Below are 57671 nucleotides of genomic sequence, written 5' to 3' on the forward strand. Positions count from 1 at the left end.
CTATTCGCCGCCTCTCAATCTTTTATCTCGCTGATTGCGTATCCGCGTTTTTCTCCGTCCCTTGGATACAGCTGCCATTTCTTCTTTATCCTCTTCACTTTCCTCTTGATCAGGACTGATAAATTGCGCTAAAGCAGCTACAGACGGGTATGTGAATAAAGTCACCACAGCCTCGTTGGTTCCCAATTCTTTATTTAAACGGTTTGTCACTTGTACAATGTCTAAAGAGCTGGCTCCCAAATCAAAAAAGTTATCATGTATGCCGACTTGCTCCAGACCCATGAAATCTTGCCAAATGCCGCATATGACCTGTTCTGTTTTGTTGCGGGGGGCGACATACGGATTATTCAATTCAGGTCGGGTGTGTAAGGCGCCCGTCTTCTTCTCCTCTTTCGCTATGCTATCGGCATTCATGGATATCCATTGCTTCATTCTGTGTCCCAAATCACCTGTTGAAACTAATAAATGGCGATTGTTGATATCTGACAGCACATATTGAAAAAGAGCTGCTCCTTCTTCAGGCAAAATGGCAAGTTCAGCAATAGATTCTCCGATAGTAGATTCAAGCTGGCCCCAGAAGTTCCATGCATCCCAGTTCACGCAAACCCAAGGAGTCTTGCTGCGCTGATTCACCCTCGCCGCAAAAGCATCCATATAAATATTCGCTGCTGAGTAAGCTGAGAAACCGAGACCTCCAAGCAAAGCACTAATCGATGAAAATAAGAAACAAAAATCTATATTTTCGTTTTCTAATAGAGATTCAAGCACTTTCAATCCCCTGACTTTAGACTGGAACTGGTCTTCTCCGCCTTCAATCGTTGCAGGTATATCTGTAATCGCCCTGAAAGACGAACTTCCCGGAAGCCCGGCAGCGTGAAAGACGCCGTTCAGCTGTCCAAACTCAGTATGAACCTTTCTCATAACAGCCTGCATATCCGACAGGCTTCCCGCATCTGCCTGAAGAGCTGTCACCTTTGCGCCTAACCGTTCCAATTCTTTTATTTTCAGGATTTTCGCCTTAATCGGATCATCTTCCTCATGTTTCTCGCACCAGCTTTCCCACTGGCTGCGCTGCGGAAGTTCACTTCTTCCTGTCAGAATCAGACGGACGTTTCCTTCTTGTGCAAGCAGCTTTGATAACACAAATCCGATTCCGCCAAGCCCTCCCGTAATAAGATAAACACCTTTCGGGCGGATCATATTCGGCAAGCCGGACGCTTTATTTAACTGAACAGGCTGATACATCTGCACCCATCGGCGGCGGTTTCGGTATGCGATAATTTGATCCTCGCCCGCTGCATCAGTTTCTGTCAGGATTTGGTTAATCAGCTCCTCTTCTTTCCATGTCAATGTATCCGGTAAAGGAGGAATGTCGATGTTCCAGCACTTCAAATGGTTATATTCCTGCGGGATGACTTTCAACGGCCCCAAAATTGTCGATTTTTCAGCATTGATTTGTTCTTCTCCAGTCACCTCATGAATCCCGCTTGTCAGCACAAACATGTTACATTCGTTCATTTGTTTTTGATTAGATGCCGCCTGTGCAGTAAAAATCAAACTATAATAGCCGTTTTCACTGTACGTGCTGAAAGTTTTGGAGGATTCCCCTTGCTCCGAAACGCTCCACAGATGCATCATACAGTTTGGAAGAAGCCCGTCTGAAGCAAGTGAAGAAAATAAACGCTCATAATGTGTCCCATCAGCTGGATTGATGACATACAATCCGCTGTTTATTTTTTTGAATTGCCGGTCTCTCGTGACAATTACGGTCTCGTGTCCTTGGCGGCGTATCGCTTGCACCAGCCGATCTCCAAAGGCTGTTCCTTCATGGAAAACCAGGGTTTTTCCGCTTTCAGCTGGCTGCTCTTTCTTTCGGCTGTCAGCGGACTTGATCTTTCTTTCCCATGACGGCAGATAGAACCATTGATCCATCGGTTTCTTTTTATTCCATTCATCAACTGCGGTGAAAGCAGCCGCATTGTCAGCCGCTTCAATCCAATAGCGTTTTTTCTCAAAAGGATAAGGCGGAAGCGATATCAGACGCTTAGGCTTATCACCGCCATACTGCCTCCAGTCAATTTTACAGCCGCAGACCCAAAGCTGACCTAATTTCTTTAAGAAATAGGAATGATCATGCGCTGGTTCTTGAACATGTCTGACGAGATTGACGATGTCATGCTGGCTAGATCTCTTCTTATGCCTTCTGGCAAATGTGCTTAACGTGCTGCCCGGTCCGACTTCTATTAACAGAACGTTATCGTCACTCAAAATCTGTTCTAATCCTTCATGGAAGCGGACTGTGCCTCTTAAGTGCTGAGACCAATAAGCCGGGTCTGCTGCTTGTTCCGGTGTTATCCATGTTCCCGTTACATTCGAAACAAATGGAATCCGAGGGGTGTTCATATCCTGTTGCTTTACAATCGCGGCAAATTCCTCAAGAATGGGTTCCATCATATAAGAATGAAAAGCGTGAGAAGTATGCAGGTGGCGGCCGGCAACGCCCTTTTCTTCAAGAAGAACCGCAAACGTCTCAATGTCTTCTCTTTTTCCGGATACTACGCATAAGTCATGAGCATTGACAGCCGCAAGTGACAGACTGTTCGTAAGCAGCGGCTGCAGCTCTTCCTCTGATAGCTGAACACTCATCATTGCTCCAGATTCCAGCTGCTGCATCAGCCTTCCCCGCTCCATTACGAGCGTTAAAGCCGTGTCTAATGAAAACACGCCTGACAGGCATGCAGCAGTGTATTCACCAATGCTGTGTCCAATCATATAATCCGGTGAGATGCCTGCACTTTGCAGCAGCTTTGCGAGCGCGTATTCAAAGATGAACAGCAGCGGCTGCACAACAGCGGTCTCCGTCAGCTTCGCCCCATCATTTGAATCTGGGAAGACGATCGCCTTCAAATCAATTTGATGTGACTTCTGTGCTAAGGCAAAACAGCGGTCCGCTTCTTTCTGAAATACAGGTTCAGCTTCATATAAATCTTTCATCATATCAATATACTGAGAGCCTTGCCCGGAGAACATAAAGGCAGTCGGGCGCCCACTGTGTCTTTGATAAGCTGTGAGCTCTGCACCGCTTTCCCATTCCGTTGATTTTGACAGCACGACCGCTTTTCGGTATGAAAATTGTTTTCTGCCAACTTGCAAGGTGTATGCCACATCCTCTAACGGAACGTTTGGATGCATTCGAAGAAATTCCTTCAATCGATTTGTCATCCGCTCTAAGGCTGTGTCTGTTTTTGCTGACAGAACTAGCAAATACCGCTGGCTCTCGGAAGCTTCTCTGCCTGACTCCGGCTCTTCTTCCAGTACAATGTGCGCATTTGTGCCGCCAATTCCGAAGGAGCTGACACCCGCCCGCCTTGGATCAGCGGATTCCTTCCAGTATGTCGCCTCGGTATTGACATAAAATGGCGTCCGGTCAAAATGAATATGCGGATTAGGTGTTGTGTAGTTCAAGCTTGGCAAAATTGTTTTATGTTTTAGCGATAAAACGGCCTTAAAGAGTCCGGCAATCCCGGCAGCGCTGTTTAAATGTCCGACATTGCTTTTCACTGACCCGATTGGAATTGACATTGGCCTGTCACTTTTAAAAACCTGGCTCAGCGCTTCCATTTCGATTGGATCACCCATTTTTGTACCGGTTCCGTGAGCTTCGATATACCCTACTGTGTTCGGATCAATCCCTGCATTCTCGTATGCATTCTTTAACACTTCGGCCTGGCCTTCTACGCTCGGGGCGGTAAAACCGACTTTTCGGCTTCCGTCATTATTCATTCCGACCCCTTTTATGACCGCATAAATGGTATGCCCTTCTTTAACGGCGTCCTCATATCTTTTTAAAACGACAATCCCCGCGCCATCGCCAAAAACTGTGCCGCCTGCATCCTCATCAAAAGGACGACAATGCCCATCAGGTGATTGAATCATGCCATCTTGATAAACATAGCCTGACCGCAAAGGGGTGCTGACAGTTACGCCTCCCGCAAGCGCCGCGTCACATGCTCCGTTTTGCAGCGCTTGACATGCCGCTCCAATATTGACTAAAGAAGTGGAGCAGGCTGTTTGCATTGTGATGCTCGGCCCATGCAGGTTTAATTTATAAGCAAGCTGGGTACTGAAAAATTCTCTGTCATTTAACAGCATGGAGCTAAACTGTTCAGTCCCATCCAGTTTCCCTGCGAAACGTGTAATCCATTCGAGGTTCGGACTTGTCCCGGTGTAGACGCCGATTTTCCCTGTTGTCCGCTCAGGGTCGCAGCCCGCATCTTCTAAGGCCTCCCAGGCACATTCATGTAAAAGCCTGAATTGCGGGTCCATCAATTCTGCTTCTCTTGAGGAATATTGGAAAAAATCCGCATCAAACATATCAGAGTCCTCGATGATCCCCTTCGCTTTTACATAATCGGGGTGCTGCAAGAGCTGGTCATCAATGCCTGACGCTTTTAATTCTTCATCCGTAAAGAAGCTGATAGTTTCTTTGCCGTTTACGAGATTATTCCAAAACTCATCCAAATTGCCGGCTCCCGGAAAACGCCCTGCCATACCGATAATCGCGATATCAGATCCCTGACCGTTCAGACGGCTTTGCGACACCTTTTGATGCTGCGTCATTTCTGGCTGCCCGGCCTTCGTTTGAACCTGTTGATGAAGATGCTTCGCCAGGCTGCGAACTGCGGCAAATTGATAAAGCAGAACTGGTTCCACCTTCCAATTCAACTGATCTGTTAATTTTGCCGCTAATTGAGAGATATCAAGCGACGTAGCCCCCAGCTCAAAAAACGGCGTATCATCGTCAAGCTCATTGAATCCAAAATGCTTTATGACAATTTCTCTGATTGTCTTTTCAATAGCAGATAACGGCATTGCACGAAACGGTTCTGCCGACTGGTGAGGCTCATCTTCTTCAAGTTCAGCCCGTACTAAGCCGTTAGGCAACGGGAAATGCTGCTTTGTAAAAGGGTAAGTCGGCAGAGCTAACCTTTTATTATGCTGAGGTTCATGCAGGACGCTGAAATCAACCTCAGACCCGAGACTCCACAACGCTCCGTATATATGTAACTTTAAAACGTCTGTGTGTCCTTGTGTGCCGAGATCACCTGTCATGCCAATTGCTTGGCGCTCTGTAAACACTGATGCCCCCTGAGTCAAACGCAGGTCTATGCAAATAGCAGGTTCCTCCCGCAAACAAGACGAGATGTGTTCAAAAAACCGTATCGGCTTGCAGATTTGGCCGGCCCAATAACTGGCATCCGCTGCTTCGTCATCTGTTATCACTTTTCCAGTGACAGATGAAACGACTGGAATGTCTGGTGACTTCATGTCCAGCATGCCAAGGAAGTGCATGAATTCTTCCGCTGCGTCGACCAGAAGATCCGATTGAAACGCAATATCCCCATCAAATAACTCAGCAGCTATCCCTTTTTGTTCAAGCCGCGCCTTCAGCTGATACACATCCTCTGGCAAACCGGAGACGGCACAATACCGCTCATCAATCAGCGCAAGGGATAATGATTTTTCTAAGTATTGAACGATATCCGGTTCTGACAGGCTGACACCGAGCATTTTTCCTGCCGGCGACATTCTGATTAACTCTCCGCGTTTATATGCGGCTGCGGCCCCTTCTTCAAAGGAAAACATCCCTGCCGCGCAGGCCGCCGTAAACTCCCCGAATCCCCGCCCGATAAAGCGGTCTGGTGTTATGCCGATGTGCTGTAAGAAACGGACTGCGGCGTATTCCATGATGAACGACAACGCATGAACCAATCCCAGATTTTCCTCTTCCCGGTACGTTTCTGGAGCAGAAATACATGCTTTAAAGAAGCTGAGTACATCCTGCTGAAAAGCATTTTGCACCTTTTCAAGGCAAGCATCTACTTCTTGTTTGAACAGGTTTTCCGTGCGGTACAGCTGCGCATATCGGCCAAAGCCCTCTTGAACGTCTCCCGCAAATACAAACATAGTGCTGCTTGGAACAACCGCCGATTCGGTGATTTGTTTTTTATGCCGATGATCAGAAAGCTGATCAAGCAGATCCTTTTGATGTGAAGCGACAAAGGAGATTCTGTACTGGAATTGCTTTCTGCCAAGCTGTAGCGTACGGGCTATGGCTGGCAGCGGCGCTTCCGGGTTCCGGCGAAGAAAATCAGCCAATTGATCCATTGAACGGGTAAGCTCCTGTCTTGTTCTCCCAGAAAGAACAACGAGCTCAGGACCGCCGGCTGGCATTTCATCAGTATGAGATGGGGGCTCTTCAAGGACAACGTGAGCATTAGCGCCGCCGATTCCAAAGGCGCTCACGCCGGCTCTTCTCGGTCCTTGCAGAGATTCCCATTCAGTCAGCTCTGTATTGACAAAAAACGGCGTGTTCTCAAACTTGATGCGCGGGTTCGATTTTTGATAGTGAAAAGCGGGCGGCAGCATTTTATGATGGAGCATCATAACGGTTTTTATAAATCCCGCTACCCCGGAGGCGGCGTCCAAATGCCCGATATTCGCTTTGACAGAACCAATTCGGCAATATGCTTTTTTATCTGTATTGAAAGCACGGGTCAGCGCCTCAATTTCAATCGGATCTCCGACAGGCGTTCCTGTCCCGTGGGCCTCAACATAACCAATGCTTTCCGGTTCCGTTTCCGCCATCTCCATAGCTGTGGCAATGACATTCGCCTGGCCTTCAGCACTTGGAGCCGTATACCCAGCCTTATTGTTTCCATCATTATTAATTGCAGAGCCCTTGATGACCGCATAAATCACATCACCGTCAGCTTGTGCGTCTTTCAATCGCTTTAACGCCACCACTCCGGCTCCTTCACCAAAAATGGTTCCGTTCGCCTTTTCGTCAAACGGGCGGCAATGACCATCTGCTGAATAGATCATTCCTTCCTGATAAAGGTACCCAGATATATGCGGCAGGCTCAGGGTAACACCTCCGGCTAATGCAAGGTCACATTCTCCTCCAATCAAACCCTGACACGCCATATGTATCGCGACAAGAGAAGTCGAGCAAGCGGTTTGAACCGATACACTCGGCCCTTTCAAATTAAGTTTATAAGCGATTCGTGACGCAAACGACGAATCATTTAAATGCATGATTTGAAAAGCGTCTTCATTCTTATGAAGGGAATACATATGACGGCCCATCCAGGACAAATTGCTGGAAGCACCAGCATACAGCCCGATCAGCCCGTTAAACCGTTCAGCGTCACAGCCCGCATGCTCCAGCGCTTCCCAGGTACATTCATGCATGAGTCTGATTTGCGGGTCCATCAAGGCAGCTTCTCTCGGTGAATAGCCGAAAAACTCCGCGTCAAAGTCCGAAACCTCATCAATGATCGGTTTTGCTTTTACATATGCCTCTTGACGAAGCAGCGTCTCATCTACCCCGGCTTCTTTTAGTTCTTCATCGGTAAATTGAGTGACCGATTCTATTCCTTTTGAAATGTTGCTCCAATACTCATCAATATTTGCCGCGCCTGGAAACTTGCCCGCCATACCGACTACCGCTATTTCCAGTCCTGTTTCTGTCCATTGTTTCTCGTCAGCCATGGAAATCAGCCTCCCATCTATTTTCGTCTCATTCGCTGTTTTCGCCGTTTTTTCCCTTCATTTATGGCTTTTTGGCGATCTGGCTCTATTCCTTTTATGTGCAAGTCATCACCGCTTTGCTGTGCTTTGACGGCTTGGGTTAATGCTGCAACCGTCGGGTGGGCATACATCATCACAACCGGGATATCCACGCCAAGCTCGTTTTTGATTCTCCCGCTCACCTGAAGCAGATCAAGTGAAGAGGCTCCTAATTCAAAGAAATTCATATTTACATCTGTCTCAGAATGAAAATAATCTTTGAAAATATTCATTAACCTTTCTTCAAGTGTGTCCAAGCGGTCTTTTGTCAGCACATGCGCTGCGGTTTGTCTGTCCTTTTTCACATAACTGTCTTTCATTCGTTTGTTTACGTCCTGCAGCGAAATTAGGACTTGCGGATAGCGCAGCTGCAAAGCTCTCATAAACGCTTTCGCTCCTTGAGCCGGCAGGATTCCTTGGTGTTGCTCCTCTTTGTCCGCTATCTTCGAAAGAATGGCTGCCGTTTCTGATTCATATGCCATCCCTACTTGTTCCCAACGGTCCCAGTTAACCGTCACCATGTTTTCACCTTCTTTTCGGCATGCGTGAGCATAACTGTCCAAGAATGCGTTTGATGCAGCGTAGCCGACTTGGCCCCCCGCTCCTAAAAATGAAACAAGAGAGGAACAAATGAAGAAGAAGTCCGGCTGTTTGTTTCTAAGCGCTTTTCTTAACAGAGCGGTTCCTGTTATTTTGGCTTTCGCCATATGCCTCTCATCGTCTGGTGTCCTTGCGTGAATCACTTTGCCATCAGGAATGCCTGCTGCATGAATAACGCCATGAATGGCTTGTCCGAAACGAGATTCTGCCGTTTGCAAGGCTTTTTGAAGCTCTGTCTCGTCTGAAATATCCGCCTGCAATACCAGCACCTCGGCTCCAGCCTTCTCGAGCTCTTCCACAGCCTTGAGTTTTTTGGCTGTATCGTCATTTGCTCTTAGTTTATCGGGCAGTCCTGTCCGGCTTAGCAGCACAAGCTTTGCTTGAACTGTTTCAGCTAAATGAGATGCAAGAGATAATCCAATCCCCCCAAGGCCGCCTGTAATGATATAAACTCCTTTATGCCTGAGATTGCCGGCCATATCAATCTCATCTTGCTTGCGCGGCTGCTTCGCCTGCCGAATCCATCTGCTGTTTCCGCGATAAGCCACAATAGGCTGATCATCCTCTTTTTTAAGTTCATAAGAAATCATTTCAGGCCAGCTTGATTGACCGAGTCGCGGGTCCGGACAAAGATCAACAGCTTTACAGCTGATCTGCTTATACTCTTGCGGAATGGTCAAACAGACTCCGGTCAGCGCAGCCTGATGAGGCTGAAGATCCTCCATTCCCGTCACATCGTGAGCTTGATTGGTCACTACGGTCATGTTTAACCTTTTGTTGCTCTCTGTCCCAAGTAAACGGACAAGATCAAGGAGAGGAAGATAACCGGCTATTGTGTGCTCTGCAATATCTCCATCACGACCATCACAGTCTTGCAGCCACATCCAGATGATTTCATCAGGGATAAACCCCCTTGCATTCAGTTCATCCAGCAGCTTCCGAAAGTGGGCCGTATCACGATGGTTTACCGTAAACGTGTTTCTGTCTGTTTCCGCAAAGTAATCACCCGGGTGGACAGACACGGCTTCCGCTTGCTGTTTTAGGAGATATTGGCTGACATTACTGTTTTCTTCAAAGACAAGTATCCTCTTTCCTTGATGAGTGAATGTCTCATTGACTGGTTCCATTCGTTCCCAGAACGGTACGGAAAACCACTTATCAAAAGGAAGCTGTTTTTCACTTGAAGCAACGTTTAATCTCAATTCGTTTTTGATCTTTTCTTCCATGCCGCCCTGAGATGTTTGCGGATCGGGAAATACTTGATGCTCAAAAGGATAAGTCGGAAGCGGGACCCTTTCGTATGAGCCCCCTTGGCGAAAGTGCTCCCAGTTCATGTTTACACCATGCGTCCAAAGCCTGCCGATGCGGTTTAACAGATAGACACGATCAGATGATACTTCCTTTGGATGCCTGATCATGTTTACCGCAGCATGTTGCTCCGTCATAAAACCCTCATGTTTTCTCACAAACTGCGTCAACGTGTTTCCTGGCCCGATCTCAACAAATACAACATTGCCCATTTGTAAAAGTGTGTTCAGCCCTGAATGAAAATCAACCTTTTCCATGATTTGCGAAGCCCAGTATTTCGGATCTGCGGCCTGCTCTGCTTGTATCCAATCGCCTGTCACATTTGAAATAAACGGAAGGCCAGGTGCCTGGAATTCAATATTTTGCAGAATATCAGCAAAACGAGATGCTGCCGGCTTCATCATGCTTGAATGAAACGCATGGGACGTTTTTAAGTGCTGAATTGCCACTCCTTTCGCCTGAAGGCGCGCGGCAAAAGCATTGATTGGCTCCATAAGACCTGATACAACCGATAAATCAGAGCTGTTTGAAGCTGACAGCTCAACCCCCTCTGTCAATTCCATTTCTGTCTCTCTGCCAGACAGTCTGACGCTCAACATTTCTCCCTCCGGCATTTCCTGCATCAATCGGCCTCTCATCACAACCATATGAAGCGCGTCTTCCAATGAACAAATGCCTGACAGACAGGCTGCAGTTAATTCCCCTATGCTGTGGCCAATCATGTATTGCGGTTTTAAACCTTTTTTGCTCAAGAAGGACGCCAGCGCATATTCAAAAGAAAATAAAATAGGCTGCGTATATGAGGTTTCATGGATAAGCTGTTCGGCTTCTTTGCTTTCTGCCTCATTAGCCGGAAACATGATGCTTCTAATATTGAGTCCTTCCTCAGCTTGCAGAATGGTAAAACAGCGCTCCAGCTCCTCCTGGAATACGGGCTCCATTTCATACAGTTGTTTCCCCATATTGACGTATTGAGAGCCTTGCCCGGAAAACATAAAGACAACTGCCGGCTTCTCCAGCGCTATTGAAGAATTTGCCATATCGCTTGTTATCCCTAAAGGACCAGCCGTAAATGCCTGACGATACTGAAAATGCCTGCGGCCCTCTTGCAGTGTATATGAAACGTCTTGGAGCGGTACCTCTTCATTCTCTTTTATAAATTGCTTGACCTGATCCGCGGCCTTCATTGCAGCTTTTTCAGATCGGGCAGAAATAAGCATAAGGCAGTCTTCATGATCCTCTTGATGACGTCTTTCCTTCATCGGAGGCTCCTCCATGACAACATGAACATTCGTGCCGCCGATCCCAAAGGAACTGACGCCCGCTCGAAACACCCGGTCAGATGCTGTCCATTGTTTTGCTGATGTGCTGACATAAAAAGGACTGTTTTCAAAATCAATTTTAGGATTGGGCTTTTTGTAATGAAGGCTTGGCGGCAGGGTTCTCGCTTTGAGACTCAGCGCCGTTTTAATAAACCCCGCAATTCCCGCGGCGGAATCCAAATGACCGATATTCGTTTTAACAGAGCCGATCGCGCAGAATTGCTTCTTTTCTGTTTGAAACGCTTGTTTAAGCGCCTCTATTTCAACTGGATCACCTAACGAGGTGCCCGTGCCATGCGCTTCGACATAAGAAATACTTTCGGACTCTACACGGCTGATGTTCAGTGCTTTTCTAATGACATCTGCCTGCCCTTCGATACTTGGCGCGGTGTAACCGACTTTACGGCTGCCGTCATTGTTATATGCTGATCCTTTAATGACAGCGTAAATATGATCTTGATCCTTCAGCGCCTGCTTTAAGGTTTTCAGCACTACAACACCGCAGCCTTCACCCCCGACTGTCCCTTTTGCTTCCGCGTCAAATGCGCGGCAGCGGCCGTCCGGCGACATAATCATCCCTTCTTGATACATATAGCCCTTTTTATGGGGACAAGTCACCGTTACTCCTCCGGCCAGCGCCATTTTGCAGTCGCCGGTAAGCAAAGCTCTGGATGCGAGATGCACAGCGGTCAGAGAAGATGAACAGGCTGTATCCACTGCGATACTCGGCCCTTTCAAATTCAATTTGTATGAAATTTGTGTATTCATAAAATCCTTGTCCGTCAACTGAACAGCAGCAAACTGCTCAGAAGAACTGCTGCTTCTCAGCAGCATTGAACTTGCCTGCCAGTACAAATTCGCAGACGCAGCGCCGAATAAGCCGATAGGCTGTGAATAGGTTTCGGGATTATAGCCGGCGTTTTCAAGGGATTCCCACGCGACTTCATGAAACATCCGCACTTGCGGGTCCATTACCTCGGCTTCGCGCTGTGAGTAGCCGAAAAACGCTGCGTCAAAGTGGTCATGCAGGTCTACTTTTCCTTTGGCCCTGACATAATTCTTATGATCGAGCTGTTCTTTAGGCACACCGGCTTCCATAAGCTCTTCTTTTGAGAAAAATGTAATGGATTCCGTGCCCGTTTTGATATTCTCCCAAAACTCTTCAATATTTTTGGCACCGGGGAAACGGCAAGCCATTCCGATAACCGCTATTTCTAAGCCTGTTGTTTTACTCATCAGAAATCCCGCCTAACAGTTGTGCGACATTTTCTAAATCCTCCGCTACCTCTTCCCCACTCTCAGCATTTGCCTGAGAACCCTCAGACTCCGTTTGCCGGCTGAGCTGGGCAGCTATTGCCGATACGGAGGTATATTGAAACAGCTGAACAACAGACAGCTCTTGTCCAAACTGCTCTTTCAATTTGTTCGATAATTCTACGATGTGAAATGAGTTTCCGCCGATATCAAAAAAGTTATCTTCCATGCTGATATCAGATTCAGGTATATTCAAAATGCCAGCAAAAATGGACACCAGCTTTTTCTCAGTTTCATTGTGCGGTTTTATGACCTGCTCGTCAGATTCAGGCTCTTCCATAGGATCTGGAAGCTCCTTGAGATCAAGCTTCCCTGACAGGTTCATTGGAAATGAGTCCACGCGGATGAATCGTCTCGGAATCATATAACCCGGCAGCTTTTCTCCTAAAAACCCTCTCATTTTTCGAGTTTTCAGTTTTTGATCGGAAATGAGATACGCCACAAGAAACTGATCATCTGATTCCTTTTGAACTGGAATAATCACCGCGTCATGAATGATTTGTCCCGACTCCCGGTAATCAAGCAAGGCTTTTCTAATCTCATCAAGCTCTACTCTGAATCCTCTTATTTTTACTTGATCATCATACCTGCCAAAAAATTCGATTAAGCCGTCAGAACGCCATCTCGCCAAGTCGCCGGTATGATAAAGCTTGCCAGCAGGAATATGTTGCGGTTCTGTAAATTTTTCTGCCGTCAGCTCTGGCTGACAGATATATCCTCTTGCCACCCCATCTCCGGCAATGCACAGTTCTCCGTATACGCCAATGGGCACAGGCTGTCCGCAATGATCTAAAATATAAATCTGTTCATTCGGCATCGGCCTACCGATCGGTACGACGGGTTCATTCCAAGAATCAGGTATGGTAAAAGCCGCTGACTGTACAGTACATTCCGTCGGACCGTAATTATTTGTCATCACCGGCTTATCAGCACGAAACGTTTGTAAATATTGCTGAACCAATTGGGGCGGCAAAATTTCGCCGCCAGCCATTATTAACTTCAATTCGTCAACGTGATGCGGCTCTTTCTCAGCGGCTTTGAGCATTAGGCGCAAATGAGAAGGTGTCGCATCTGAAATATGAATGCGGTTCTCCTCATAAAAAGACCATAGCTGCTTTCCATCCATCCTTGCATGATCCGGTGCAATATATAAGGTGTGTCCAAGAAGCACTGCCGGAAATATCGTTTGCACGGATGCGTCAAAAATATGTGAAGCAAGCATGCCGATGCGGAGATGCTCTTGTGAAAACGGCTCAAAATGAAGGCTGTCTATGCCATATACTAAATTGATGACTTGACGATGCTCCACCATCACGCCTTTCGGTTTTCCTGTTGTCCCTGATGTATACAGCACATAAGCGAGATTTTCAGGAGACGGCAGACGCCCATGCTCCGCCGCCCCTTCAAATTTCATCATTTCCTCTATAAATAAGCTTTTTTGATCCTCAGCAGAAATGTCATAATCCTCGTTCGTGATCACAAACCGCGAACCGCTGTTTTTCAGCATATAATCCATCCGTTCGGACGGCATATTTAAATCTATCGGCAAATAAGGACATCCTGCTTTCAATATGCCTAATATGCCAATAACCATTTCTGCTGAGCGATGAACCATCAGCCCCACAGGCTCCTCATGACGAACACCTTCTTTTATCAAAAAAGTAGCAACCCGGTCTGACAATTCATCAGCCTCACCGTATGTGAAACTGACATCTTCATACACAATTGCAGGCTGATTAGGTTTGAGAGCTGCCTGTTCTTTGAAGAGATCGACAATCGATTTTTCTTTCGGATAGGGCTGATTTGTGTGATTAAATGTCGTGATGATTCTCTCTCTCTCCTCATGAGAAAGTAACTGCAGCTCAGAGACCAGAGTCTCAGGCGCCGACAAAGCCCGGTCCGCCAGCATACAAAAATGGCCGGCTATCCGTTTAGCAGTATCGAATGTGTAATGCTTCAAATTCCAGCTCAACTTTCCAGTCAATGTCCCTTCATCATACTGAATGGAGATAAATAGATTCGTGTCTAGCGCTCTCAATGACGCCGGCTGCTGAAGATCATTCATAGCAAGGGAAATGCCAAAGCGGGGCTCCCCTTTTTTATGCAAAGGATGAAGCTCGTCCAATAGTATTTTCACAGGATAATTTTGATGGGCATACACTTCTTGAAAAGCTTGTTTCACATGCTCTAGACAGTCTCTGAAACTCATAGAAGGCTTGATTTTCACCAGCAGCGGAAGAAGATCATTGATCACCGGCTGTGTTTCCCGCTGTCTCAACACAGGGGCCGACGCCATGATATCCGTTCTTCCGCTGTACCTGTGCAGCAATGTGACTGCCGCAGTCATAAAAATGATAAACATACGCAAATCTGAAGCTCCGGATGCCTTTAAGATGGCCTTTTCCAGCTGAGCCGGGAATGAAAAAGTGAATGAAGCTTCTTCATCGTTTTGATCAAGAAGCTGTGAATCATAAGGAAAACGGCAGTCCGACGGGATTTGAGATAATAGAGAAGTCCAATATTGCCGCTCCTTCACTTTTTCAAGAGCTGCGGTTTTCAATTGAAAGACATCGGTTTGGTTCATTGTTATTCACCTATTTCTGCTAGATTTTCAGATCGTCTAGTTCCAGCAACGATACCTTTTCTAAATCATTGATGCCTGAAGTCAGGTCAATATCCTTGAGAGCGGTTTGCTTACAATCAATCACGGCTGACAGCACCTTTTTAATCCCTTTCGCAACGCTTTCAATGGTTTCTCTTGTAAACAGCTCAGTGCTGTATTCAATGACAGAAGATAAACCGTTTTCGTCTTCTGAAGCGATCCAAAGCAAATCAAACCGGGAAACCGCTGTTTCATATTCATAGTCGGTTAGTGTGATCCCGTCTACCTCTAAAGCAGGCTGGCTTAGATTCTGCAGAGCAAAAACGGTATCAAAAATATGATTCCTATTTAACGTCCTATCTAACTTCAAATCTTGAACCATATGTTCATACTGATAATCTTGATGATCAAAGTCATCAATCACCAACTGCTTGACATGGTGCAGAAATTGAGTGAACGTCATCTCTTTTTTCGGATAAAACCGAAGCGGAAGCATATTAACGAATATACCGATGATCCGCTGCAGTTCCTCCTGCCTTCTCCCTACGACCGGAACGCCGACTACAATGTCGGACTGTCCAGTGAGCTTGTGCAGCAGGATTTGATAGATTGATAAAAGTCCCATAAACAGCGTGGCATCTTCATCGGCCATAATGGATTTAAACGCCTCAAGCTCTTTTTTGCTTATATAAAAACGATAATGAGCGCCGGCAAAGCTTTTGACATCAGGTCTCTGGTAATCAGCCGGCAGCTGAAGCTCCCGGAAGCCGTCAAGCCGTTTCAGCCAATATGTTTTCACCTCATTCAGATCTTCAGACTGAAGCATCTGATTCTGCCATTCTGAGAAATCTTTATATTGCAGCTCAAGTGGTGCAAGCTCTTTGCCGTCATACAGATCCATAAACTCGCTGACCAAGATATCCTGAGATAAACCGTCAGAAATAATATGGTGCATATCGAGCATCAGAATATACTCGTTTTCAGAGTTCTTAATAACACCAGCTCTCATCAGGGGAGCCTGATCAAGCTGGAACGGCTTTAAAAAGCTGCTGATGACTTCTTGTTCTTTTTGGTTTTGCCCTTCCTGTCCTGCCACATTTGATAGGTCAAAAAAGTCTGCATGAAATTCCGCATGCTCAGCTATGCACTGCATAGGAACACCGTCTATTGCTTTAAAGGATGTTCTTAAACTCTCATGACGATTAATCAATTGCCGGAACACATTCTCAAGCCTTTGCATATCAAGCTTTCCTGCAATCCGGCCGGCAGTGAACTCATTGTAGCCAGTGCTTGTTTGATCTAACTGCTGAACAAGATAAAGCCGTTTTTGCGCTGAGGACAACGGATAGTAATCCCGTTTTTCAGCTTTTTCTATCTTTCTGTACATCTTCTTGTCGGCTTGGCTGATAAATTCAGCCATCTGCCTGATCGTCGGAATGTTAAAGAAATCCGGCAGCGCAATTTCCACATTGAATGCTTGATGAATAATGGAAATGAAAGTAATCGCTTTTAACGAATCCCCGCCCATCTCAAAGAAATCATCGTCTATACCGATTTGATCAATCTTGAAAAATGACTGCCAATGAACAAGGAGTTCTTTCTCCATATCAGTTACTGGTTCAACATATTCAGCGGTAAGTTCTGGCCGCCCGTACAGCGAAACGTCCTCTTGCTCTTCACCGTTAGGCTGCTGCAGACGATTCACATATTTTTGTATCCTCTCCTGCAGATCCGTGGCAGACACTACAATCTGATCCATAAGATCAAATGTGAAAATTTTCTCGAAAACCTCTTTGCCCTCATGCGCACGAATCAGGGTATTTTCTAAATCCCCTCCGACTGGAATATCCGGTTTTTTGCCGTCTTCAAATTCCCAGCCGTCTAAATTTAGGGCTGTCCACTGAACAGGATGCTGCGCATTATGTTTATATACAAAGGCATCAACAAACTGGTTAACCGCAGTATAGGCGGTAAATCCAAGTCCTCCCAATATCGGAGACAAGGACGAAATCAAAAAGCAGAAATCAAGCGGTCGATCGGCCAACACTTTTTCTAATACCGCAACGCCCGTCATTTTTGCTCGAAAGTGAGTATTCGAAAAACTTTTATCCGTTTGTTCCATCATCCTGAATGATTGTTCGCCTGTTATTCCAGCTGCATAAATTACACCATGAATGGAGCCGTACTTACGTTCAGCCACATGAACCAGTTCAGACATATCCGCTTCACAGCTTGCATCCGCAGCAACAGCAGTGACTTCTGCGCCTGTTTTTTCTATCTCATATATTGATTTTATTTTTTTAACGATTGGATCATCCTCAGCATGCGTGCTGATTAAGGACTCCCATTCACTCCGTGGCGGTAGGCCGGAACGGCTTGTCAGAATCAGTTTTCCTTTTGTTTTCTCAGCAATGGTTTTTGCAGCATGTAAACCGATGAAGCCCAGCCCGCCAATCAGAATATATACGCCTCCGGGACGAAGGTGCCCCTGCGATGATTCTGCAGGCACAGCTTTGTGAATAAAATTCCTGGTGTACCTTTTATTATTTCTGTAAACCGTTAGGAGATTGCCTGATTCGGTCATCAGCTCTGATCTGATGAGTCCCAGCAGCTTGTCTTCTTTCCAGGAATCTTCTTTCTGTCTGTCTATATCAATCACTCGATAGCGAAGGAACGGTGTTTCCTGAGATATGACCATACTCGGCCCCAGATGTACGGCTTTCTCTGGATACAGCATGTCTTCTCCGCCTAGCTGATACGTAAGGGACGATAACACAAAGATCGAAATGTCCTGCTTTGTTCCTTTCTTTTTCAATGCTTGCCCTAAGTAAAGCAAAGAGTAATAGGATTCGTTTTGCATCTGCTCAATCCACTCGGCAGCAGCGGTTTCATTCTTCTCTGCCAGCCCCCAGAGGTGCAAAATCCGGCTGTACTGAATCTTTTCCTTCTCCAACACTTCAAAAAGACGGCAGTAATCTTCCGCAGAGTCTGGGCTGAGTGTGTACACTCCTTTTTCAACCTGCTGAAAGTTATGTCCTTTTTTAACGATGACACAAGAAGCACAGGTGGATTGCAGCCCCTGAATAAGCCTATGGGAAAAATATCCATCCTCCATGAAGACAAGCAAACGTTGTTCCGTCGCTTCAATCTCGCGGGGAATCGGCAGGATTTCTTTTTCCCATTGCGGCAGATAAAACCACTCCTGAAGCGGGAGCTTTCCTCCTGAATGTTTTTTGCCTTTTCCGCTGGCGGTATGTTTCCGTTTGTGCCAGAAGGATTCCTTTTCAAAAGGATATTGCGGCATAGTAATCTTTTCAGGATGTCTGCCCTCGTGCAGCCCGCGCCAATCAATGTCCGCGCCATACATCCACAGCGTGCCAATTCTGCTGAGTAAAAATTGGACATCTGACATACTCTGTCTGCTGTGTTTCAGCACATTGCAAGCATGCTGGCGCAGCTCATCGTTAATCGATCTCTTCACCAGCACACTTAAATCTTGCCCCGGGCCGATTTCGATAAAAATAGCATCTTCCTGCTTCGTTAACACGCCAATACCCTCGGCAAAGCGAACAGTTTCAGTCATGTGCCGCTTCCAATAGTCATAGTCCGCAGCTTCTTCATCCGCTATCCAGTCTCCCGTTAAATTCGAAAAGAAAGGAACATCCGGTTTTTGATAAGAAATGCGCTTAGCCGTATTTCCAAATCGTTCAGCGGCGGAAGCCATGACGTGCGAGTGAGCAGCAATTGAACCTTTTACTCTCATACAAAGCACTTTTTTGGCTTTTAACTGTTCTTCAAATGCGGAAATGTCAGACTCAAGCCCCGACACAATGCAAGAAGCGTCATTAACAACAGCCAATGAAATGCAATCAGGGAGAATCGCTTTCAGTTCTTCCTCTGGCATTGGCACGCTTAGCATGATGCCTGACGGCGCTTCGTGCATCGCTTGTCCACGTAAGCTGATTAGCTTGATGGCATCGCTTAGCGTAAACACTCCCGATACCGCGGCAGCCGTTAATTCACCGAAGCTGTAGCCGATCATAGCCCATGGCTGCAGCCCCCACTTCATCAGCAAAAGTGACAGCGCATATTCCAGCATAAAAATAGCCGGCTGGGCATATTTCGTCTCTTGAAGCTTCATCGCGGCAGCGTCTTCATCCTGCTGGTCAGGGTATAGAATATCCTCAAGCCTCTCACCGGTCGCTTCATAGAATTCTTGAAAACAGTGATCCATCGTCTCTTTGAAAAACGGCTCCTCCGTGTATAAATCCCTGCCCATGTTCACATATTGACTGCCTTGGCCCGAGAACATGAAGATCAATTTTTTCTCCTTTTTTTCCTGAATCCGCGACATTCGGCTGAGTCCTCTGTCCTTCTTCTCGGAAAGCAGGCGGATGACATCCTGTCTGTCCTTTGCCACAAACATTTGCCTATAATCAAAGTGCTGTCTTCCGGCCTGCAGCGTATAAGCGGCGTCTGCTGCATTAAGCTCAGAGTTCCTTTCCATGTGTTCGAGCAAAAGGTCTTTCGTTTTTTCTAAAGCATTCATCGTTTTTGCTGAAAGAGGAAACAGCTGATACGAACGCGAATGTTTTTCACGTTCACTGACAGGCGCTTCCTCCAGAATCACATGGGCATTGGTGCCGCCCATACCGAATGAGCTCACGCCTGCTCGTCTTGGGGTATTTGTTCTCTTCCACACTCGGAGCTTGTCATTCACTAGGAAAGGACTGTTTTGAAAATCAATATTCGGATTCGCTTCTTTAAAATGAAGACTAGGCACAAGTTGTTGATGCTGCAGAGAGAGAACTGTTTTAATGAGACCCGCCGCTCCGGCAGCAGCATCAAGGTGTCCGATATTCGTTTTTACGGAACCAATCCGGCAAAACGCGGTTTTATTCGTTTGAAACGCTTTAGTTAAGGCTTCAATTTCAATTGGATCACCGAGAGCTGTGCCTGTCCCATGGGTTTCCACATAGCTGATGGTTTCCGGTTCAATCCCCGCGTCGGCAATCGCATCTCTTATAACCTCTGTCTGGCCTTCCACACTCGGCGCATTGAAGCCTACCTTTTGGTCACCATCATTGTTGACCGCAGATCCTTTTACAACCGCATAGATTCTATCGCCGTCAGCCAAAGCGCGGCTCAACGATTTCACTGCGACAAATCCGACACCATCGCCTCCTACAGTGCCTTTCGCGTCTTTATCAAAGGCTCGGCAATGGCCGTCTGGTGATTTCACCATATTCTCTTGATAGATGTAGCCTGACTTAACCGGATGGAGAATGGACACACCGCCTGCGAGAGCCATATCAGATTCTCCATTCAGCACTGATTTGCAAGCCAAATGCAGCGCGACCAAGGAGGTTGAACAAGCTGTCTGCAGGGTAATGGCTGGACCTTTTAAATTAAGTTTATGAGCAACCCGCGTGCTGATCGTATAGGTATCATTTAAAGAGCCGATTTCAAACAGCTCTGACATCCTGCCGTCTAATGAGTCAGCGAAATGCTGGAGCCATTGAAAATTTGAGGTTGTTCCTGTAAACAAACCGATTTTTCCTTCATATTCAGCTGAAACACACCCTGCATCCTCCAGCGTTTTCCATACATACTCATGAAGAAGACGGATTTGCGGGTCCATGACCTCTGCCTGTCCCGGTGAATAGCCGAAGAAGGCGGCGTCAAATAAATCGGGGCCGTCGATGATTCCTTTCGCCCTTACATAATCAGTTCTCGTAAATGTTTGTTCATCAATGCCTTCCGCAAACAGCTCTTCATCAGTGAAAAAAGAGATGGATTCCTTGCCATTTTGCAGGTTATGCCAAAATTCATCTATGTTTTTAGCTCCGGGGAAACGCCCGGCCATCCCGATGATGGCGATGCTGTCATCTGAAGGATCCTTCCGCTTTGATATGAATGGTGTTTTCTTTTTTGATTGCTCTTCATCATGACCTGATAAGAATTCAGCAAGCATCTGAACTGTTGGACGGCGGAACATCTCAACCATCGGAATACTTTTTCCCGTTTCCTTAGAAAGCTGCTGATTGACTTGGATCAAATGCAGGGAAGTGCCGCCGATTTCAAAAAATTTATCCTGAACATCGATGCTGTCTTGACCAAGTACACGTTTCCAAATCTCCAGCACCATCTTTTCTGTTTCAGAAGCTGGTGCTGCCGCAAGTGCCTTTCGTTTTGTCTCTGCAGCAAGCTCCGGCAGTGCTTTTTTATCCAGTTTTCCATTGGCCGTCAGCGGCATCTCATCCATCACAATAAATCGGGATGGAATCATATATTCCGGCAAATGACGGCGCAAGTATTCACGCAGCTGCTTTTCATCAATCGTCTCATCAGTGAAAAGATAAGCAGCCAGGCACGGTGTCTGGGACGCGTCCTTCTTCACGACAGCCGCCGCCCCTTTTATACGTCCGTACCGGCAGAGCCAGTGTTCAATCTCCCCGCTCTCAATCCGATAGCCTCTAAGTTTGATTTGGTCATCGTTTCTGCCTAAAAACTGAATGGTTCCATCCGGTAAAAAGCGGGCTGCGTCTCCTGTTTTATACATTTTTTCTCCGGGTTTAAAAGGATGAGCCACAAAGCGCTCTGCCGTCAGTTCCTTCCGGCCTAAGTAGCCTTCTGCCACTCCTTTTCCGGCAATATATAGTTCTCCCGCTGCTCCCTGGGGCAGCAGGTTCATATGTGAATCAAGAATGTATATATCAGTATGTGCTGCAGGCCGGCCGATCGGCACATACAGATCTTTATCCCTTTCAGATGAGTAGCGGTGAATCATGCAGCCGACTACCGTTTCCGTCGGGCCATATTCATTAAAAATTTCAATTTTCCCATCGAAGTTCTCTTCAATTTTCGCCGCCAAGGAGGTTTCTAATTGCTCTCCCCCCAGTATCAGGCACTTCATCACACTGTCCTGAAACGGCATCCCGGAAATGAAATGCAGATGGGACGGCGTTAACTTCATAACGTGGGCTCGATTATCTTTCAGAATTTGTTCCACAAGAAGCTGCTTGTTTGTATTCCGATACACAATAATTGCGTTTCCGGTTATAAGCGGGGTAAAGATAGAAGTTACTGTTAAATCAAAAGATAAAGACGTATAAAGGGCAAAATCTCTATTATCACCTCTTACATATTGCTCGGCGGCCCAGGAAATATAATTTTCAAGACCAAGATGCTTAACAAGCACCCCTTTTGGCCTGCCTGTTGTTCCAGAGGTATATATACAATACGCAATATCCTGCGGACCGTAATGTTTCACCAGATTGCTGTCGTTTCCTTGATAAAGACTCTGATCGGTAATATCTATTTTCACACCATCGTACGAGTAAACCAGCCCCTCAATATCCTCTGTCAGCAGCAGGTGTACCCCACTGTCCTGAAGAAGATATTCAATTCTTTCCGGAGGATAATCGGGATCAACCGGAACATAAGCGCCGCCCGCTTTTAATACAGCGAGACACGCGATCACCATTTCAATTGAATGTTCTGTTAAAATACCGACTCTTTGTGCGGGTTTGACTCCCTGACTTTCTAAAAAGCGGGCAAGCTGATTCACTTTTTTATTTAATTGATCATAGGTCAGGGATTCCGAGCGAAATTCCACAGCAAGAGCGTCCGGCGTCTTTTCTGTCTGCCGTTCAAACAAATCAATAACAGTTTGATGTTTGTTGCCGGTCAGACCTTTATAATTGCAAAACTCTTCAAGTTGATAATGCACTTCATCTTCGGAAAGCATATTCAAGCGATGCACAGATCTGTCTGCCGGATACTCAATCACTTCCGATAACAGGTTGAGAAAATGATCCCTCAGCTGCTTCACTTGAAGAGCAGACATGACACCAGGATTGTATATAAATGAAAAATGGATATGTTCATCAAAAGCTTGTACACTCAATGTCAAATCAAACTCAGTTTGCTCAAACATGTCATATTGTTCGATTGAAAGAGGAAGACTGTTTGACTTAAGCATCTGATCAAGCGGATAATTTTCAATCACGACAATCGTGTCAAATAATGACTGCTCAGCCGTCAGCCCCGCATATGTTTTTAAATCAGACAGCGGTGTATGTTCATATTCACTTCTTTTGGCAATCTGCTCATGTGCAAGCTGAATCACATCTAAAGGCGTGGATTGAGGCGCAAAGCGAAGACGAAGCGGAATGGTATTAATAAACAGCCCCGTCATTTGTTCTATTCCCGGTACATCGGCGCTTCTTCCTGACACGGTTGTCCCGAACACCACTTCTTCTTGATCAGAATATTTCTTTAGCAGCAGACCCCAGACACTATATAGAATTGAAGCAAGCGTAACTTGCCGTTCAGAAGCGAGTGAGCGAAGAGCTTTTCCTGCTGAAACCGGAAGCTGTATTTCATGTTTAGAAAAAATAGCATTACGCTTCCCTGGTCTTTCTGTATTCGGCAGCAATTGTACAGGCTCCCAGTCTTTCAATAACCCTTTCCAAAATGACGCCTGGCTGTCTTTTGTTTTACGCTGCTGTTCCTGCTGCCATTTCACAAATGCTTGATATGACGGTTTTTGAGAAATAACAGGTGTTTGACCCATGGATAACGCTTGATATGACTCCATCCACTCTTTGAGGACAATCCCCATGCTCCAGCCGTCCATCAGGATATGATGAAAGCTGATCATCATCCAGATCCCGTTTTCTTCTATTTGATAAAGCGTGACACGAAAAGGTACTTCTTGAAGCTGAAACGGCTCTTTCCGATCACGCGCCGCAAGCTTCTCCTTCAGCTTTTCCTGGGAAATGCCTTTCTCGAACGGAATGCTCTGATAACGGATATCTATTTTATGATGCTTTAATATAACTTGAATGGGCTTAGCTGTTTCCTTCCACCTAAACACCGTCCGCAGCATTTCATTTTGCCGAACCGTTTGCTGCCATGCTTTTTCAAAAAGATCGCGGGCTGGTTCGCTCTCCAGTTTTATCAGCATTTGTTCAAAATAAGCATTACCTTCCGGCTCCATTAAATAATGAAAAAGCAGACCTTCCTGAATGGTTGTCAGTCCGAGAATGTTGGCTATGTTATTTTTATCTATTTTATTCATTTGCTCACTCACAGAATCCTCTCCATCCTCTGCCTATATATGTTTGACAAAATATCGTCTCAATCCATAATTCGCTATAACTTGCTGCTGAATTTGAGATGTTCCTTCAATGATCTCCAATACTTTGGCTTCTCTGTACAGGCGGGCAGCTGAATGATCTCTGCTGAAGCCGCTTCCTCCATGGATCTGCACATTTGAATTGGTAATTTCAACAGCAACCTTTGAAGTGAAATATTTCGCGATAGACGTTTCCGTCACGGCCTCTGGATCTTGTTTCATCCGCATTTCGCCGGCTTTCATACATAAGGCGCGGGCTGCATGCAGCTGTGTTACGGCATCACCGATCATTCCTTTAATCATTTGATGTTTGTAGAGCTTCTCTCCGAATTGGCTTCTCTTCCGTGAGTATGTTACTAAAGAATCGACGGCTTCCTGTGCAATCGCCAATCCGGCCCATGCTACACTGTATCTGCCATGATCCAAAGCCAAGTTAACGATGTAATTAAAGCCGCCCCCGATTGGCCCTAATATCTGGTCATCAGAAACCTCAACGCTATCAAACTCTATTTCCGCAAGATAAGAAGCTCTATTGGCCATCATGCCTTCCATTTTTTTTACCGTTACGCCACTCTGGCTGCTGTCTACAATAAAGGCTGTAACCACTTCTCCATCACGGGCTATGACCAGAAAAAAGTCAGCAATGGCCCCAAAGGAAATCCATTTTTTTCTGCCGTTGATGACATAGCAGTTTCCGTTTTTTGTATACGATGTTTCAATGTGGTTTGCGTCTGAACCAATGTTTGGTTCAGACAATGCAAACGCTCCGATTTTCTCTCCTTTTCCGATGGGGACAAGCCATTCTTCTTTTTGGCGCTCAGTACCGTACCGCAGCAGAGATTCACCGACTAACGAATTCACAGTCAAAAGGGTTCGAATATTACAGCACGCTTTACCTGCTTGTTCAGTAAACAAACCGTACTCGACAGGGTTCAATCCCAATCCGTGATAGACCTCCGGAATACCCGCAGCAAAATAAGATTTGCTCCCTAACTCTTTTATTAATTCTGCCGGGATGCATTCCTTCTCATCAAACTCGCCTGCAAAAGGTCTGATTTTTTCGTCACAGTAACCCCGGAAATCTTGAATGATGTCGGCTTTCATCTCAGCTGTTTTCATTAGCAAGCGCTCCGTTCTGTTTCTTTTCAATTAGGCTGACGATTCGGTTAACTGTGCTGAAGTTAGCAATATCTAAATCTTCGTTATCAAGCTGAAACCCAAAGTTTTGCTCAAGAAATGTTACAAGCTTCATCGCAAATAAAGAATTCACAAATCCCATTTCAAAAATGTGATCATCATTGGTTAATTCGATTTCATCGTCAAAGACCACCAAATTTTGTTCAATATATTCTCTAATTTGTTCATGAAGATTCATCTATTTGCTCTCCCCGCTATTTAGATTAATTGCTGCTTCCCGCAACAGGTGATTGGCTGAATTCCGTTTTGACCTCGACATACGCAGGATACGGCTGAATCCGGCTCAGGTCATTTTCAAATAAAATGAAGCCGTCCGGGCCCTTCGTATGTTCTTTGAAATTGGCAAATTTATACGTGATATACATGACTCTGTTTCGATCTGTTTGTTTAAAATCAGCAAACAGTTTTTTCCCTTTTTGTTTCGCTTCATTTAAAATAGCTGTCAGTAAAATCGTACCGACACCGCGGGACATAACCCGGCATGACATTAAAAGAAGATTAATATGCCATTCATCTCCCTTTTCTTCTATTAAAGAGAGTCCGATCTTTCCATAAGAGCCGTACTTGTCCTCAAGCTCGCAGACTAGCAGCATATGAGAATCTGACTTTCGGAAATAATTTAATTCCTGATAATCGTATGTTTTTCCGCTTGCATTCAGCTGGTTTGTACGCACCGTAAGCTCTTCTGCCCGCTGCAAGTCGCTTTCTTGCGCATGGCTGATCGTAAACTTCATATTCAGAGTGGCAAGAAATTGTTCGGACGGTCCTTCAAACTGCTCTTCGTCCTCTTTTCTGCGATCATCCTCCAGATACATCTGCCGGCGTCTTTTGGCATCCTCCGTTACAAATGCAGGCTTCAGCAAAGGATCGACGATTAGATCCTTATACCGAACGGCATCCCAGCACGAAATCTCCGGATGGGCATTTTTCACTTCTTCCCTTTCAAACGCTTGGTCGTCAATAAAGAGAAGCGTATCCTTATGGATATTGAGGTTTTTGCTGATTTTTTCCAAAGAAACCGATTTGGCATTCCAGCTGATTTCCGGATATAAAAAGAAATGGTCAATTCCAAATTCCTTTAATTTTTCCATAACAGCAGCTTCGTCATTTCTGCTTGCGACAGACAGCAATATGCCGCGTTCATCAAGCTCAGTCAAAATTTCTTTGATATTGTCCTTCAGCTTTACATCATCAGATTCAAGCAGAATACCATCCCATAGCGTATGATCTAAATCCCAGACAACACACTTAACTCCCTTTTTCAATGGTCTTCTCCTCCTTTAACTGTATTGAAAGAATCCTTGTCCTGACTTTCTCCCTAGCTTTCCTGCGTCTACCATTTTCACGAGCAGCGGACATGGCCTGAATTTTGAATCTTTGTAGCTTTCATATAGAACCAGCAAGGAGTTAAGGATCGTATCAAGACCGATTAAATCCGCAGTCGCGAGCGGACCCATTTTATGCCCAAACCCGCCGCGGAAGATTTTATCCACATTGGCTGGTGTCGCCACTTGATCTTGAACCGTCCAAATGCTTTCATTAATGGTCAGCATTAACACACGATTTGACACAAAGCCAGGCAAATCATGAACAACGACAGGATTTTTGTCGAAAGATTTCAAAAACTCGACGGTTGCATTGACAGTCTCATCAGAGGTGGCATCGCCCCGAATCACCTCTACAAGTTCTTTCAGAGGAACAGGATTCATGAAATGTGCTCCAATTACCTTTTCCGGACGATGCATCAGTGAACCGACCTTCGTAATTGAGATACAACTTGTATTTACAAGGTAGATGGTATCCTCTCGGCAGATATCTTTTAATTGTAAATACACTTGTCTTTTTATCTCCCAATCTTCTGTTACGTTTTCAATGATGATATCAGCCGGCTCCACATTGTGCGGCTCAGTCGTGAATTGAATGTTATCAAGCACATCTTCAAGTGACATGCTGAACTTTTCTTTCCGCATCAGTTGAACAAGCCTGAATGTCTTTTTAATATTTTCCTCTGCGGCTTTCAGTTTTTCATCACTGATATCCAGCAAAATCACTTGATACCCATTCGCAGATAAATCAAGAGCCATATCGGCCCCCATGACGCCTCCTCCGATAACACCGGCAGTTCTGAAATCCATTTCATACCACTCCTGTCTGATTCAAAATATGATTGATTTTAGCTGTCACTTCTTTTATCTTCTGATTAATGAAAAAATGATCTCCTTCAAATTCGTAAAATCTGCATGTCTGATCGGTGTACTGATTCCAATCAGATAAATCAAACAGCACTGACGGCAGATCACGTTTTCCGTAAAAAACCGAAATATCGCACGATAAAGGAGCAACAGCTGTATTCCTGTATGTTTCCAGCAACTCAAAGTCAGCTCTTAAAATAGGAAGGAAAAAGTCAAGCACCTGCTCATTTTTGCTGAATTCTTCGGGTACACCCCCCATCTCAATAATCGCTTGTTTTAAAGCGGAATTTGAAAGCTGATGAAGCACTTTCTTTTCCGGGATATGAGGCGGGAAACGCCCGGAAAAAAACATATGGATCGGCTGTTTATTTTCCATGGTTAATTTCTTTTGCAATTCGTATGCAAGCAGCGATCCCATGCTGTGTCCAAAAATGGCATAATCCGAATCATCCAAATGGGATTTTGCTTGCTCAAAAAGATCTTCCGTCACGGATCCTGCATGATTCAGCAATGGCTCAGACATTCTCGTTCCATGTCCCGGAAGCTCTAAGGCCACCAGTTCAACTGATGCATCAAGAAATCTTTTCCACCCGCTGAAGATGGTGCTCGAACCCCCGGCATACGGCAGACAGAATAATTTGATCATTTGACCCTCTCCTCTTTACCAATATCCTTCAGGCATTCAATATGGGCTGCTTCAAGTTCCAGCACTTTTTTCAGTGAATCTTTGATCCGGTCTTCATAACCAGAAGAAGATCCTCCCGAAAAATAAAGCTTAGCCGCAAGATGCCGCGCTGCTTCCCACTCATCAATAATGTCAGACGTCACAGCGGCAAGCTGTTCAAACGCCGGAAGAAATGCGAGGCGGTATTGCTCTGTTTTTTTCACATTTAAAATTCCATTAAATGAATGAAGGAGCTTTTCGCTGTCTCTTATGCTGTGAAATTGCTCAGTAAACCGGCTGAAGGACGCCAAACCGGATAACATCCGATCTACATGCTCGGTGATGTTATAAACAAAGAAGGCAGCAGCATCCTTGAAAATGCTTTGCCCTGAGCGATCCCTGCCCGGATCATAAGAAAAGGAGGCATAAGAATGAAAAGCGGCAGGAGGCTGAAAATAACTGTGAAAGCCTTGATAGGCTTTGGCCAAATGCTGATATGAAATATGTCTGGCTTCATATGACAAGTTATCGGGATAACGGTTTTCAATAGCAAGAACAGTCTGATCTACGTCATGAAAGCCATAAATCAGTATGCTGTTCCGGTTATGCTTAGACATATATTCCTGTCTATAAGGCTGTGCATATGAATCCAACCAAATGATGACGGGTTTATTTTCAAGAACATCCCGTTTCACATCATCTATGAGACTGCTGCTCACCGATTGCTTATCCACGCTTATTCCCTGCTGATTCATGACATACTCAGGATCATAAACTTCAGTCCGATCAATCATTGGATAACCGTCTTCATCCAATTGATACGAATATATGTCATTTAAAAGATAAGGATAGATTTCTTGCTGAAACGAGCGAACCACTGAAAAATAACAGTTAAAAAAACAGCTGCGATAAAATAGGTCGTTAAACGGCTGAATATCAGGGATGGATGTTTCACATTTCATGCGTCTCACTCCTTCTTGCGGCACGGTGATTGAAAAAACAAGCGGTTAAACCGAATATACAGGAGGCAAGGAGCAGCACATAATAAATCGCCGCCAAATAAAGAAGAGAACCGGGCCCCCAAATAAATATCATGCTCCAAGGCAAGCCATTAAAGGCGAAGACTGAAATGAGCTTAGGCGCCAATATTCCAGCTGCGAGCAAAATCACCCAAAGCAGCGCCTTTATTCTTGTTCGCTGCTGAGCGGGAACATTTTTCGATTTTACGCCTTTTAGAAAAATATAAATTCTCCACAGCAGAACAATAAGCAATAAACTGAATAAAACCAGCATGGCAGCCGCAGCTTTATCAATGAACTGAAACGGATCAGTGACAGAACCGTCCTGTTTTTCGCTTTGATCGGTTATCACCTGTAAAACAGAACGAGCGATTTTCTCAGGATACGCGCTGTTCATATTGGCCAAAACCCCTACAGCCGCATTATCGTCAGGGCTGACGATAATAAACGAAGAAAAGTTAGGGTTGGAGCCGGCATGGAACACTTCTCTGACTCTGCCCTTTTTTTCAAAAATTGACCATCCCGCACCATAATACACACCCGGCTCTTCGGTTTTTACGCTTTTATCAGGCAGGTGGCTCTGCTCAATCAAGCGGCTTATATCACCGTCGCTGTGATTCAGCTGAAATCGAAGCCATTTGGATACATCCTCTGCGTTCGTGATAATATATCCGGCAGGCGTGTTCCCCCTATACTCAGGCGCTTTATAGGCTCTGGCTTTTAAAAATCCAATTTTAAAACCTGATGATACATCGCCGGCATGACCAGCGTGCCGCCCAGCATACGTGTTTGACATATCTAACTGCTTAAAAACGTGCTCAGCCATATATTGCTCGTACGGCTGGCCTGATGCCTGTTCAATGATATATCCCAGCACATCATAATTGATTGTGGCATATTCAAATGTGCTTCCCGGCTTATGACTAAGTTCAACTCCCTTTAATCCCTTCGCCGTTTTCTCCAAAGCATCTTCCTTTGAATCAACTTTGATATCCGCTATCGATAAAAAAGGAATTCCGCTTGTATGATGCAGCAGCTGTTGAATGGTGATATCTGTTTTCTTTCCGTTGTAAACTGCATAAAATCCGCTGATATACCGGCTGACAGGGTCATTTAGATTGATTGCCCCCGAACGTACAAGCTTAAGCACACCCAGTGCAGTAAACGCTTTAGAGGTTGAGCCCATCTCAAACAATGTCGAGGCGGTTACAGGGCGGCTATGTCTTTCACCGGCATAACCAAACCCCTTTTCGTATACCACATCATTTCCTTTTACCACTGTCACTGAGATCCCCGGTATTCCGCTTTCCTTCATCTGCTTTTCGATCAGAGCGTCAATGCGCTTATCAACTGGCGTCTGAGCGCTTGCCTGTCCGCCACCCCAGATTTGAATTGACAGGATACAAAGGCATAAAATCAGCCATACGTTTCTCATCATTTGAACAAGGAATCCAATTCTTCAATAGATAATGAGGCGGTTTCGAAATCTGATGGCGTATATTCGACAGACTCTTGTTTACAGCAATGTTCAGTCAGCTCCTTCAGCTGTACAAAAAATTCATCTAAAAGCTGTTCCATATCCTCTGTCTGATAAAGATCGCTGCAGATTAAATCCAACGTTAGCTGTCCGTCATAGATTCCCGCAGTCAAATCAAGACTGACTGTCAGACTATTTTCAGGTGATGACTCGGCGCCTGAATTTAAATAAGTCATGCGGTATTCTGATTTGTCTGCTAAAAAACGGTCAACTTCTCCCAGATAATTAAAGCGCAGCTCAGGCTTCCTGTGCTCCGGCATTCGTTTACTCAAATAGGTGAGAGCGCCGTAGCCAATACCCTTATTGGGAATATTCCGCAGGTTTTCTTTCACTGAACGGATTTGCGCCGGCAGATCAGCCTCTGCCTGAAACACGGCGGGATACATTGCTGTAAACCACCCGAACGTTCTTGAAAAATCTAAGTCTTCCTTTAATGTCTCTCTTCCGTGACCTTCCAATTCCAAAGAAATAACCTCTTTGCCTGTGCAATGATGGCAAGCCCGGATTAACGCAGTGATAAGCAAATCATTTGTTTGGGTTTGATACGCCTCATTTGCTTCACTGAGCAGTTTTTGAGTCATCTGGCTGCTCAAAGACCGTTTCAGTTTTATGCTATTTTCAACTTTGGAATTTTCCGGACAAATCCCATAGAGCGGCTGAATCTTTTTCACTTTTTTATTCCAATAGCTGCATTCTTCTTCCGCCTCACGCGAATAAGCGTATTCATGGATCGAATTTGAAAATTCCTGATAAGAATGTGTCTTTAAAGGCAGTCTCTTCTCTTCCTTCTTATCTATTGAATGTAAAAGAGCAAGAAAATCATCAATCAGGATTTGCCATGATACACCGTCCGCGATCAGGTGATGGGCTGTAAATAACAAATGCGTTTTTTCGTTTGCCTTGATCACACCGGTTTTAAAAAGCACTCCATTGTATAAGTCCGTGCTTTCTCTCATTTCCTGCCCGATCACCGCTATTTGTTTGGTTTGCTCTTCCTCGGAAACATTAGACAGATCATGGTATTCGATATAAGGTTCGATATTTGTATTGTGATAGACCAGGGTATTCGTTTCTTTTTCTACATTCATTCGCAAGCTGTCGTGATGATTGATTAAAAGAGACAGAACCGCCTTTACATCTTCAAGGTGAACCTCTTTTTCAGCAGTTAGCATAACCGATTGATGCCAGAAATGAGCGCACTTTAAATCCAAGGACCAGAACCATTGGGTAATCGGCGTGCCCATCACTCTGCCTTCTGCTTGTTGTTGAGAAATTGCAGGCGATTGTTTGCTAGTCACAGCACTGACCAGTTCTCTAAATACGGGATAAGTCATAATATCCTGAGTCTTAATAAAAAGACCTTTTTCTTTCATTTTCGAAACGAATTGAATGGCTTTGATAGAATCTCCGCCAAGCTGATAAAAATGATCCTCTGGGCAAATATCAGTCTGGCCGAGTATCTCCTTCGCGGTTTCCAAAAGAACCGCCTCTGCTTCCTTCTGCTCTTCATTTAACAATCCGTAATCTGTCTGTTCTTGATACAGTAAAGGATCAGGAAGTGCTTTCTTATCTGTTTTTCCATTTTGCGTAAGCGGAATATGATCCATCTTGATAAAGTAGGCCGGAACCATAAAAACGGGCAGTTTGCCAGAAAGCTTTTTCCTAAGCTCCAGCACTGGCGTAGGTGCAGAGCTCACTACATATGCCGCCAATTGCTTTCTGCCCTGTGAATCACCAAAATCAATGACAACCGCTTCTTCTATTTCCTCGAGAGAAAGCAGGGCTAATTCAATTTCTCCCAGTTCTATACGGTAGCCTTTCAATTTGATTTGGTGGTCTTTACGCCCTGCATATTCAAGCAATCCATTATTCGTTCTTTTCGCCAGATCGCCTGTCTTATACATTTTTCTGCCCTTCATGAAAGGGTTATCCAGAAAACGCTCGGTTTGCAAATCCGGACGCTTCCAATATCCTCTGGCGACATTATCGCCTGAAATATACATTTCACCTTGAGTTCCCGGCAATACAGGCTGCAGCTGTTCATCTAATAAATAAATTTCTGTATTCTGCAGCGGAACCCCAATTGGAACCGAAGCTTGCTGATCCTGTTCTCGGTCATATTTGTGGATCATACACCCAACAGTCGCTTCTGTCGGCCCGTATTCATTAAAGATCTCGATGCGGTGATCTGATGCTTCTGTTATTTGGCGTGCTAAAGAAACAGGCAGCTGCTCTCCGCCAACGATCATTCTTTTTATAGAGGAATCTTTTAAGTTTGCATCTTTCAGCAACGCTAAATGCGCTGGTGTCAGCTTGATGACAGCTGTTTTCATTTCTTTTAAGATTTGATGTAGTATAAATTCCGGGATATCTTCTTGTCTGTAAATGACAATCTTATTTCCTGTCACTAATGGGGTGTAAATGGATGTAACGGTTAAATCAAAAGCTATGGATGAGTACAGCGCAAAGCTGTCCTCTTGGGAAGAAGTATAATTCTGAGAGGCTGATGTAATGTAGTTCACAAGGCTTTGATGTTCGATCATCACGCCTTTCGGCTGCCCTGTTGATCCAGAAGTGTAAATCATATATGCGATGTCGGAAGGATCGTTCCTGATGTCTAACTGTCCCGTATCTAAATCATTAAACATGGTGCAGTCAATACTGATTTGTTTTACGTGCCTTGGCAAACGGCAGTCTATTTTAAAAAGAGGGTCTGTAATAAAAAACGCCGCTTCACTATTTTCTAAAATATACTTGATTCGTTCCGCGGGATACTCGGGGTCGATCGGCACATAAGCGCCGCCTGCTTTTAAAATGCCCAGTAAAACAGCAATCAACTCCGGTGAGTGTTTCATGCTCACGGCAACAAAATCACCGCGGCTTATTCCTTTATGTATAAGGCAGCGAGCAATTTGGTTCGAGCGTTCATCCAGATCTTGATAAGAAACATGTCTCTCGCCATCCTCTATCGCTGTGCGAAACGGATGCTGCAAGGCTGTTGCTTGAATTAATTGATTGATTGTCTGCTCTTTCGGATAGTCGGCCTTCGTCTGATTCCACTTAAATATCTCGTCCCTTTTTTCTTGTTCAGTTAATATAGACAAATGTCTGAATTGAATGTCTGGATCCTCGATAAGCAATAAAATCAGGCGGAGTAAACGGTCTTTCAATTGCTGAATTTCCGCTTCGCTGTAATCCGCAACCTTGTAGTCGAACTGCAATTCGATTGCTCCGCCTTCGTCCCATTCTTTAACCGCAATTTGAAGGGAATAAGGCTGTGATCCGTTATATAATTCATCATATTCGACATGGCATCCATCTATATCAGAAGCAAGATCGGTGTTGTATGAATTGATATACATTTGGAAGAGCTGGTCGTATCCCTGTTTTGCCAGCTGTAATTCCTTTATCAGTTCGTCATAGGGGTACCGTTGGTGGAGAAAGTATTTCAGGTAGTCTGAATTGACTTCTTGTAAAAAGTCTGAGAAACGCTGGTCCAGGTCTGTTTTCTTTCTGAACGGCATCGTACTGACAGTCATCCCCGCCGTGCTTTTTTCCTTCTTTCCAGACCTGTTTAGTACCGGCGTGCCGATAATGAAATCATTCTCTCCCGTTGCTTTGCTTAAATACCAAAACAGCGATGCGGTAAACAATGCGTTTAACGAAGAGCCTTGCTTTTGAATAAATTCATAAACGGCAGCAGAATGTTCTTGGTCAAGTTTAAATCGTTTGCGTTTTCCCGCAATGTTCGCTGAACTTTTTGACAAGAAGCTGTCCGGCAAATGAGAAAATTCCTCTTTCCAAAATGCGGCATCTTTTTGATATCGTGGCGAAGAAAGGTATTTTTTCTCTTTTTCTATGAGAACCGAATAGTCGTCAGCGGCTTCTTCAGGCAGTTCTCCATTTGCCAGAAGCATGTACAGATCCTTAATCTTATCAATGATGATTTTCATAGACCAGCCGTCAGCAACAATATGATGGCATTTGATTAAATACCCGCAGGTTGCTTCATCTGTTTGGAAAACATAAAATTGAACAAGCGCGCCATCATATAAAGAGAAAGGTATTTTAAATTCCCGTTCGGCCCAATCTAGCATTCTTTCATATGGATGGTCTGCTGAAGTAAAATCGACTGATGGCACACGGGCCTGCGCTTTTTCGTCTATGTATTGAAGAACTGATCCTTCCTGCTTCATGAGCCGTATTCTGAGGGACTCTGTCTGTCTGATACAATGCTGAATGGCTTTTTTTAACGTCTCAAGATGAAGTTTTCCATTGATTTGGATGAGGCCGCCAATATGATTAATAGCTGTTTCTGGGTATAAATTTTCGATATTTAATATCCTTTTTTGATGATGAGAAAGAGGAAATAAATTCAAGTTACCATTCAACATATCCACCTCTTTACAAGTAGTATTTTACATCACCAATTTAAACACACAACAAATAATTTGTAAATATTTATAAAACATTGTCTATATTTGTTCATTTTTTAGTTTTAAAGATAAAAGCGCTGAAACGGTAAAAATGATAAAATTCAAGAAAAATACATATTGAACACCCAGCCAATCAGTAAGGCTGCTCATAATTAAGATCGATGCGCCGTATACAAATGTACTTATTGTATGCTGAGCCGACAGTATTTTCGGAAGCAAAGTTTCGTTTATGCTCTCCTGCACATAAGTTCTGATCGCAATTCCCCGGAGCTGAAATGAAGGTCCTAAAATAAAGACAAAAAGCAGCGATGCCAACGCATACTTGTTAAGCGCAAGGCATAGTGTGCAAGCCCCGATGGCAAGTGATGTCCATAAAATCATCGAGAACAGTTTTCCGTTCATTATTTTTGAAAGTTTCCAAACGATTAAACCGCCTGTAATGGTGCCGGCGAAATAGCTCGCATTAATAAACCCCCACCATGTTTCGTTTTGATGCAGCACTTCATCGACATAAACAAGGATAATGGCTCCTGTCCAAATACTTCTGCCGAACATGGATAAAAGCTCAAGAACAGTCAGCATTCTGATAACGGGCATTTGATAAATTGCTTTCCACCCGGAAGAAATTTTATCCATAAAGGACTCGTTTTCTTCCTTTTCGGCATCTCCTTTTCCCGCATCCTTGACAAAAAATAAAGATACTGTAGAGGTGCCATAAAGTGCAAAAGTCAACAATAGAAGCAATTGCGGCCCGAGCCATTTGATCAAAATACCGCCGAGCAGCCAACCGAGCAAAAGCACGATTTGATCAGAGGTCAGCACCAGGCTGTTTGCTTTCAACAACATGGATTTTGGAACAAAACGGGGAATCATTGAATTTCTGACCGGAATAGTTCCTCCATCTAACAGCGACATTAAAAATACAATAAAGAAAAAAATAAAAATAGATTTAAAATCTATCATAAATATGAGAAGCAACAAAGATAACAGAATGGTTTGCGTTAACTGTAAAAAAATCAAAATGTGCTTTAATCTGTATTTATGAATAAAAACCGGTATAAATACTGCGCTTAATGACTGACCCACGAACTGCATCATGGCTACCAGCGAAGCCAAAAAGGCCGAGTCTGTGACTTGATACGTAAACAGGGTCAGTACCAGCACGTATAAAGAATCTCCTAAATTGGCAATTGACTGGCCCGCCCATATGAAATAAAAGGATTTATTTTTCATAATTTCAACCCTTTTCTATTTTTAGAACATCATAACATAAATAAATACCCTCTCCAATGCTGCTTAACCTTCAAAAAAACGCAAAAAACCCCTGCGCCGCAGCGGCACAAGGGGTCATCCAATATTAGTCATAAATGTGAACAGTCGGCTCTTTATCTCCCGCATTGCGGATAATGACCGCTTCCTGTCCGTCTGAGGATGTGATATTGACTTCGACATCAACTGAGCTCTTGGAGTAGTAATCCATCACTTCACCCGTTAAGAACTGGGTAAACGCGACAACTTCACTTTTTCCGTAGAATTGCATTGGAATATCAATCTTCATTTTCGTCATTTCATCTTTTTCATACAGGGCAGTCCCTACAACGCCAGTGTAGTTCGGGAAATATTCTTCAATTGAGTTTTTGAACCGCTTAAAGACCTCGGTGTCATCCGGGTATTTTTCTGCTGTGGTTGTATCCGCCGGGTAGAATACATATTTTTCGTTTATGTCATCCCAGTTTGAGATATCCGTGGAGCCTGCTTTGACTTCTGTTTTGGCGATGAAGTTCCCCGGCACAATCGATGTTTTTGACGCCTGCTTGTAGAGCGCGACGGTAATCGGCACATTCTTCAGGTTATCTTTTTTACGGAGGCGGTTAATGACCTCTTGTGCGATTTTTTCCCCCTGCTCGCGAAGCGTGCTTTCTTTAATCTCCACTTCTTTTTGAGGGTCGCCTGTTTTTTCACGATAGTAATACACAGAGTTTAACGCCAGTCCGATCATCACGCCGCCAAGCTGGATGGAATTCTTGTCTTTTCTGACTAAATAATCGTGCTCCAGCATAGACGCTAAATAAACCGGGCTGCTTTCGTTCTTTTCTTCTGTTGAACCGGAGCTCGGAAGCGCTGGGTTCAAGCCTTCATTTTTGAAGTTTTTATCTTCTTTTTGGGCTTTTTTCAGATCAGAGCCTGTTTTTTTCCGTGCCAGCCAGCTTAATACTGTATCTTCATCTAAATATTGCCCTTCTTGGAACAGATAATCGTCAGTAGAGAAAGAATCTTGGGCAAGACGCATCAGCCCTGTTTCAAACTCATCAATGTCCAGTCTTGTATTCAACTGTTCCGTCGTCAAGCCGCGCGCTTTTCCCGCCTTAAACGGCAGCACCATTTTGTAATAGGAGTCAGAGATATTATATTTCGGGACAATCGCTTTTTCTGACGATTTCGCCGTCTTTTGCGTGATCTCTTCCTCCTTCTCCCCCCCAAAACCTGACGAGCAGGCAGACAGCATTAATACTGCCGCCGTTGCCGCCATTACCAACGTCTTTTTCAATAGAAAACACTCCTCTTATTTCTTTAGCTCTCCCATTAACTGTTCTTCATTCCATACTTCAATGTTCAGCTCTTGCGCTTTTGTCAGCTTGCTTCCCGCCGCTTCTCCGGCGATGACCAAGTCTGTGTTTTTGCTGACGCTGCCAGTCAGCTTGCCACCGAGCGCTTCGATTTGCGCTTTGGCATCGTTTCTTGACAGTTGTTCCAGCTTTCCTGTCAGGACAATTGTTTTACCGGCAAAGTAAGAATCGCTGTCCTCTGCTTTTACTTTTTTCGGGCCCTTATAGAGTGTGTTTACACCCAATTCCTGAAGTTCATTCAAGAGATCAAGCATTTCTTCTTTATGAAAATAGGTGATGACCGCGTCAGCCATTTTTTCACCGATTTCATCTACCGCGAGAAGTTCCTCTTTAGAGGCTTTTTTCAGGTTCTCCAGGCTTTCAAAATGCATGGCGAGCGTCTTTGCAGCCTTCGAACCGATAAAGCGGATGCCGAGTCCGAATAGCAAGCGCTCTAACGAATTTTCTTTTGATTTTTGGATAGAGCTGATCAGGTTTTCTGTGGACTTTTCGCCCATGCGTTCGAGCTGAATGACCTGTTCCTTCGTCAGCTTATACAAATCCGCGACATTGCGGACGAGGTTCTCCCCAAACAGCTGTGTGATCACTCGTTCGCCAAGCCCGTCAATGTTCATGGCATTGCGGGAAACGAAATGGATCAGCCCTTCTCGGATTTGCGCCGGACATTCAGGGTTAATGCAGCGAAGTGCCACTTCTCCTTCGATACGGACGAGTTCGCTTCCGCATTCAGGACATTCCGTCGGCATGCTGAATTCCTTTTCTTCTCCTGTGCGCTGTTCAACGAGGACATTTACGACTTCCGGAATGATATCGCCCGCTTTTTTGACGACGACCTTATCCAATATCCGAATGTCCTTCTCTTTAATTAAATCTTCGTTATGAAGGGATGCTCTTGAGACCGTTGTGCCGGCAATTTTTACCGGCTCAAGAATCGCAGTCGGCGTAATCACACCCGTTCTGCCGACATTTAATTCGATATCGAGAAGCTTTGTCACGACCTCTTCAGCAGGAAATTTATACGCGATGGCCCAGCGCGGGCTTTTCGCCGTAAAACCAAGCTCTTCCTGCTGATCAAGGGAATCTACCTTAATCACGATGCCGTCAATTTCATATGGAAGGTCAGCGCGCTTAGCCTGAAACTCATCGATCAGCGCAATGACTTCTTCTATGCTGCCGCATTTTTTTCGTTCCTGGTTCGTTTTAAATCCGATTTCGTCGAGAAAATCAAGCCCCTGGCTTTGCGTCTCCACACCCATCTCATCAAGCTCCGCTATACTGTAGACGAAGATATCAAGATTTCGTTTCGCTGCAATTTTCGGATCGAGCTGTCTGAGTGATCCCGCGGCGGCATTTCGCGGATTGGCGAACGGTTCTTCTTCGTTTTTGATCCGTTCCTCATTGAGCGTTTCAAACGAACGCTTTGGCATATACGCCTCGCCGCGCACTTCGATTGACAGATCACGTTTCATTTTAAGCGGAATATTGCGGATCGTCTTCAGATTCTCCGTAATATCCTCTCCCGTCGTTCCGTCACCCCTTGTGGCCCCTCTGACAAAATAGCCGTCTTCATAACGGAGAGAAACAGCAAGACCGTCTATTTTCAGCTCCACATTATACGCCACATCGTCACCGACGGCCTGGCGCACCCGGCGATCGAAATCACGGAGATCGTCGGCGTTAAAGGCGTTGCCTAAACTGAGCATCGGCGTGCCGTGAGTGACTTTTTGAAACGCTTCAAGCACGGCTCCGCCCACACGCTGCGTAGGAGAGTCAGGCGTTCTGAGGTCTGGGTGCTCCTCCTCGATCGAAATCAGCTCCTGCATCAATCTGTCGTATTCGGCATCAGGGACGCTCGGTTCATCTAAGGTGTAATATTCATAGCTATACTTGTTGATGGTGCGGCGCAGTTCGTCTGCCCGCTGCTTCGCTGTTTCTTTGTCCATCTGCTTCTTCCTTTCCTCTTCAATTACTGCTTTTCAATGGGAGCGAATGCTGCTAACAGGCGTTTCACGCCGACAGGGCTCGGGAAGGCAATATCGAGCTCCGTTCCTTCTCCTTCGCCTTTCACACTGACGACAGTTCCTGTTCCCCATTTTTTATGGCCCGCCTTATCTCCGACTGCCCAGTTTAAGGTGTCGCCGCCTGTTTTGCTGGCGTAGGATACCGGACGTGAAACAGGGCCGCGTCTCGGCTGCATTTTTCTCGCAGACGGCGCTCTCGTTTCTTTGTTCTCATTTAGGTTTTCCAATAAATCATCCGGTATTTCAGCAATAAAGCGAGATTCCGGGTTCATATTTGTTCGGCCAAACAAGGTGCGCATTTTAGCGTTGGTCAGATAAAGCTCCTGCTCCGCCCTTGTAATCCCAACGTAAGCAAGACGGCGTTCTTCTTCCATTTCCGCTTCCTCCATGAGAGAACGGCTGTGCGGGAAGACGCCTTCTTCAAGCCCCATCAAGAAAACAACCGGGAACTCCAGTCCTTTTGCGGCGTGCAGTGTCATCAGGGTAATTGCATCCTTGCCGCCGGACTCCTCTTCTTTCTGATCAAGCTGATCGATGTCTGCGATCAGCGCCAAGTCTGTCAAAAACGCAACAAGTGTCTTGTCTTCACTTTTCTGTTCAAAGTTTTTCGTAACAGACAGGAACTCGTCGATGTTTTCTAAACGGCTTTGGGCTTCGATTGATTTCTCGGCCTTCAGCATTTCTCTGTATTCCGTTTTATCAAGAATTTCTTCTGTCAGCTCTGTAATGGATAAATAATCCTGCATATTGGTCAGGTTCTCAATCATCTGTCTGAAACTGTCGAGCGCGTTGGCTGCCTTGGCGCTGACACCGATAAAATCGACCTGCTGAATCGCTTGGAAAAAGGACAAGCCGTTCATCGCCGCATACGAAGCGATCTTTTCAAGTGATGTCGCGCCGACTCCGCGCTTCGGCACATTGACAATACGCGTGAAACTGATATCGTCATCCGGATTGGATACAAGACGCAGGTACGCGAGAATGTCTTTAATTTCTTTTCTGTCATAGAACTTTGTGCCGCCGACAATGTTATAGTTCAAGCCTGCTTTGAGAAGCGTTTCCTCAATCACACGCGACTGCGCATTTGTCCGGTACAAAATGGCGATATCCGACAGCTTCCGCTTGCCTGTGCTGTGAAGCTGATGAATTTTACCGGCCACAAACTGTCCTTCGCCGAACTCATTATCTCCGCGGTAATAAGAAATTTTGATGCCTTCATCGTTTTCCGTCCACAAATTTTTCGGTTTACGGTTTGAGTTGTTTTTGATGACCTCGTTAGCCGCGCGCAAAATCCGTTTCGTTGAACGGTAGTTTTGTTCAAGCAGTATCACGCTCGCGTTCGGATAATCTTTCTCAAAGGAAAGAATGTTGGCGATGTCCGCTCCGCGCCATCTGTAGATCGACTGGTCAGAGTCCCCAACAACGCAAAGGTTCTGGAAGCGCTCCGCAAGCTGCTTCACGAGCATGTATTGGGCTCTGTTCGTATCCTGATACTCATCGACGTGGATGTACTGGAATTTGCGCTGATAAAATTCAAGCACTTCCGGCACACGGTCAAACAGTTTAATCGTTGTCATAATTAAATCGTCGAAATCGAGCGACTGGTTTTTTAAAAGCTTCTTCTGATAATCAACATACACATCGCTGACCACCTGATCGTAGTAGCCGCCGGCAACTTTAGAGAATTCCTCCGGTTCGGTCAATTCGTTTTTGGCACTGCTGATCGTGCCGAGGATGCTTCTTGGGTCAAACTTCTTTGGATCAAGATTGCGCTCCTTCAAAATTCCCTTGATCACTGAAAGCTGGTCAGCCGTATCAAGGATGGAGAAATTGCGGTTGATCCCAATCCGGTCGATATCTCTGCGCAAGATCCGCACGCACATGCTGTGGAATGTAGAAATCCAGATATCGTCCGCACCCGGTCCAAGAATGCTTTCCACACGTTCTTTCATTTCGCGTGCCGCTTTATTTGTAAATGTGATCGCCAGAATATTCCACGGCGCCACATGCTTTTCCGCCATTAAATAAGCGATTCTGTGTGTCAGGACACGCGTCTTTCCGCTTCCCGCTCCGGCCATCAGCAAGAGAGGCCCGTCCGTTGTTTTGACAGCTTCCTGCTGAACAGGGTTTAGTCCGCTTAATAATTGATTGCTAATGTAATTCAAAATTTGTTCACCCGCCTATACAAAACATATGTTCTATCATAAACCAAATCCGTTCAATTTACTACTCGCCTTTCACAGCCACTACTGTTTTCAAAGCCCGGTCAAAATCCTCATACACCGCATTGCCTACAACGATCACGTCGGCATGCTCTGCATATTGCTTTGCCGTTTCCGCATCCTTGATGCCGCCGCCGTAAAACAAGGTGGACGTTTCCAATACAGCCTTCGTTTTCTTCACGGCTTCTATGTCTCCAAGCACGCCGCTGTATTCTAAATAAAAAATCGGAAGATGCAGCAGCTCAGACACACGCGCATAGGCGACAATATCGTCAATACTCAGATCGGCTTGCGCTTCAGTCAATGCCGCGGCTTTGCAATCCGGATTTGCAATGCAGTAGCCTTCCGCCACGATTTCTTCCATAGACATCAGTTCTCCGAATTCCTTCATGGCTCTCTGGTGCATTCCGACAATCCAGTCCGCATTTTTACTATTTAATACACTCGGAATAAAATATAAGTCAAAGCCGGGAACGATCGCTTCAATCGCTGACACCTCAAGGACACACGGCACTAAAAACCGTCTCACCTTAGACATCATCCGCAGGACATTGTCCTCTGTCACACCATCGCTTCCTCCGATTATGACCGCATCCGTTCCTGATTCACAAAGAATCTCCAGCTGTTCATCAGGCAAATCTTTATTTGGATCGAGTTTAAAGACATGCTTCCACTCCGTTACATCGTACACGTCATACGTTCCTCCATTCGTTTGTTACCATTTAAACATTATAACAAATTCACATAGCGCGGAAAAACGGAAAAAGCCGTTAATCTCGTTATTCACTGAAAAAGGTGTTTTGATTCTTTTTTCATAAAAAAAGAGAGCGCTCATGAGCATTCGTATGACATGTGGAAGCACCTGCGCTGTAAGTCCCCCAAAAGAGTTTCTGTAATTTCTTCCGTCCAAACTGTTATTGTTTGGAAAGCGTTCAACTGTGGAAATGATTACATAAAAAAGGGAGGCTGACAGATGGAAACCATCATCATTGCACTCATCGCATTTATCATCGGGATCATTGCCATCCCCATCATTTTGTTTGTCTGGATCTACATAAAGGATGAAAAACAGCAGGAGCATTCGATCCTTCGCAACTATCCTGTGATCGGAAGGTTTCGATATATCCTTGAAAAAATCGGGCCGGAGCTCAGGCAGTATTTATACAGCAATGACAATGAGGAGCAGCCCTTTTCCAGAAAGGAATATGAACAAACCGTCATCTCAGGCAAATACAAAAGCAGAATGATGGGCTTTGGATCTGTAAGAGATTTTGACAAACCGGGCTATTATATCCGTAACGCTCTGTTTCCGAAACAAAAAGAAGAATTGCGTGTAAACCAAACGCCTAAAATTGAAACCCAAATCTATCAACTCGATGCTGACAATCTGTTCAAACGCAAGGAACACGCCGAGCACATCAAGGCCGATCCGTATTTTCTCCACCCTGATGATGTACAGGTGATCGGCGAGCATACATGCGAGCAGCCTTTTTATGTGAAGGGATTAGTCGGCCAGTCTGCCATGAGTTACGGTTCTCTTGGAGAACGGGCAATTACAGCGCTCTCAAAAGGGCTTCATCAGGCAGGCGGCACTTGGATGAATACCGGGGAAGGGGGATTATCTGAGTATCACTTAAAGGGAGGCGCCGATATCATTTGCCAAATCGGGCCGGGTCTTTTTGGTGTGCGCAAAAGAAACGGGGAGTTTTCGTGGGAGGAGTTTAAAAGAAAAAGCAGGCTCGACCAAATTAAAGCGTTTGAGCTAAAGCTGGCGCAAGGAGCCAAAACCCGCGGCGGCCATGTGGATGGCGCCAAGGTATCAGAGGAAGTGGCAGACATACGGAATGTTGAACCCGGGAAGTCGATTGACAGTCCGAACCGCTTTCATGAATTTTCAAGCATTCCTGACATGCTCGACTTTATTGAGAAACTTAGAGATGTCGGACAAAAGCCAGTCGGGATCAAACTTGTCGCAGGCCATCCTGACGAATTACACGAGCTTTTTTCTTATATGAAGAAAAGCGGAAAGCATCCAGATTTTATCACGATCGACGGGAGTGAAGGCGGTACCGGCGCTTCCTTTTATGAGCTCGCTGACACAGTCGGCCTTCCGATTATGACAGCACTGCCTCTTGTTGATACGCTGCTTAAACAATACGGCTTGCGCGGCCAGCTGAAGATCTTTGCTTCCGGGAAGCTCCTGACTCCTGACAAAATCGCGGTTGCCTTAGCCCTCGGCGCTGACTTTGTTAACATTGCACGCGGCATGATGTTTTCGGTCGGCTGCATCCGCGCTCTCGTATGCCACACCAACACTTGTCCGGCAGGTGTGGCGACAACAGATCCCAAACTGCAAAAAGCACTAAGCGTCGAGGAAAAGCAGCACCGTGTCTGCAACTACGTCATTTCGCTGCGCGAGGGGCTGTTTAACCTCGCTGCCGCAGCCGGCATTAATTCGCCGATCCACTTTTCCAAGGAGCATGTTGTCTATCGAAAAGAGGATGGCAGCATCGTCGACATCGACAAACTCATTCACCAATTTGTTTCATAAAGAAACCGCCCTTGCCGAACGGCAGGGCGGTTCTTTGTTATTTCGAAGAAGACTCTGTTTCCGTCTCCTTCACACGGTCAAGCGCCATTTCATAAGCGTCATTACCGTAATTTAAGCAGCGTTTCACACGGGAAATCGTAGCTGTGGAAGCGCCTGTTTCTGTTTCAATCTTATGGTACGTGTTTCCTTCGCGAAGCATGCGCGCCACTTCAAGGCGCTGAGCCAGCGATTGAATTTCGTTAATTGTGCAAAGATCATCGAAGAACCGGTAACATTCCTCCAGGTCTTTCAGCGATAAGATCGAGTTGAATAACTGGTCCAGCTCTTTGCCGCGTAATTTATCGATTTGCATCGTTACACACCTTCTCCTTTACTAATGGAAGCCGCATCGAGATCAGGCACGATATTAATCCAAGTCTTTCCTGGCACAAACGGCAGCCATTTGCCGTCTTTCACCGGCACAATTCTTCCGTTTACTTGTTTCCAGTCTGTCTCAATGACGTTTCCGTGCTGAAACAACAGACCTTTCCCTCCTGATTCTAGATCGATGTCCCGCCTTCCATCTTGATCAATAGTATGATGGCTGGCTTCAACAATGAAAATATTTTGCATTGCAACCGGCTTTCCGGTTTCCCGGTCTGTCGTTATGACACCATCAGAGCTTCTTTTATAAGCTTCAGCTTTTTTATCATAGTTGTATTCGACAAGATTTGTAACGTTCTTTGTTCCATAATCTACCCGAACATTGTAAGATTCATTTACAGGTTTTGCTTCTGATGTTTGAAACAGCAGCGGATCTGTTTTCCGCTTCAGCTCATATCCCTTTTGTTCCGCCGCCTTTTTTATGTAATCATAAGACGTGTAGGAATTGTGGGGCGGTTTGCTGAAATCGGCTCTCCAAAATAAGCTTCCGTCAAAATCCAATCCGTTAATATAATCGGCAGCTCCGGATTCCAGCTGCTCTTTGGCGCCGGGACTCCAGCCGTGATGGACAAATATGCTGTCAAAGCCATTGCTGAGAGTGACGAAATATTCCCGCGCGCTCCGCACAGGGCCGACAGTTTCAGGCATCTGGCTTTGAAAAATGGCCAGAAATCTTGTAATTTGCCCTTCGGCAAGCGCTTCTATGACAACGTCGGCTTTAGACAGTCCTGACTGCGGCCTCGCCTTCGGGTGATTGTTCACCACAACAGCAACAGGCCGGCGTTCAGTCACCTTCTGTTCAGTCGCCAATCCCGTCAAAGGAGCTTTCGGCTTCTTTGCAGAATCAGGGACAGCATCCTTCTGCTGACAGGATACAAGCAGAAAAAACACGAAACACAGCACGCAAACTGTCATCCATTTTTTCATATGTCGGCTCCCCGCTCTTTTATATTTTAACGCATTATCGATGGAAAGAGTACAGTTTTTTTCATGACGTCGAAGATTCCTCTCGGCGTAATGCGTATATACGGAAGGTGCGTACTTTGCAAAAAGAGCAGCGTATAGACGGGATCACAAAATTCGTAGCCTCTTTCAGTCAAAAGATCTTTCAGCTTTTGTTCCTTCTCAAGTACATCTTCATACGTTTCCGAAGAGGCACAGCCGCACAGCGCAAGCGGAATTTCATGCAGAATGTTCCCGTTTTCCGCAAGAACAATTCCTCCTCCGATTTCTTTCATGCGAGCGAAAGCGAGCAGCATATCCGCTTTATTTTTTCCAATCGCGACAATATCCCCCGTCGTCGTAAAGGAGCTCACAAATCCCTGCACGCTTGAGGCAAACCCTTTTATCATCGTATTGACGCGCCATTTCCCATGTTTGTCAAGCATCGTCAAATAACTTTCATCATGGTCAAACGAGAGCTGCTCCATCGAATTGTCGATCTCAATCATATACGGCTCCATAATGACCGCATTCCGCATTTTCACGCCCATCGGCATCGAAAACTGTAAATCATCCATCGTCATATCATATGAAAGCTCAAGCGGGACAAGACCGCCTTTGTTCCAGTCCGTCTTTGTAAACGCCTTCATATCACTGCCGTCTTCACGAAGGATAATCCCTTTTGACAGAACGGTCACAGGATTCGGATTTAACGGATCTTCAAGTATGTTCAGCGATGCCAGTCTTCCCGGTCCGACAACTCCTAAATAGTCATCCATTTGGTAATACTTCGCGATATTAAATGATGCCATATTGTAGGCATCGATTGCCGGAACTCCTTCTTCTAACGCGATGCGGATCAGCTCGTTTGTCACGCCGCCTTTATAGAAATTCGGCGTCGCGCCGTCTGTCGTATAAAAGAAGTGGTCATAATAGCGGAAGCCCTTCTCATGCAGCTCCTGCAATATGTTTCTTACATCAGGGCGAATGGAAGAGTTCCGAAGGGAAACATAGTAGCCCAGTTCCAGCCTTCTCATCACTTCATCACCTGTCATCGCTTCATGATCACAATCCGCTCCGAACAGCTTCATTTTTGTAAGCGTTTTATCTGAAGCGCCGGGAAAATGCCCTTCAATACGTTTCCGCTGTTTCTTTGTAGCTTGCATGCAGTGAAGCATTAAATCATCACCATCTACCAAACGAGGCCATCCGGTCATTTCTCCGCCTTGAATGACATCCGGGTGTTCAATCCACTGTTTTCTGACGTCAAACGGAAGAACGTGATCCTCGTTCAAAACCTCGGTCTGGAGGTCATAGCGTGACCACCAAAAATACTGGACCGGCTGCTTTTTGAGTTCATTTAAAATCGTAAGCGCTTTCTTTTTTCCGCTTTGTAAAAGCAAAAATAAGTTATCATTCACAAATGTCGTTGTTCCGTATTGAGACACATATTCCGCCAGCGTTTGGGGATTATATATTTGAAAAGGATGTGCGTGCGGTTCGATATACCCTGGCACAATGTATTTTCCTTCACAATCAATCGTATGAATTTCTTCGGCTCTATTCGGAAGTTCATGACCTACATAAACAATACGGTCCTGATAAATCCAAATGTTTTTTTTCAGCCATTGTTTTACATATGGATTTAAGACAAGAGCATTCCGTAAAAGGAGCGTTGGAAGCAGCTTTGAGTCTACAACATCAACCTGTGCCCTGATGTCTTTGTTTTTCCAGTTAAAGGTGCGTTCGGACATTCACATACTCTCCTTTACATGTATTAGACTCATGTTATCACATCCTTACTCATCACGCACGATAAAAACGTTACAAATTTTTGAAGGTTCAATTTAAAAAACTTTTTCAAGTAAAAAGGAGCGGATTTCCATGAAGCCAAACATCAGTCTCATCAATGCCGTCTTCAGAATCGCCTGCGGACTGACGATTATGTCAGCCGCCAGCGCAAAGTTTACGAAAAAGCCTTGGTGCAGAATGCACCTCTTTTACATCTTTATGGGGGCCTTGAAAGCAGGTTCGGGAATCTTGCGCTTCTGCCCTGTGACCTACATGTTTCAAAGCGGCGCTATCGGAATTAACGAACAAGAGCATCAAGACAGATAAACGGAAAAGCTTGATCACAAAACATGATCAAGCTTTTTCTCATGACATCCCGTTGTCTTCATATAGAGATACCCTGCGGCTGCCAGCGCTGCCGGATAAAGGAGTGCCCAGCCGCTGAACGTGTAAATCACTGCGCACGCCATAAACGCCCCGAACGCCATCCACCAGCCTGAATCTCTCCATTTCAGCAGTTTCAGTGCTGCTGCCATTGTACATATGTAAGAGGCAATGAATGCCGCACTCGGCCCTTTTAACAGAGCCGTCAAATCGATTTGAAACAAGCCATGCGCCGCAAGCACTAAGCCAAACACTGCGGCCAGCACTATCAATACACGGATAGGCGTATGTTTTGTCTCACTGAGTTTCCCGAAATATAAGGGGATGTGCCCCTCTCTCGCTAATGCGTATACCATTCGGGAAAAACCCGCAATATTGGCGTGAATGGTGGCGAATGTAATAAACAGTGCTAAACATACCGTTACATATACTCTGCTTTCCCCGGCTCCTTTTGAGATAAGCATCGCAAGCGAGGCGATTTCTCCATTCTCTCCATAGGAATGAGTCCCTATCGTGACAAAAGACAGCATGATATACAGCCCTGCCACACACGCCGCTGCCAAGAACAAGCTGAGCGGGACATCTTTCTCAGGGCGATGAAATTCCTCAGCCAATGGGGTAATCATTTCCCAGCCTACAAAAGAGAAAAAAATCATAACAGAAACAGACCCTGCGGCAGACCAGCCATGCGGAAGTAACGGCTTAAATTCTGCTATCCTGACGTGAGGCAATGACACGGCAATAGAAGCGACAAGCAGAAATACGATGACACAAATGACGAGTGTACTGATGTTTGCAGATAGTTGAATGCCTCTTATATGAAGCAAAATGGAGACAGCCAGCATGCAACCTGCAATTAAAGTAATCTGCCAATCCGAAGCCTCTGTAACGTAACTGACGTAATGCGCGCCAGTCAAAGCGATGACAGGAACGCCGATCGGAACGGACCCTAACATGATCCAGCCCAAAATCGCTCCGGCTTTTTTCTGAAAAGCCAGCTGCACATAAGCCGTGATTCCTCCCGCGCTGGGCGCTATTTTCACAAGCCGGGCCAGCGTGCCGACAAGAAGAAAAGATAAGAAAGACATGAACACCCAAACAAATAAAGAAGCGGGACCGGCTGCGTCAGCAGTGACAGACGGCAGGATTAATATCCCGCAGCCTAAAACGGCCCCAATCGTTAATGCCGTCCCTTGAATCCAAGTGATAGAACGCTGCAATTCTGGCAACATGATGCCTCCTCTTCCGTTGATGGATTTATTATAAGAAAAATAAGACGGCATCCATATGCTACAATTAAGCTAAATCAACAGCATCACCTTATGATAAAAGGAATTTTCACGAATTTGCTTAAACATGTAAAGGAGCCAGACAAATGGACGATACAGACCTTCAAATTCTCTCGCACTTGCAGCGAAATGGCAGATTAACGATGGTTGAGCTGGGAAAGCTTGTCGGACTCAGCTCACCAAGCGCGGCGGAACGTGTCAGAAAGCTGGAAGACAGAGGAGTGATTACCGGCTACAGCGCGAATATCTGTTACGAAAAACTAAACAAGCACGTAACGGCTTTTATCCTGATGGAGCCGAAAAGCTGCAAACACTATGCCGCCTTTGCTGCAGCGCACCCGGATGTGACAGAAAACCACCGCATTACAGGGATGTACAGCTATGTGACAAAAGTGGTGACAGAATCAGTACATACGCTTGAAGATTTTATTGACGCTTCGATGGCCCACGGAAAACCGACTACGCTGGTTGTGCTTTCTTCTTCCGCTCACCACCCCGCTTTTGTATAAAAAAACCCGCAGCTTAATCTGCGGGTTTTCTACATTTTATTTTTGGGCAGCTTTTAAAGCGCGTGCCCCAATGTCTTTTCTGAAAAAGAGTCCCGGCTTGATGATCTCATCAACGGCTTTGTACACTCGGTCTCTCGCCGCTTCAAACGTTTCATCAAAAGCAGTCACATTGGCGACGCGGCCGCCGTTTGTGACGAACTCTCCGCCTTCTGCTTTCGTTCCGGCATGAAAGACCACAACCTGCTCAGTTTCCGCTGCAAGGCTGCCGATCGGCGTGCCTTTTGCGTAGCTTTCCGGGTACCCTTCTGAAGCAAGCACAACACTCACTGCCGCAGTATCCTTCCATTTCAAGTCAACTTCCTTATCTTCTAAAAGATCAAGAAGCACTTGTACCAGATCAGATTCCATGCGCGGAAGTACGACCTGTGTTTCCGGATCGCCAAAGCGGGCATTAAATTCAATGACCTTCGAGCCGGTTTCAGTGAGCATCAATCCCGCGTACAAAACGCCAGTGAAGGAACGGCCTTCTTGTACCATTGCTTTTGCAGCGGGCTTGACGATTGTTTCTACGGCATGGCGGACAGTTTCTTCCGAAATTTGCTGAACTGGAGAGTAAGCGCCCATTCCGCCCGTATTCGGGCCTTTGTCTCCATCAAACGCCCGCTTGTGATCCTGGGCAATCACCATTGGATACACCTTTTCCCCTTTGACGAATGCCATAAGAGAAAACTCTTCGCCGGAAAGAAATTCTTCAATGACAACAGACGCGCTCGCATCACCGAACTTTTCATCCTCAAGAAAATCATGCAGACATGCAATCGCTTCTTCCTCTGTCATTGCAACGGTTACGCCTTTTCCAGCCGCAAGTCCATCCGCTTTTATGACAATCGGAGCGCCTTTTTCCTGCACATATGCCTTTGCCTCTTCAAAGGATGTAAACGTGTCGTATTCTGCAGTCGGAATGTCGTATTTCTTCATTAAATCCTTAGCGAACTGTTTGCTTCCTTCGATGATCGCAGCGGCTTTTGACGGGCCGAATACACGCAAACCGGCTTTTTCGAATTCATCAACCAGACCTTCAATTAAAGGAACCTCAGGGCCGACAATGGTCAGGCCGACCTGATTTTCTTTTGCAAACGAGACAAGCCCGGCGTGGTCGCTCTCCTCAATGTTTACAAGCTGTGCGGAAGCTGCCATTCCGTCATTTCCCGGAGCGGCAAATACCGTATCAACGAGGCTGCTTTGCGCCACCTTCCATGCCAGCGTATGCTCTCTTCCGCCTTTACCGATAATGAATACATTCACGTCGTTTTCATCCCCTTAATGTTTGAAGTGTCTAATACCGGTGAATACCATAGCAATGCCGTACTCATCCGCTTTTTTGATGGAATCCTCATCACGTACAGATCCCCCCGGCTGAATGATAGCCGTAACGCCCGCTTTTGCCGCTTCTTCAACAGTATCCGGCATTGGGAAAAATGCATCAGATCCAAGTGCGCTGCCTTTCGCTTTTTCTCCTGCTTGCTCAATGGCAATTTTCGCTGATCCGACGCGGTTCATTTGGCCTGCTCCAACGCCGACTGTCATGTTGTCCTTTGTGAGAACGATCGCATTTGATTTCACATGCTTTACGACTTTCCAAGCAAGCTTCAAGTCTTCCCACTCTTGCTCGTTCGGCTCTCTTTTTGTCGGAATGCTGATCTCAGCATCATCAAAGCCGTGCATATCTAAATCTTGAATCAGCAGCCCGCCTTGAACGGATGTCAGCTGTTTTTCTTTTTGAACGGCAGCTGTCACATCAAGCGTCAGCAGACGAAGATTTTTCTTCGCAGTCAGGATGTCAAGCGCTTCTTGGCTGAATGAAGGCGCAATGATGATTTCTAAGAAAATGTTGTGAAGCGCCTCTGCAGTTGCTTTGTCCACTTCACGGTTCAGCGCGATAATGCCGCCGAAGATAGATGTTTTATCCGCTTCAAATGCTCTGTCAAACGCTTCTGCGATCGTTTTTCCTGTTCCTACGCCGCAAGGATTCATATGCTTTACGGCAACCGCAGCCGGCTCAGTGAATTCACGAACGATTTGAACTGCTGCATCCGCGTCTTTAATGTTGTTGTAAGAAAGCTCTTTTCCGTGGAGCTGTTCTGCTTGCGCAATAGATCCTTTAACAGGAAGCGCGCTTTGGTAGAATGTTGCTTCCTGATGCGGGTTCTCTCCGTAGCGAAGCGATTGTTTTTTCTCAAATGTTACAGTGAATTGTTCCGGTTCTTTTTCACCGACAACATCTGTCAGATAATCAGCGATCAGTGCATCATATGCCGCAGTATGACGGAATACTTTTGCCGCCAGCTCGCGTTTTTTCTGGAGTGATACGCCGCCTTCTTCTTTGATTTGATTCAGCACTGGGCTGTAATCCGCCGGATCAACGATAACCGTCACATCCTGATGGTTTTTTGATGCCGCACGCAGCATGCCCGGGCCGCCGATGTCGATATTTTCAATCGCATCTTCATATGTGACATCTTCTTTAGAAATCGTTTCTTTAAATGGATAAAGGTTGACGACAACGAGGTCAATCGGCTGAATCCCGTGTTCATTGATCTGCGCCATATGCTCTTCATTGCCGCGAACTGCCAGAAGACCGCCGTGAATATTCGGATGAAGTGTTTTTAGCCGTCCGTCCATAATTTCAGGAAAGCCTGTCACTTCAGAAATTCCGATGACATTCACACCGTTTTCTTGAAGAAGCTTTTTCGTTCCGCCTGTTGAAATGACTTCAACGCCAAGCTCTGTTAATTCTTTTACGAAAGGAACGAGATTTGTTTTATCTGAAACACTGATTAATGCACGTTTAATGGTCATGCCTTTTCACCTCTGTTATTTAATCCTAATAGCTGTTTAATCACACTCGGATACCATTTATGCTCAAGCTTGTGAATCCGCTGTTCAATTGTTTCCAATGTATCGTGTTCGTCAATTTCGATTGCCTTTTGAGCGATGATCGGGCCTGTATCCATTCCTTCATCGACATAATGCACGGTGATCCCGGCAACCTTCACACCCGCGCGGTACGCCTGTCCGACTGCATCAATCCCAGGAAACGCGGGAAGCAGCGACGGGTGAATGTTGATGATTTTTCCTCCGTATGCCTGAAGCAGCGTGTCACCGATCAGCCTCATATAACCGGCAAGAACAATCAATTCAACGTCATGAAGGCGAAGCTGTTCAATAATGGCCCGTTCAAATGCGGCCTTGTTTTCATAAGACTTCGGCTCAAATGCAAAGGATGGAATATGGAACATTTCCGCCCGTTCGATGACTTTCGCCTGCGGTTTGTCGCAAACGAGGAGCGATACGGACGCATCCCAGTTCTCCTCTTTCAAACGCGTGACGATGGCTTCGAAGTTTGAACCGTTTCCGGATGCAAATACCGCAAACTTTTTCATGAAAGTGCCGCACCGCCGAATGTGACGCCTTCTCCTTGTTTCACACGCCCGATCAAATAGGCTTTTTCACCTTGGCTTTCAAGCGTTCCGATCACATCTGTCAGATGCTCTTCTTTGACTGCCAAAACAAAGCCGATCCCCATATTAAAGACGTTGAACATGTCTTCTTCCTTCAGCTTGCCATACTCTTGCAGGAAAGAGAAAATTGGCGGGATCGGCCATGAGCCGTTATCGATTTCCGCACTTAAACCTTCTGGAAGCATGCGCGGGATATTTTCGATGAATCCTCCGCCTGTCACGTGCGCCATGCCGTCGACTTTTCCGCTTTTCACCGCCGCAAGCACAGGCTTCACATAAATTCTTGTCGGTTCAAGCAACTCCTCGCCAAGGGGGCGGTCAAACGGTTCGTATGTTTTATCAAGATCCAGCTCCGCATCATCCAAAAGCACTTTTCTGACAAGGGAAAATCCGTTGCTGTGAAGGCCGCTGGAGCTCAGGCCGATCAAAAGATGACCTTCTTTGATGTTTTCTCCAGTCACGATTTCGTCCTTTTCCGCCACTCCGACTGAGAAACCGGCAATATCGTATTCATCAGCTGTATATAGTCCCGGCATTTCAGCCGTCTCGCCGCCAACTAAGGCTGAACCTGACTGCTCACAGCCGTCTGCTACACCTTGTACGATCTGCTCAATTTTCACAGGGTCCGCTTTGCCGACCGCTAAATAATCAAGGAAAAACAGCGGTTCTGCACCTTGTGCCAGCACATCATTGACACACATTGCAACAGCGTCCACGCCAATCGTGTCATGCTTATCCATGGAAAAAGCTAGCTTTAATTTTGTGCCGACACCGTCCGTTCCCGAAATTAAAACAGGTTTTTGATAAGAAAGCTCAGACAGGTCAAACATGCCGCCAAAACCGCCAAGGCTGCCCATTACGCCAAGCCGTTTTGTGCGCTCTACATGTTTTTTCATTCGTTTTACAGCTTCATATCCGGCTTCGATGTCAACTCCTGCGTTTTTATATGCTTCAGACATCCTATTCACTCCTTTAAGGCGCTTTTCAAAATATCTCCCCGAACGAGGGCAGAATGAGAAAGGCAGCCGAACTGCGCTGCCTTTATGTCATTTTCAAGTTTTATTTGGTTAATACCGCTTCTTTTACATGAGGAAGCACTGTATCCTGATAAATTTCAGTCGGATATTTTCCTGTAAAGCAAGCGAGACACTGTCCGCAATTAGAGTCATCGTATGTTCTGCCAATGCCTTTCAGCAGCCCTTCCACACTCAAAAATGAGAGGGTGTCGGCTCCGATTTCCTGACGGATTTCTTCAACAGAATGGGAAGACGCGATTAGTTCTTCATGTGTAGAAGTATCAATGCCGTAAAAGCACGGATGAGCGATCGGCGGTGAACTGATTTTGACATGCACCTCTGTCGCACCCGCTTCTCTGAGCATCGTGACAATCCGGCGGCTTGTTGTTCCGCGCACGATAGAGTCATCTACCATGACGACGCGTTTGCCTTCCACAACCCCGCGCACCGCAGACAGCTTCATTCTGACGCCTTGCTCGCGCAGAGCCTGAGACGGCTGAATAAACGTTCTCCCGACATAGCGGTTTTTGATTAAGCCAAGCTCGTACGGGATGCCTGTTGCTTCTGCATAGCCGATTGCCGCAGAAATACTGGAATCCGGAACCCCTGTTACGACGTCAGCTTCAACTGCGGATTCCTGAGCCAGCATTTTCCCGAGGTTTTTACGCGCACTGTGCACGTTAATGCCGTCAATGTTGCTGTCAGGCCTTGAGAAATAAATGTATTCCATACTACAGATGGAACGGTTGATATTCATGGAAAAACGCTCTGATTTCATGCCTTCATCATTGATGATCAGCATTTCGCCCGGTTCTACCTCACGAAGATACGTTGCGCCGACCACATCAAATGCGCATGTTTCTGATGCGACAACATAAGCGTCGCCCATCATTCCGATTGACAGCGGTCTAAGCCCGTTCGGGTCAAGCGCGACAATCATTTCTGTTTCGGTCATGATCAAGAACGCGTAAGCGCCTTTCAACATGGAAAGCGAGTTTTTAATTTGATCCTTCAGCGTGAAGTGGCCGCTTCTTTTGATCAGGTGAGCCAAAACCTCTGTGTCCGAAGAGGTCTGAAAAATGCTCCCTTGATTTTCAAGCTGCTGCTTCAGCTGAGTGGCATTGACGAGATTTCCGTTATGGGCAAGCGCCAGGCTGCCGTTGTTTTGGGACCGGAAGAGGAGCGGCTGAACATTTTCATATCCGCCGCCTCCAGCCGTCGCGTACCGAACGTGCCCGATTGCGCCTTTCCCCTTTACTTTGCTGAGCTCTCCGTTTTGAAACACTTCAGTGATCAGGCCTTGGCCTTTGTGCGCCGTCAGTTTTTCACCGTCAGTTGCTACAATTCCCGCGCCCTCCTGTCCTCTGTGCTGGAGGCTGTGGAGGCCGTAATATGTGATTTGCGGGGCTTCTTCATGTCCCCAAATCCCAAAAACGCCGCATTCTTCATTTAAGCCTTTGATTTCAGCAAGCATGGGATAGCTCCTTTCCATGCGCGCTCAAGCTCTTTCGTTTGCGCATGAATCAATTGTTGTCCGTCTTGGTTTTGAATCGCCAGAAGTCCGTCAGCTGTTACCTCACCGATATGAACCGCATCTTTCACCGCTGCTTCAAACGCTGCTTGATGTTCTTTTTTCACAGATACGACGAAGCGGGATTGAGATTCAGAGAATAATAACGCTGCCTCTCCTTCAACAGTCACGTTTGCGCCAAGGTTTTCCGTCGTCATGACACTTTCTGCAATCGCTACGCCTAAGCCGCCTTCAGACACATCATGCGCAGATTGAACGAAGCCTTTTTTAATTGCGTCAAGCAAAGCTTTTTGGCGTGACAGCTCTACATTAAGATCGATTTGCGGCGCTTTGCCGTAAATGCTGCCTTCTGTCATTTTTTGCAGCTCACTACCAGCAAACTCAGGTTTTGTTTCACCGATCACGTAAACGAGATCTCCCGCTTGTTTGAAATGCTGTGTTGTAATGTGTGCTGTATCTTCAATTAAGCCGACCATGCCGATAACAGGTGTCGGGTAGATCGCTGTGCCGTTTGATTCGTTATAAAGCGATACGTTTCCGCCGATAACCGGTGTGCTGAGAACATTGCACGCCTCACTGATGCCGTCAGCCGCTTTTTCGATCTGCCAGAAGATTTCCGGTTTTTCCGGGTTTCCGAAGTTAAGGTTATCTGTGACGGCAAGCGGTTCTGCACCTGAGCAAATGATGTTGCGCGCTGCTTCAGCGACAGCGATTTTTCCGCCGACTTCAGGATCAAGATAGAGATAACGGGCATTACAATCTGTCGTCATCGCCAGCGCCTTTTTCGTTCCGCGGATTCTGAGAACACCTGCGTCAGACCCAGGAGCGACAACTGTATTCGTCCGCACCATGTAGTCATACTGATCGTAAACCCATTCTTTACTTGCGATCGTCGGCTGCTGGAGGAGGGCCTTCAGCGTTTCATTGGCATCATCAATTTGAGGAGCCGGAACGTCTGTCTCTAAAAACTCGCGGTAGTATGCAGGCTCTTGAGAAGGCTTGTGGTAAACCGGTGCTTCTTCTGCCAAGGCATCAACAGGCAGCTCGCACACTACCTCTCCTTTATGTGTCAGGCGAAGCATTTTATCATCTGTCACACGCCCGACAGAAACCGCTTCAAGATCATACTTGTCAAAAATATCGATGATTTCCTGCTCACGTCCGCGTTCGATAACCAAAAGCATCCGTTCCTGTGATTCAGAAAGCATCATTTCATAAGCGGTCATGCCTGTTTCACGCTGAGGAATCAGGTCAAGATTCATCTCAATACCAGAACCGGCTTTACTTGCCATTTCGGCACTTGAGCTTGTTAAACCGGCAGCTCCCATATCCTGAATGCCGACTAACGCATCACATTGGATGACTTCCAGACATGCTTCAAGCAAAAGTTTCTCCATAAACGGGTCGCCCACTTGAACAGCAGAGCGCTTTTCTTCAGACGAATCAGACATTTCTTCAGAAGCAAACGTAGCGCCGTGGATTCCGTCACGCCCTGTTTTCGCTCCTACGTACATCACTGTGTTGCCGACACCCTTTGCCTGGCCTTTTTTGATGTCTTCATGATTAATTAATCCGACGCACATTGCGTTGACGAGCGGATTTCCTTCATAGCTGCTGTCAAACTGCACTTCTCCGCCGACTGTCGGGATCCCGATACAGTTGCCGTATCCGGCGATTCCCGCTACTACTTCTTCAAACAAGTACTTCACGCGCGGTGAAGTCAGTTCACCAAATCGAAGAGAGTTCAATACAGCGATTGGACGGGCACCCATTGAGAATACGTCACGGATAATGCCGCCTACGCCAGTCGCAGCGCCTTGGTAAGGTTCGAGAGCTGATGGGTGGTTATGTGATTCAATTTTGAACACAACCGCTTGGT

30 protein-coding genes (1 of these 30 running past the window's edge) are annotated in these 57671 nt (G+C 45.8%); 3 read left to right on the forward strand and 27 right to left on the reverse strand.

Annotated elements, in window-relative coordinates; all coding sequences use genetic code 11:
• From KHQ79_RS16825 to pcrB, 17 genes are all read right to left on the reverse strand, one after another.
• Positions 1-7554 (reverse strand): type I polyketide synthase, encoded by a 7554-nt coding sequence (locus KHQ79_RS16825; protein ID WP_225516177.1) that lies wholly within the window; start codon positions 7552-7554, stop codon positions 1-3.
• A gap of 17 nt (positions 7555-7571) precedes the next feature.
• Entirely contained in the window at positions 7572-12098 is a 4527-nt protein-coding gene (locus KHQ79_RS16830; protein WP_225516179.1) for a type I polyketide synthase, read from the reverse strand.
• On the reverse strand, positions 12091-14760 hold the full coding sequence (locus KHQ79_RS16835) for a non-ribosomal peptide synthetase (protein WP_225516181.1): 2670 nt from the start codon (positions 14758-14760) through the stop codon (positions 12091-12093). Before KHQ79_RS16835 ends, KHQ79_RS16830 begins: the two co-directional genes overlap by 8 nt.
• Before the next feature lie 19 nt (positions 14761-14779).
• Complete coding sequence (locus KHQ79_RS16840) at positions 14780-23875, reverse strand: non-ribosomal peptide synthetase/type I polyketide synthase (protein ID WP_225516183.1); 9096 nt, start codon at positions 23873-23875, stop codon at positions 14780-14782.
• A gap of 21 nt (positions 23876-23896) precedes the next feature.
• Positions 23897-25039 (reverse strand): acyl-CoA dehydrogenase family protein, encoded by a 1143-nt coding sequence (locus tag KHQ79_RS16845; RefSeq protein WP_225516185.1) that lies wholly within the window; start codon positions 25037-25039, stop codon positions 23897-23899.
• A complete protein-coding gene (locus KHQ79_RS16850; RefSeq protein ID WP_003240117.1) occupies positions 25026-25295 on the reverse strand; it encodes an acyl carrier protein in 270 nt (89 codons plus the stop codon). Before KHQ79_RS16850 ends, KHQ79_RS16845 begins: the two co-directional genes overlap by 14 nt.
• Before the next feature lie 25 nt (positions 25296-25320).
• Positions 25321-26382: an HAD-IIIC family phosphatase gene (locus KHQ79_RS16855; protein ID WP_019257686.1), complete on the reverse strand. Its 1062-nt coding sequence runs from the start codon at positions 26380-26382 to the stop codon at positions 25321-25323.
• A gap of 15 nt (positions 26383-26397) precedes the next feature.
• Positions 26398-27252 carry a 3-hydroxyacyl-CoA dehydrogenase family protein gene (locus KHQ79_RS16860; RefSeq protein ID WP_084990855.1) on the reverse strand — a complete coding sequence of 285 codons (855 nt, stop codon included), beginning with the start codon at positions 27250-27252 and terminating at the stop codon, positions 26398-26400.
• Between the two features lies 1 nt (position 27253).
• On the reverse strand, positions 27254-27955 hold the full coding sequence (locus KHQ79_RS16865) for a thioesterase II family protein (RefSeq protein ID WP_060398079.1): 702 nt from the start codon (positions 27953-27955) through the stop codon (positions 27254-27256).
• On the reverse strand, positions 27952-28935 hold the full coding sequence (locus KHQ79_RS16870; RefSeq protein ID WP_225516187.1) for a BtrH N-terminal domain-containing protein: 984 nt from the start codon (positions 28933-28935) through the stop codon (positions 27952-27954). Before KHQ79_RS16870 ends, KHQ79_RS16865 begins: the two co-directional genes overlap by 4 nt.
• Positions 28925-30430 carry a serine hydrolase domain-containing protein gene (locus KHQ79_RS16875; protein WP_225516189.1) on the reverse strand — a complete coding sequence of 502 codons (1506 nt, stop codon included), beginning with the start codon at positions 30428-30430 and terminating at the stop codon, positions 28925-28927. The genes KHQ79_RS16870 and KHQ79_RS16875 overlap by 11 nt, the downstream gene beginning before the upstream one ends.
• On the reverse strand, positions 30427-34923 hold the full coding sequence (locus tag KHQ79_RS16880; RefSeq protein ID WP_225516191.1) for a non-ribosomal peptide synthetase: 4497 nt from the start codon (positions 34921-34923) through the stop codon (positions 30427-30429). Before KHQ79_RS16880 ends, KHQ79_RS16875 begins: the two co-directional genes overlap by 4 nt.
• Positions 34924-35004: 81 nt before the next feature.
• On the reverse strand, positions 35005-36198 hold the full coding sequence (locus KHQ79_RS16885) for an MFS transporter (RefSeq protein ID WP_003240131.1): 1194 nt from the start codon (positions 36196-36198) through the stop codon (positions 35005-35007).
• Between the two features lie 124 nt (positions 36199-36322).
• On the reverse strand, positions 36323-37513 hold the full coding sequence (locus KHQ79_RS16890; protein WP_003240132.1) for a CamS family sex pheromone protein: 1191 nt from the start codon (positions 37511-37513) through the stop codon (positions 36323-36325).
• A 15-nt stretch (positions 37514-37528) separates the two neighbouring features.
• Entirely contained in the window at positions 37529-39535 is a 2007-nt protein-coding gene (gene ligA / locus KHQ79_RS16895; RefSeq protein ID WP_225516193.1) for an NAD-dependent DNA ligase LigA, read from the reverse strand.
• Positions 39536-39558: 23 nt separating this feature from the next.
• The gene (pcrA, locus tag KHQ79_RS16900; protein WP_225516195.1) at positions 39559-41778 is read right to left on the reverse strand and encodes a DNA helicase PcrA; all 2220 of its coding nucleotides are present in this window, start codon (positions 41776-41778) and stop codon (positions 39559-39561) included.
• Positions 41779-41839: 61 nt separating this feature from the next.
• Positions 41840-42526: a heptaprenylglyceryl phosphate synthase gene (gene pcrB / locus KHQ79_RS16905; RefSeq protein ID WP_225516197.1), complete on the reverse strand. Its 687-nt coding sequence runs from the start codon at positions 42524-42526 to the stop codon at positions 41840-41842.
• A gap of 282 nt (positions 42527-42808) precedes the next feature.
• Between pcrB and KHQ79_RS16910 the strand changes: the two genes are divergently transcribed.
• Positions 42809-44386 carry an FMN-binding glutamate synthase family protein gene (locus tag KHQ79_RS16910; RefSeq protein WP_225516199.1) on the forward strand — a complete coding sequence of 526 codons (1578 nt, stop codon included), beginning with the start codon at positions 42809-42811 and terminating at the stop codon, positions 44384-44386.
• 37 nt (positions 44387-44423) lie between these two features.
• Here the strand turns inward: KHQ79_RS16910 and KHQ79_RS16915 are convergent, their stop codons facing one another.
• Genes KHQ79_RS16915 through KHQ79_RS16925 form a run of 3 tightly spaced genes read right to left on the reverse strand, consistent with a single transcriptional unit; the run spans position 44424 to position 47505 of the window.
• Positions 44424-44738: a YerC/YecD family TrpR-related protein gene (locus KHQ79_RS16915; protein WP_003219429.1), complete on the reverse strand. Its 315-nt coding sequence runs from the start codon at positions 44736-44738 to the stop codon at positions 44424-44426.
• Positions 44739-44740: 2 nt separating this feature from the next.
• A complete protein-coding gene (locus KHQ79_RS16920) occupies positions 44741-45736 on the reverse strand; it encodes a DUF3048 domain-containing protein (protein WP_133488831.1) in 996 nt (331 codons plus the stop codon).
• Between the two features lie 26 nt (positions 45737-45762).
• Entirely contained in the window at positions 45763-47505 is a 1743-nt protein-coding gene (locus KHQ79_RS16925) for an adenine deaminase (RefSeq protein ID WP_225516201.1), read from the reverse strand.
• Positions 47506-47635: 130 nt separating this feature from the next.
• Here KHQ79_RS16925 and KHQ79_RS16930 point away from each other — a divergent pair, with 130 nt between their 5' ends.
• The gene (locus tag KHQ79_RS16930) at positions 47636-47869 is read left to right on the forward strand and encodes a YgaP family membrane protein (RefSeq protein WP_225516203.1); all 234 of its coding nucleotides are present in this window, start codon (positions 47636-47638) and stop codon (positions 47867-47869) included.
• A gap of 14 nt (positions 47870-47883) precedes the next feature.
• On the opposite strand, the gene KHQ79_RS16935 is transcribed toward KHQ79_RS16930, so the two are convergent.
• Entirely contained in the window at positions 47884-49158 is a 1275-nt protein-coding gene (locus tag KHQ79_RS16935; protein WP_225516205.1) for an APC family permease, read from the reverse strand.
• Positions 49159-49301: 143 nt separating this feature from the next.
• Here KHQ79_RS16935 and KHQ79_RS16940 point away from each other — a divergent pair, with 143 nt between their 5' ends.
• Complete coding sequence (locus KHQ79_RS16940) at positions 49302-49724, forward strand: Lrp/AsnC family transcriptional regulator (RefSeq protein WP_225516207.1); 423 nt, start codon at positions 49302-49304, stop codon at positions 49722-49724.
• Positions 49725-49760: 36 nt separating this feature from the next.
• Here the strand turns inward: KHQ79_RS16940 and purD are convergent, their stop codons facing one another.
• The 6 genes from purD to purL all read right to left on the reverse strand — a co-directional run.
• Complete coding sequence (purD, locus tag KHQ79_RS16945; RefSeq protein ID WP_225516209.1) at positions 49761-51029, reverse strand: phosphoribosylamine--glycine ligase; 1269 nt, start codon at positions 51027-51029, stop codon at positions 49761-49763.
• A 15-nt stretch (positions 51030-51044) separates the two neighbouring features.
• The gene (gene purH, locus KHQ79_RS16950; protein WP_004397693.1) at positions 51045-52583 is read right to left on the reverse strand and encodes a bifunctional phosphoribosylaminoimidazolecarboxamide formyltransferase/IMP cyclohydrolase; all 1539 of its coding nucleotides are present in this window, start codon (positions 52581-52583) and stop codon (positions 51045-51047) included.
• Complete coding sequence (purN, locus tag KHQ79_RS16955; RefSeq protein WP_225516211.1) at positions 52580-53167, reverse strand: phosphoribosylglycinamide formyltransferase; 588 nt, start codon at positions 53165-53167, stop codon at positions 52580-52582. The genes purH and purN overlap by 4 nt, the downstream gene beginning before the upstream one ends.
• A complete protein-coding gene (purM, locus tag KHQ79_RS16960) occupies positions 53164-54204 on the reverse strand; it encodes a phosphoribosylformylglycinamidine cyclo-ligase (RefSeq protein ID WP_133488817.1) in 1041 nt (346 codons plus the stop codon). The genes purN and purM overlap by 4 nt, the downstream gene beginning before the upstream one ends.
• 100 nt (positions 54205-54304) lie before the next feature.
• Positions 54305-55735, reverse strand: coding sequence for an amidophosphoribosyltransferase (gene purF / locus KHQ79_RS16965; protein ID WP_060398068.1), 1431 nt, complete (start codon positions 55733-55735; stop codon positions 54305-54307).
• Positions 55711-57671: the 3' portion of a phosphoribosylformylglycinamidine synthase subunit PurL gene (purL, locus tag KHQ79_RS16970; protein ID WP_225516213.1), read on the reverse strand. The gene runs 268 nt beyond the window's last position; the window shows 1961 of its 2229 coding nt (coding positions 269-2229); its start codon lies beyond the right edge, outside the window; its stop codon occupies positions 55711-55713. Before purL ends, purF begins: the two co-directional genes overlap by 25 nt.

It is taken from the genome of Bacillus sp. TSO22, from assembly GCF_020223595.1.
GTDB lineage: Bacteria > Bacillota > Bacilli > Bacillales > Bacillaceae > Bacillus > Bacillus inaquosorum.

Excerpts from the sequence above, each read along its gene's own strand:
- KHQ79_RS16825 (WP_225516177.1), bottom strand. The coding sequence starts at position 7,554 with ATGGCTGACGAGAAACAATGGACAGAAACAGGACTGGAAATAGCGGTA.
- KHQ79_RS16830 (WP_225516179.1), bottom strand. The coding sequence starts at position 12,098 with ATGAGTAAAACAACAGGCTTAGAAATAGCGGTTATCGGAATGGCTTGC.
- KHQ79_RS16835 (WP_225516181.1), bottom strand. The coding sequence starts at position 14,760 with ATGAACCAAACCGATGTCTTTCAATTGAAAACCGCAGCTCTTGAAAAA.
- KHQ79_RS16845 (WP_225516185.1), bottom strand. The coding sequence starts at position 25,039 with ATGAAAACAGCTGAGATGAAAGCCGACATCATTCAAGATTTCCGGGGT.
- KHQ79_RS16850 (WP_003240117.1), bottom strand. The coding sequence starts at position 25,295 with ATGAATCTTCATGAACAAATTAGAGAATATATTGAACAAAATTTGGTG.
- KHQ79_RS16860 (WP_084990855.1), bottom strand. The coding sequence starts at position 27,252 with ATGGATTTCAGAACTGCCGGTGTTATCGGAGGAGGCGTCATGGGGGCC.
- KHQ79_RS16865 (WP_060398079.1), bottom strand. The coding sequence starts at position 27,955 with ATGATCAAATTATTCTGTCTGCCGTATGCCGGGGGTTCGAGCACCATC.
- KHQ79_RS16870 (WP_225516187.1), bottom strand. The coding sequence starts at position 28,935 with ATGAAATGTGAAACATCCATCCCTGATATTCAGCCGTTTAACGACCTA.
- KHQ79_RS16875 (WP_225516189.1), bottom strand. The coding sequence starts at position 30,430 with ATGATGAGAAACGTATGGCTGATTTTATGCCTTTGTATCCTGTCAATT.
- KHQ79_RS16880 (WP_225516191.1), bottom strand. The coding sequence starts at position 34,923 with ATGTTGAATGGTAACTTGAATTTATTTCCTCTTTCTCATCATCAAAAA.
- KHQ79_RS16885 (WP_003240131.1), bottom strand. The coding sequence starts at position 36,198 with ATGAAAAATAAATCCTTTTATTTCATATGGGCGGGCCAGTCAATTGCC.
- ligA (WP_225516193.1), bottom strand. The coding sequence starts at position 39,535 with ATGGACAAAGAAACAGCGAAGCAGCGGGCAGACGAACTGCGCCGCACC.
- KHQ79_RS16910 (WP_225516199.1), top strand. The coding sequence starts at position 42,809 with ATGGAAACCATCATCATTGCACTCATCGCATTTATCATCGGGATCATT.
- KHQ79_RS16915 (WP_003219429.1), bottom strand. The coding sequence starts at position 44,738 with ATGCAAATCGATAAATTACGCGGCAAAGAGCTGGACCAGTTATTCAAC.
- KHQ79_RS16920 (WP_133488831.1), bottom strand. The coding sequence starts at position 45,736 with ATGAAAAAATGGATGACAGTTTGCGTGCTGTGTTTCGTGTTTTTTCTG.
- KHQ79_RS16925 (WP_225516201.1), bottom strand. The coding sequence starts at position 47,505 with ATGTCCGAACGCACCTTTAACTGGAAAAACAAAGACATCAGGGCACAG.
- KHQ79_RS16930 (WP_225516203.1), top strand. The coding sequence starts at position 47,636 with ATGAAGCCAAACATCAGTCTCATCAATGCCGTCTTCAGAATCGCCTGC.
- KHQ79_RS16935 (WP_225516205.1), bottom strand. The coding sequence starts at position 49,158 with ATGTTGCCAGAATTGCAGCGTTCTATCACTTGGATTCAAGGGACGGCA.
- KHQ79_RS16940 (WP_225516207.1), top strand. The coding sequence starts at position 49,302 with ATGGACGATACAGACCTTCAAATTCTCTCGCACTTGCAGCGAAATGGC.
- purH (WP_004397693.1), bottom strand. The coding sequence starts at position 52,583 with ATGACCATTAAACGTGCATTAATCAGTGTTTCAGATAAAACAAATCTC.
- purN (WP_225516211.1), bottom strand. The coding sequence starts at position 53,167 with ATGAAAAAGTTTGCGGTATTTGCATCCGGAAACGGTTCAAACTTCGAA.
- purM (WP_133488817.1), bottom strand. The coding sequence starts at position 54,204 with ATGTCTGAAGCATATAAAAACGCAGGAGTTGACATCGAAGCCGGATAT.
- purF (WP_060398068.1), bottom strand. The coding sequence starts at position 55,735 with ATGCTTGCTGAAATCAAAGGCTTAAATGAAGAATGCGGCGTTTTTGGG.